Source organism: Shewanella olleyana (genome assembly GCF_023283825.1).
In the GTDB taxonomy this organism is placed as follows: domain Bacteria; phylum Pseudomonadota; class Gammaproteobacteria; order Enterobacterales; family Shewanellaceae; genus Shewanella; species Shewanella olleyana.
Genome location: NZ_JAKILD010000029.1, coordinates 1 through 46306, shown reverse-complemented (window position 1 = coordinate 46306; position 46306 = coordinate 1). Strand labels below are relative to the sequence as shown.

The window sequence follows — 46306 nt, the reverse complement described above, 5'->3', positions numbered from 1 at the left end:
TATTGTTGTGGACTAGGCTCTCGAAGCATGATGATAAACTTGGTTATTATCTGTACTTCTATTAGATCAAAGCCCTAGACGAATGTCTAGGGCTTTGTCAGCAGTCTGAAACCTAGCAGAATGCTAGGTTTTATTTTTATAGTCCGCTAATAAATTAGATTGTCATAGCAAGTTCAGCGCCTTGACGAATCGCACGTTTAGCATCTAATTCAGCAGCAACATCAACACCGCCGATTAAATGGACAGGTAAACCAGTCGCTTTCATATCATCAACTAAAGTTCGGTTTGATTCCTGTCCTGCGCACAACACAACATTATCTACCGGTAATACTTGAGATTCCTCTCCCACTTTAATATGAAGACCTTGTTCATCAAATTTTTCGTAACTCACACCAGTCTTCATATTAACTTGGTGCTGTTTAAGTACGCTGCGATGGATCCAACCCGTCGTTTTACCTAAGCCTTTACCCATCTTAGTGGTTTTGCGTTGTAACAAATAAACTTCACGCTGAGGAGTATGCTGCTCGGCATCCTTAAGACCTCCGGCATGTTCATAGTCTTTATCAATACCCCATTGCTTAAGCCATTTGTCTGGCTGTAACGTCGTAGATTCTTGTTCACATAAAAAGTGAGCAATATCAAAACCAATACCGCCAGCACCAATCAGTGCAACTTTTTCACCAATGTAAACTTCGCCTTTTAATACTTGCTGGTAATCAACCACTTTAGGGCTGTCGAAACCTGGTAAGTTTAATGCACGTGGTACGACACCTGATGCAACAATTACTTCATCGAATTTTTCGTTAGCAAATACTTCTGCATCTAGACGAGTATTAAGACGCAATTCCACATTATGCAGTTTCATTTGATTAGTGAAGTAACGGATCGTTTCATCAAACTCTTCTTTACCAGGTATTTTTCGGGCTAAATTAAATTGTCCGCCCACTTCAGCTTTAGCTTCAAATACAACAACCTCATGTCCACGAGATGCCGCATAAACCGAAAAAGCCATTCCAGCTGGGCCTGCACCCATTACGGCTAAGCGCTTTTTATTGGTTGTTGGGGTGAAGTTAATCTCAGTTTCATAGCAAGCTCGCGGGTTTACTAAACACGTAGCGCGCTTTAACGAAAAAGTATGGTCTAAACATGCTTGGTTACAACCAATACAGGTATTAATTAATTCACTCTGACCTGCTGCAGCTTTATTAACGAACTCGGCGTCGGCTAAAAATGGTCTTGCCATTGATACCATATCAGCTTGACCAGAGGCGATGATTGACTCGCCAATTTCAGGTGTATTAATTCGGTTTGTCGCAATTAAAGGAACTGAAACTTCAGATTTAAGTTTCTCGGTAACCCAAGAGAAAGCACCACGAGGAACACTGGTTGAAATAGTCGGTACACGGGCTTCATGCCAACCAATACCGGTATTAATGATTGTCACGCCGGCTTTTTCTAACCATTTAGCTAACTTAACAACTTCATCCCAAGTTGAACCGTTATCGACTAAATCAAGCATAGATAGACGGAAAATAATAATAAAATCATTACCAACTTTTTCACGAATCGCTTTAACAATCTCGAGCGGGAAGCGTGCTCGTTGAATAAAGCCGCCGCCCCATTCATCTGTTCGTTTGTTGGTACGAGAGCTAATAAATTGGTTAATTAAATAACCTTCTGAACCCATGACTTCAACACCATCATAGCCTGCTTTTTTGGCAAGCTTAGCGCTACTGGCATAATCTTCAATAGTCCCTTTGACTTGTCTTCCTGACATTTTTGATGGCGTAAATGGCGTGATCGGTGACTTGATTTTACTCGGCGCTTGAGTAAATGGATGATAACCATAGCGCCCGGCATGCAGTATTTGCATACAGATTTTACCATCTGCCTCATGGACAGCATCTGTCACTATGCGATGCTTACGCACTTGCCAAGGAAAACTAAGTTGGCAAGCGTGTGGTGCAAGACGTCCACGAAAATTAGGAGCGATACCACCAGTGACAATCAAACCACAGCCACCTTCAGCTCGTTCTTTATAAAATGCGGCCAGTTTCTCAAATCCGCCCTTTTCTTCTTCTAGACCTGTGTGCATTGAGCCCATCAGTACTCGGTTTTTTAACTGAGTGAAGCCTAAATCTAAGGGTTCTAATAAATGTGGGAACGACATTCAAACATCCTTTTTAAACAAGTGATTTAAACTAGCATACAACGTGAGATTAATAAGCTCAATGCTTAAACAAGGCTATTGTTAAAAACCGTTACAATTCAATTTACCCAAGTGACGCATAATCAGTTAGCATTACACCATTAGAATGCTATAGGAGTGGCTAATGTCCGCCAAACCATCACTTATAAAAAGAATCTTTACCCTGATTTGGAAAACCATTAATGGTATTCGTAAAATAATCTTAAACCTTATATTTTTCGGATTTATAGCCATCATCATTGTTACATTAAGTGCTGACGATGAAATTGTTGTACCTGATCAATCTGCATTGGTTCTCAATCTTGCAGGAAATATAGTCGACCAAAAAAGACATGTTGATCCTATTGAGGCGGTATTCAAACAAAGTAAGGCTGATGATCCTGAGGGTGAAGTATTACTTTCAGACATCATTTATGTCATCGACAGTGCGACACAAGATCCGCGTATCAATACCATAGTGCTTAAAATGGGAAGTTTACGCTCAGGCGGTATCAGTAAAATGACTGCAGTCGGCGACGCGCTTAATAAGTTTAAAGCTGCAGGTAAAACTGTTGTCGCATTTGGTAATTCGTACGAACAGAATCAATACTTCCTTGCCAGTTATGCAGATAACATTTATTTGAATAATAAAGGTGCTGTATCCCTTGAAGGATTAAGCAGTTACAGATTATTTTACAAATCAGCATTAGAGAAAATAAACGTCAGTACACATGTATTTCGTGTAGGTACCTTTAAGTCAGCTGTAGAGCCCTTTATTCGTGATGACATGTCTGCACCTGCAAAAGAAGCAAGCAGCGCATTACTTAATGATATTTGGCAAAACTATGAGTCAATTGTCGCCTCAAACAGAAATATTAATGAAAATGATATTGTGCTTAATCCACAACGTTACTTAACTGAGCTCGATAAAGTCTCAGGTGACTCAGCTCAATTAGCATTAAATATGAATTGGGTCGATGAACTGGTATCCGATGAAGCATTTCGCTTAGCAATGGTAGAAAAAGTTGGCCAAGACACTGATGGTGAATCATTCAAACAAATTACTTTTTCTGAATACTATTCAGCAGTGCAGCCAGTACCTAGCCTAATTGAACAAGACTCTGTTGGGATTGTTGTCGCTAAAGGTAATATCCTTAATGGTAAACAACCAGCTGGCCAAATTGGTGGTGAAAGTACCTCTGCACTACTTAAAAAAGCACGCTTCGATGACAAAGTTAAAGCTGTAGTGTTACGTGTTGATAGCCCTGGTGGCAGTGCATTTGCTTCAGAAAAAATTAGACAAGAAGTCATTGCACTTAAAGATGCAGGCAAACCTGTTGTTGTTAGTATGGGTAGCCTTGCAGCTTCTGGCGGTTACTGGATTTCAGCGAGTGCTGATTATATTTATGCAACGCCAACTACCCTAACCGGCTCAATCGGTATCTTTGGCATGTTTGCTACCTTTGAAAAAGCCTTAGCTAATTGGGGCATAAACTCAGACGGTGTGTCGACATCAGAATGGGCTGGCATTTCTGCAACCCGCGCTTTAGACCCAAATGTGTCGGCAGTTGTACAACGTCATATTGAACATGGATACCATGAGTTTATTTCGTTAGTCGCCAAAGAGCGTGACATGAGTCTTGAACAAGTGGATCGTATTGCTCAAGGCCGAGTATGGTCAGGAACAAGAGCAGTAGAGCTGGGTTTAGTGGATGAGCTAGGTGATATAGATAGCGCCGTTGCAAAAGCTGCAGCACTAGCTGAAATAGAAAAATTTGATACTAAGATCATTGAACGAGAACTTTCCACTGAAGAGATTTTCGTCCAAAAAATGCTAGCCACAGCATCGCCTTACCTACCAGAAGCGTCCACTCGATCGCCAATGGTTGAACAATTATTCAGTCAGTGGTCAACGGTTATTGAAGAGTTCACCATGTTTGATGATCCTAATGGTATGTATCTCTATTGCGAGCACTGCAACTATTAGACAACCATAAGGTCTTCAAATCCGCTAGATCTGCTTGATTTTTAGCGGCTTTAACGCCTTAAATTGAACAATATTCAAAAATGCCCGCTTTGCGGGCATTTTTGTTGGGTTTTACTCAATCTAAGACGTATAATTTGCAGATCTGATAATAACTCGCTCTGAGAATTAACTTCAATGACAAAACGTTCTATATACGTCGCTTATACCGGCGGTACCATAGGTATGCGCAAAACAGACAATGGCTTTGCCCCTGTGGCAGGTTTTTTAACTGATTGCGTAAAATCAATGCCAGAGTTTTATCATGAAGAAATGCCTAGCTTCGTTATTAATGAATATTCACCATTAATAGATTCATCCAACATGGCGCCGACTGATTGGCAGCTCATTGCTAATGATATTAAGGCAAATTACGACAAGTATGATGGCTTTGTGATTTTGCATGGTACTGACACCATGGCTTATACCGCTTCAGCCTTATCCTTCATGCTTCAAGGCTTATCTAAACCTGTTATCGTCACGGGCTCTCAAATCCCGTTAGCCCAGCTACGCTCAGATGGTCAAACCAATCTATTGAATTCGTTATACATCGCCGCTAATTACCCCGTGGCTGAAGTGTGTTTGTTCTTCAATAACAAACTGTTTAGGGGTAACCGCTCTACTAAAGCACATGCTGATGGTTTTGATGCTTTTGCTTCTCCAAATTTCCCGCTATTACTGGAAGCTGGAATAAAAATAAACCTTAGAGCAGGCCAAATAACAGAACCCACTAACGAAGCGCCATTAATGCCATTAGAAGTCATTAATATCAGTCCTCAGCCCGTTGGTGTTATTACGCTGTACCCAGGGATCTCGACCGAAATATTCGCTAATATTTTGATGCAACCAGTTAAAGCATTAATCTTACTCACATTTGGTGTCGGTAATGCACCACAAGATAAAGCATTGTTAGATACGCTCAAACAAGCAGATGAGCGCGGTATTGTGATCGTTAACCTTACCCAATGTTTTCAAGGCAAAGTTAATATGGGTGGATATGCTACAGGTAATGCACTAGCACAAGCTGGAGTAATAAGTGGTTCAGATATGACCATTGAAGCTGCGTTAGCAAAACTGCATTATTTGCTATCGAAAAATATGACGTCAGCTGAAGTAAAATCTGCGATGAAGAAAAACCTATTGGGTGAACTGACAGAATAGTTTAAACCTAAAAACATAAGTTTTTGAAATAAAATAAAAAAGCCGCATTACATTAATGCGGCTTTTTATTTTATTGCGTAGCAATAAATTCATTGCAAAGTTTATATAACGCTATATATCAGATTCTTTAAATTCGGCAATCGATTCACCGCGGAATTCTTTTTTAAGCTGTGATTTAGATAGCTCGTTAATTTTGCCACCAGCACCGATGGTAAAATGATCGGTCTGTGATAATTTACGGGCTTGATATAACATGACCACCTGCAAAGTAGACTCTTTTTGCTCAGCAGATAACACAGTGCCATCTTCCCACTTACCCGTTTCAGCAGCCGATTTTAGACGTTGATATACTTCGTCTGGCATCTCATCGATGACTTTATTGATATCATTCATACGCTTTTCCGTTTATGTAACACAATCCTTGCTCGTGTGATGGTGTAGCCAACAAAACCAAATACAAAGCAGCCTGTGGCTATTTGTGATTGTAAGCCCGTCGCTGTTTCACCACCCCAAAACCAAATCACCACACCTGCGATAAATAAGGTTAAAAACACAAAACTGTGAGTCATTAACTTATTGGATTGCTGGATGTGACTAATAATACGAACAGACTCATTATCACCGTCAGTTTTTGCACGGCAATGTGAGCACTCTTTCGCTTTACTCGAAATACGCTTTTGACATGAAGGACATTCAATTAACGCCATAACTCGCCTACTCGGTTAAATTATCAACAACGGCAAGCATTGCAACTAATGATGCTTCACCTAAATATTCACAACGTGCTGGCGACCAACCGACTACAGGGTCTGGTAAGTTGTCGTTGTCTTTAAACGGCATTTCTAATGTATTCGCTAGACATTTGAATGTGTTACCAACCCAGTTAGAACCAACCGTTAAGTTTGCTTTACCTGGCTCATCTTTGTCATAACCGTATTTAGTTTGGAAATCTGCACTTGCCATACCTAACGCTGCAAGGAACTGCTCTTGTAACTTAGCCATGCGATCAGTGTAGTTTGGCGCGCCTTCACAGCCTGCAACAAACACGTATGGTAAACCTTCATCGCCGTGAACATCGTAAAATAAGTCTACGCCAGTTTCTTTCATCTTATTTGTAACGTAATAAACTTCAGGGCTGCGTTCTAAACTTGGCGACTGCCATTCACGGTTTAGATTAGTACCTACTGCATTAGTACGTAAATGACCTCTGACACTGCCATCTGGATTCATGTTCGGCACAATGTAGAAATTGGCTTTATCTAGTAATAGTTTTGCTGTTGGGCAATCACTGTCTAGTAATTGATTTAACAAACCTTCAATTAACCACTCAGCCATTGTCTCACCTGGATGCTGTCTTGCAGTAATCCAAATGTTCTTTTTAGCTGGGTCATTATCACCAATTTTTAGTAAGCTCATGTCACGACCATCTAGCGTTAAACCAAGGTTTTCAAGGCTTACAGATGGGTGTAATTGAACAGAACTGATTAAATCTAAATGACGCTCGTAGCTGTACGGAGCAAAGTAAGCAATTTGAATGGCTTCACAATCTAAATCGACTTGAATCGAAAGCTTGCCATCTTGGTAGGTCGTTGGTAAACGGAACCAATGTTGGCGATCATAACTTGCTACAGCTTGATAATCTTCCCAGCCTTTAGGGTAAGATGCTGTACCAGCATTCATGATGTTCAGTATATAAGTTTGACCGATTTCAGCTTCCATACGAAAGTTAAACCACTGATAGAATTCACCACCTTCATCAGGTCTAATCTCAAGTTGAATGTCATCGTGTTTGTCTAAATTGATAGTCTCAATGTTGCCACCATCAAAATTCGCGTTAATACGCATAGGACTTCCTTATGTAAGGTTATTATCGATTTTTATGCCAGCATCTTATCAAATGCCGTTACTCAATAAAATCAAATGCTGAACATCAACGACACATCTGTTCAAATAATGTCTAATTCAAGTCTAAATCGCAGCATAGCTAGGATACTTACTGTACAAGTCAGTTAATTGGTTATCAGTGTATTGGTTACATGCATCACTAACAAAGTGGTAAAAAAAATGCCGAATACAAAATGTACTCGGCATTTATTATCATTATTTGTTATCAACATTAAATTTATCTAAATAACTTAATGAGCAGCTAATTATAGTGCTTAGTAATCTAAGCGGTGTTAGATAACATCAGTGCTGTCTATTTCACCCTGTGTATTAAACCTAATGAATACTAAATCAAAATAGGGCTAAAACAGTAACCTTTACCTCGGACTGTATTGATTAATTCACGAGGTAAGCATTTCTTTGCCATCTTACGACGTGTGTTACTGATATGCATATCAAGGTTACGATCAAATTCACCTAGCTCTTTATGCAACACCCGCATTTGTAACTCTGCTTTTGTGACGACTTCCCCCTTACGCTGGAATAAATACTTAAACAAACGATATTCTGTTTGGGTCAGTTTTAAGTTCTGGGTGTTTAACATCACTGTGTTATTCACATCGTCAAACAAAATGTCATCAAAGTCAGATTGATGGACAACCTTTTCGCTCCTTCTTCGAAGCACGTTAACTCTAAGCAGTAATTCTTTAACGTTAAAAGGAGCGGCTATGTAGTCATCAGCACCTTGTTCAAAAGCGTGAATTCTTTCCTGATCGTCATTATTGTTAACTAATACGATCACCGGAGTTTGGCAATGCTTGGCCATTAATAGCCAGAACGAATCCATCTTCGGCACACTGTAATCTAATAAAATAACTTCAAATTCGTTACGCTCCAATTCCACCAGCGCATTAAAGCTATTGTCTACTATCTGGATGTCATATCCCATAGGCTCCATTTGCTGGCATAGTTGTAGACTATTGGTGAGCTGTTGATCAATCAGGAGAATCTTTTTCATAACGGGCTTAATCTAAACAAGAACAATTACCATTTAGATTATCACTGTGATTTTGTTATTACTACTATATTTATGTAAATTTGAGATCTAAGTTAACTTTTCGTTATCTAATTAAAGATAAATAAGCATAATCCAACAAAATAGTTTGCAAGTGATCAGAGATAGGCATAACCTTATCGTTAATCGACGATTAACTATTTCACTATTACTCACTTTAAATATGGATCTCATATAAACATTAAATATGAGTGTAAATATAAATAGTTGATTCACATTTGTGCTAACAGTGAGATTAATCCATGGCAACAGATTGCGGTAAAAGTACTCAATTAGCCTTCAGAGTGACGGAGCAGCAGTTAATCGATGAAAAGTCATTCGCTACACAAGCTAAGGCTATGTCACACCCTGCCCGTGTAAGAATACTAAAGATACTGTTTAATCTAGACGAGCTTGGTGGCTGTTTAAGTAGCGATCTGGTCGCAGAAGTTGGTTTAGCACAATCAACAGTTTCTGAACATATCCGTATTTTAAAACAAGCAGGTTTTATTTGTGCAGAACCCAATCCACCCAAAATATGCTATCGCATTAATCGTCAAGCATTAGAAGATTACAAGCAACAATATTGCCAGCTGTTTTAATTATAAAACATAGCTAATTAACCAAAAATTTATGTTTAATTCTGCCTCAGTCAATCGTATTTCGACGATTGCCGATAAGGCGGTGTGAAATAAGAGAAAATGACAATGAGTGAAAATATTCCTGAAACCGCAACCAAGAAAATGAGCTTTCTTGACCGATATCTCACCTTGTGGATTTTTGTTGCAATGGCTATAGGCGTATCTATTGGTGTCCTATTCCCACAAGTTGAACAAATCACCAATTCAATGAGCGTGGGTAGTACTAACATTCCACTCGCTATTGGTCTTATTTTGATGATGTATCCGCCACTAGCAAAAGTAGATTACAAATTACTGGGCAAAGTCACCAAAGATAAACAAGCCATTACCCTTTCATTAATCATGAACTGGATTGTTGGCCCAATCTTAATGTTTATTCTGGCCATTACATTTTTAAGTGATTACCCAGGTTATATGGTCGGTATTATTTTAATCGGTATTGCACGCTGTATCGCTATGGTGCTTGTTTGGAATGATATTGGCGGTGGTAACAAAGAATTAGGCGCTGCACTTGTTGCAATTAACAGCGTATTCCAAATATTAACTTACAGTGTGATGGCTTGGTTGTTTATCACTGTTCTACCACCGATTTTTGGCTACGAAGGTTTTGTTGTTGATATTTCAATGGCTGATATCGCTCAAAGTGTACTAATTTACTTAGGTATACCTTTCTTAGCGGGTTTCTTAAGTCGTAAAATCTTAGTCGCTCGTAAAGGTGAGCAATGGTACAACGAAGTGTTTATTCCTAAAATTTCACCGATTACTTTAATAGCATTACTCGGGACTATTGTGCTGATGTTTAGCTTAAAGGGTGACATGATCCTTGAGCTACCAATGGATGTACTCAGAGTCGCTTTACCATTAGGGATCTATTTTGTTCTGATGTTTTTTATCAGCTTCTTTATTGGCGAAAAGATGGGGATCCCTTACGACAAGAATGCGTCAATCGCTTTCACAGCCACAGGTAACAACTTTGAGCTTGCCATTGCTGTTTCTATTGCAGTGTTTGGTATTCATTCAGACCAAGCTTTTGCAGGTGTTATAGGACCATTAATTGAAGTACCTGTATTAATCGCACTCGTTAATATAGCGCTAAGAAAGAAAGCAAAATTAGCAGCTAAAAAAGTGAGTCAATTAAATGCCAATTAATCATAGTAATTAAGAGTAGTAATTAAGAGTAGTAATTATGAATAGTCACTAACAATTAACTGCGATTTCAAATTAGCAAAGCGAGTCATTATTATAATGGCTCGCTTTTTCGTTTACCTTTACAGGTAACACTATACACCGCAATGAGAAGTTCTCTAAAACACTTCGAAAAGCTCTGTGAGTTAATCAATTTGTTGATAAGCTCTACAAGCTTCATATTGTGAATAAGTCTTTCATTAAAAAGGTTATGAAATGGCAAAATCATTAGTGTCTACATCATTTACAGTGCCGTTAATACACAGTACCGAACATTTCTATTTCACGCCCCTAAATGAAGATGTTGCTGAGTTAGATTATGAAGCGGTTATGTTTAGCCAACAATCTTTGCAAGGTATCTTCGGACCCCATTCAAATTGGCCTGAACTAGACATGACACTAGAGCAAAACATCATTAGCCTTAACGTGCATAAACAAGAATTTAAAACTCGAACAGCATTTGCTTATTCCGTTTTAAACCTTGAACAAACCAAATGCCTAGGCTCAATTTACATTGACCCAAGTGACTTTTCGCAATATCAATGTGTGGTTCATTTTTGGATACGAAGCGATAGCATTGAACAAGAAAGCATTCTGTTTCAGACAATAAAAAACTGGCTTAATGATGAATGGAACTTTACTCAAGTCGCATTTCCTGGACGGACGATTTCATGGCAAGACTGGTTAAATAAACTATTATAAAATCGGCTTATTATTTCCGTTTCATTTATCAATTTTTTAATCTAGTATCTTGTATTAATTATTATTTATTGAAGTTAAGGGAAATGTCATGAGTAGTCGCGTTTACGTATTAGCACAATTTAAACCTAAAGCCGGCAAAGAATCTGAGCTTTTTGAAATTCTTAAAGCACTAGAGCCTGATTCATATCGTGAAGAAGGATGTATTCAATATATGCTGACTCGACAAATTGACCATCCAAGTGCCACCAGAAACGAATACCCAATTGTATTCAATGAAATTTGGGATGATGCCGAATCATGGGCGGCTCATGGACGTAGAAAACAAATTCAACATTTTTTCGAAACCCAAGTACAAGCGGAATCAGGCTTAGTTGAAGATGCTAAAGTCACGGCATACTCTGACGAAGGCTATCATTATGACGCTCCAATATATGAATAAAACGACAATTAAGATTTTATATAGCTCTAAAACTTGTCAGAAATGTTCAATCACTTCTATTGAAAAGATGTCATCATGACTTATCAAATATCAATAACGAGTGATTAAAGACAAACATGATCAGAGTCTTAACCTCAGCAGATATCGATACTGTTATCGATATCTGGCTTACAGCTTCCATTGAATCTCACCATTTTGTAGAAAAAGAATACTGGCACTCACAAGTCAATATCATGCGAGATGTGTATATTCCTAACTCTGCAACTTATGTGTTTGTTTTAAATTTTAAAGTGGTTGGTTTTTATTCTTTATTGGAAAACATGTTAGCTGCAATTTTTATTGCCCCCGCTTTTCAGGGGCAGAAAATCGGCACTCAATTAATCGAACATGCTAAACAGCAAAGTGATGCGTTAACCTTGAACGTCTATAAAGAAAACAATGCAAGTTATCAGTTCTATCTATCACAAGGTTTAACCCTAGTTAGCGAGCAAGTTTGTGAACATACAGGTCATCCAACCTACTCCATGGTATCGGTTACACATTAACGAAACAGTCAATAAAAAACCGACTTAACAAAGTCGGATTTTTCATATCATTATCGAATTATTTACTGGTCATTAATTGTTTGATGTACTTAACCGGTGCACTACCATAGCTTAAGAATTGCTCATGGAATGCTTTTAAATCAAACGCTTCACCTTGAGCTCCTTTAAGCTCTTCACGTAAATCGTAAATTTCACGATAACCTGAATAATAGCTGGTTAACTGTACCTGGCTTAGCGTTGCGCGGCGCCACTTCCCTTCGGCTTCTGCACGTTGCTGGAATGCCTCATTCATCATGAGATCTAATGCCTGCTCTTCAGTCATACCATTCACTTGAATACTATAATCCAAAATGGTGTTGGCGATGACACGTAAGTTCCACTTGTAGTACATCAGCCATAGCTCTGGTTCAAACTCACCGTAACCTTCTTCAAGCATCATACGTTCGGTATACACAGCCCAACCTTCAACCATTGCGCCATTACCGAATAAGCTTTTAACCAAGCTTGGTGATTCATTTGAATACACCAATTGAGTGTAATGACCTGGGATCGCTTCATGGATATTCAGTACTTGTAAGATCCAGTGGTTATATTCGCGCAAATAGCTTTCAGCCGACTCATCGCTCATACCATCAAGCGGAGTAACATTGTAATAAGTATTAGCAGACTTCTCATAAGGGCCAGGAGCACTAATAGATGCACCAGCAAAGCCACGCATGTATTCAGGCGTCTCACGTACAACGAGTGGCTTAGATGGATCTAAGGTCATCAGCTGTTTTTCATTAACGAATTTAACCAACTCAGGGATTTGCGCTCTTACTTCATCTACGAAATCTTCACGTTTAACATGTTTAACAGACAAGACATCAATCAACTGCTTAATGGCGACATTGTCATCCTGTGGTATTGGCGTATCAATGTATTTAGACCAAATATCACGGGTAATTTTTGCCATTTCTGCTTGTACGCGGTATTTATCAGCCGTGGCTTTTTCAAATAATGCTTTACCGGACATTCCTGCTTGAATATCTAAGGCAAACTTTTCTTCATATAACTCTTCACCAATTCTAAAGCTGCGAGCGCCCTCTTTTTCAAGTTTAGCTTCAAGCTCTGTTAACCATTCAATGTGTTGGTTAACAGCAGATTTAGCGAGTTCAAAACGTTGGGTAAATAAGGTTTTATCTGATTCAGATAAGCCAGAAGCATTCACTTTTTCAGCCAGTTCATCTGACAATACCGAGAACGCTCCTTGGTTTTGCATAATGGCTAACTGTGTGTGTTCTATCGTAGGATTGTCGATATTTGCTTGTGCAGCCTGATAATAAGCAGGCACATTTTCTAAACGCGCGACCACAGACTTAAGTCTTTCATCTAAAGGCGCAAAATCTTCATTAATAATTTGAGCAAACCCACCAGCAACATTGTATTGAGATGGATTCCATTGCCATGCTTTAAAACGCTCTTGCTGCCACTTGATGCTGGCTAATAAATTTGAAATTAACTCGTAGTCAATTAAATCATTGGTAGTTAATGTGCTTTTATCAAACTTTGCCAACTTAGCTTGCTGGGTATTTACAAACGCTAATGTTTTCGCACGAGCGGCATCATTTGGCACTTCTAAATAGCCATCGTTAACATGTTTGCCACTATAAAGTGCCCAAGTCGGTGACCATTGCCATAAATCATTAATGAATTGATCTGAAAAATGACTAAAATTTTGTTTTACTTGTTGCTCAGCAGCTTCAGCCGTTTCTTTTTGAATTGTTGCACTATTACAACCGGCTAATGCTCCAAGACCAATAACGACAGCAAGTGAGATTGCAGCTTTTTTCATTATCTAAATTCCTTTGATTAATGTGATAATTTTATTATTATTTTTAACGAAATCGATTAAAGAAATCGTTTAGCATTTTGTTGTTAATTTTTTTATGGCATAAGTTAATCATGAACATCAATATATTTCAGCTCAATTCCATTAATTGACATCTTTTGTGACAACTTTTCGCTTTTTACTCAAGGTATCATCGACTCAAAATTGCCAACAAGTTGATTGTTTAATCGTGACAACAGTACTCATAAGGAAATTTACATGTCAGTAAATCGCGTTAGTCTCATCTTAAATGGTAAAAAAGCCGGCATACCTGAAATTAGAACTGCAGTATATGCACTAAGAGAACAAGGTATTGAGATTGCAGTCAAAGTGACTTGGGAAGCTGCTGATATGCAAAGATTATTGGAGGAGTCCATAGCGGCAGGTTTTGAAAGAGTGATTATTGGCGGTGGTGATGGCTCGTTGAATGAGGCTGTTACCGCGTTAATGTATATACAGTCACAACACGGTGAAAACCCAACCGATCCAATATCACTACCAGAAATTGCAGTTCTGCCATTAGGCACCGCAAATGACTTTGCAACCTCGGCTCATATACCTACAACCATTACCGAAGCGTTAGCCTTTGCTATTCATGGCCAAGCCACCGCGATCGATTTAATTGCCGCCAACGATCGTCACTTTATTAATGTTGCCGCTGTCGGCTTTGGCGCCCAAGTGACCGCCGAAACCCCCACTGAACTAAAGGATTTTCTTGGCGGCGGTGCATACACCTTAACAGGCCTAGCCAAAGCTATTGGCTTTAAACCCTACGAAGGCACCATTAAAACTGATAAAGGTACTTTTAGTGGTAATATTGTCGTCGGTGCAATCTGTAATGGTCGCCAAGCGGGAGGCGGTCAAGTGCTTGCTCCTAATGCTAAGGTCAATGATGGACTCATGGATGTCACATTATTAAAAGGTTTCACGCCGCTTGATTTACCTCAGGTGATAGAAGAGATACAACAACCCAATACTGAAGGAGATTTTTGTTTTCAATTTCAAACTCACTGGCTAGAGATTGACTTTCCATTGGCATTGCCAATTAACCTTGATGGTGAACCCTACCCCTGTGAGCAAGTTCGATTTGAAGTGAAACCTCAAGCTGTAAAAATGGTATTACCTGAAAAAAGCGTATTACTAACTTCAACGAATAAGTAAATAGGACTATAAAGCCCTGTTTAAAATTGCTTGTATAAAGTCAAGGTTGATGCTGTTTTGCGTTGAGTAACGATTAAAATACATTTCTCGAACTTATTAACTCCCTCAATGGAGTAGGTAAAATTCGACGTATTTTATTGCTTATCCTTTGTTCGTGCTTCTGCCATAAAATACCGAGATAAATTATCCCTAACCCTATGATAGTTAGGCTTATAGGAAACAACCAACTGTCTTTAAACATGCTCGATGCAAGGTATTCAATGTAAATAAAACTGCCTATAGCACCAAATACCACAAATACACGTCGCACTAATATAGCGCCGATTATAATCATGGCAATATTGATACAAAAATAAACAAGCTTACTCCACTCAGAATCTGAATCCATTGAGGTGAGAGCAAGCCAAAACGCTAATATACCGAATAAGTAAATCCAAAAGGCATAATCCGCTTTGTATCTAGAACGAATATCAATCCAAAACGCTAAAATTACCATTAATAAACCGGTATATAGCGACACTATTCTTCGAAGTTCCCAACTATAATCTCCTCCATTCAGCATGGCAGTTAAGTCCATCGTTAAATACCAAAGAGTTATCGCAATTGGCATCATCAAAAAAGGATATTTGTACTTCCATGCAATAACGGCCCCCACAACCAAAGTACCTAGTTCCATATAAAGCCAGTGCCACTTTATATAGCGGTGATAATCACGATATACGGTATCATCAGGCCAAATACCAAAAGCTTGCTGCAAACCATAAATAGCAAGTGGGGTTAACGCAACCACAAAAGTGGCACAAATACCCGCGGGGATTACATAGCCTTTGTTTTTAAATAATTCGGTCAACCACAAGCCAATAACGGCATAAATTACAGATAAGGCGACAATACCCATACCGCCAAATGCTTCCCAACCCAGTTCCATAAATAGGGTCATCGCGCCAATAGCAATAAAACCACCGAAGTAATACAACACATGGGTAAAATCAAACCGTGATGATATTGAAGCCGGTTCTGTTGAGTGAGTCTGCGAAAGCAAAAATTGCCAAAGTTCATTTGCTTGCTGACCAGTTAAAATATCTTGTTCAACTGCATCATCGAGTTGTTTTTGTGAGAGATTCAATCCATGTTCCCAAGCTCTGTGAATGAGCAATCAATGACTTTAAAGTAACGATACTTCAATGCAATTTGTCAAACAAGTTTGATGGAGGACTTTTTGTAGGTATAAAAAAAGACGTCCTAGGACGTCTTAATTTAAGAATGTGGCGGTGACGGAGAGATTCGAACTCTCGAAGGGTTGCCCCTTACACACTTTCCAGGCGTGCTCCTTCAGCCACTCGGACACGTCACCTAATTGATGCTTAACATTTTACGTGAGAGCAACACGGTTGACGATACTGAGTTCAATTAAGATATTGATATCAAGATGTTCGTGAACGGACGGTACTTTACGCAAATGCGCATTTGCGGTCAAGGGAAAATCCCCTATTCCAATCCTATTGCGCATTTGCTGTCCAAAAGCTTGAATAAATGAGCGATATTTTACTCAAGCCTTAAATCTATAACCCTAGGCCATTAACGTTGGAAACAAGCCTTTGAGCCCCGCTGCTATCACTTCTATACCAATGGATAGCATCAATAGTCCCATTAAACGGGTAATAACGTTAATACCTGTCGTTCCTAATAGTTTAAAAATAACTGGCGCTAATCTGAATAATCCCCAGCTCATAAAGCCAAATAATATCACCGTAACTGACATACCAATCAAATCAACTAATGCATTATTGGTTGATGCATAAACAATCACTGAACTAATCGCACCGGGTCCCGCCATTAATGGCAGCGCCAATGGCACAACCGCAACAGATTCCATACCCGATGCTTCACGGTCTTCTTCTTGGTTACGCTTTACTGGGCTTAATTTACCTTGCAGCATCGACATGGCGATAATGGCAATCAAACTACCACCTGCAATCCTAAAGGCTGATAACGAAATGCTGAACATGTTGAGAATGTGCTGACCAATAAATATCGTCACCACTAAAATCACCACAACAGCAAAGTTGGCAACTTTACCCGTATGATTTCGTTCAACTTCAGTCTGGTGACTGGTTAAACTCACGAATACAGGCAACAAGCCAACAGGGTTGATAATAGCCACTAAGCTTAAGAAAAACTTAACGTAAAGCATTAAATCCACAAGAAAACCCTCAAATTATATGTTTTGTGGTGCAAAAAATAGTCGCGCAACTGTACTGATTTTTTGCTTTTTATCAAATGAGATTTTTTAAAACTTTGAGCCAGTTAATAATAAATCTAATCTATGAATAATTTTGCTTGTTCGAGTTAGATTTACTTATGAAAAAGTATGTCTTGAATCACATTTAGCCCTTCATCTTTGTATTCAATAAACAATGAAGCTTTCTAGGTGAAATTAAATTTCAATTTAAGGTAAAAACTAAAATGTCTAAGCCTACAGAGTGCAATATTTGTTATAATATTTCGCTTTCTGAATATAAATTACTGTTTAGCTTTTGTTTTCACTTTATTCAATACAGTAAATTGAGGTTTCCCATGGGTAAACGAAATAGAATCAGCCTTAAAAACAGCCAGCGCAAAGTTACAGGCTCAAGAAGAAGGTTAGCTTATTTTCTATGGATAACAAAAACCGGACATAAATGCCCAACGACCGAACTTAAAGTGGCTGACGATAATAGCTAAAAGCGCAAACGCTATCTAACGACTCAGTGATGACACTGTAAGAGCCATTTCATAAAATTAAAACATAAAAAAAGAGATGCTTATTTGCATCTCTTTTTTTGAAACTGACGTTATCGTTTAACTACTTTTTCTCAGTCCAACGATCCATCCAACCTAGTACGTTTTTGTACCATTGTTGCAAGTTATCTTGGTTAAGGATCCAGTGATTTTCATCAGGGAACATTAACAATTCAGACGGAATATCATTACGTTGCATGTAAGTGAACGCCGCTAAACCTTGACCATAAGGTACACGGTAATCTTTTTCGCCGTGAATGACTAACATTGGCGTTTTCCAGTTTTCAACGTAGTTTACTGGGTTAAACTTCTCGTATAGTTCTTTATTTTCAGTGTAAGTGCCACCGAACTCATACTCTGGGAACCATAACTCTTCAGTCACGTGGTACATAGAGCGCATATCGAACAAACCAGCATGGTTAACTAAACACTGGAAGCCGTCACTCCAATTACCTTGGAACCAGTTCATCATGTAACCGCCGTACGAACCACCTAATGCACAAGCGTTATCTGTATCTAGCCATTTTTGTTGCTGACCAACTGCTGCTAAGCCTTTTTGTAAATCTTCTAACGGTTTACCGCCCCAATCTTTTGAGATTGAATCAGTAAATGCTTGGCCATAACCTGTAGAGCCGTGGAAGTCGACCATCACTACGCCATAACCGGCACCAGCCCAAAGCTGCGCATTCCAGCGACCGCTAAATGAGTTGCCGAACGATCCTTGCGGGCCGCCGTGAACTAAATAAGCAACTGGATACTTTTTACCAGACTCATAGTTAGCAGGCTTAATCCAGTAACCGTGCACTGTCTCGTTGTTCCAACCTTTAAAGTTAAACTGTTGGAATTCACCAAATTGAATTTCAGCTAGTTTTTCTTCGTTAACGTTCGTTAAGCGAGTCAGGTTTTCACCTTCTAAACTGATAGTGTATAAATCACCAGGTTCTACTAATGATTTATTACTGAAAATAATGCTTGAATCAGTTACTGCTACTAAGCTGTTGCTGCCGTCATTATAAATAGGACGTACATCGCCAAACTGAGTGTTAACTTCAAAGATGCTCACTTGACCAACATCTTGCGCTGTTACATACAAGGTACGGCCATCGTCGCTAAAGGTTAATGAATGTGGGCTGCGATCCCAAAGTGGTGCCACTTCTTTTTCAGCGCCTGTGACAGTGTCACGTAACATAATGCGGTAACGATCGGCTTCAAAGCCAGGTTTGCTCATGGCTAAGTAAGCTAATTGGCGGCCATCTTTTGAATACGTTGGCTGTGCATCCCATGCTAAGTTTTCTTCAGTGAGGTTTTCAGCTTCACCGCCAGTAACCGGTACTTTCCATAAATCGTAATTAGTGGTCCAAGCTTGATCTTTACTTGGTGCTTTCGCGCTGTAGACAATGTGTTTACCGTCAGCAGTGAAAGTGACTTCTTCCATACCAGAAAACGGCTTTGGTGGTGTTTCAGTGTCTAAACCTAAAGTTACATCAACCACTTCAGTGACTTGCTTACCATTTAACTGGCCAACAAATAAATGATTACGGGCGTGATCTTCCCACGTGTCCCAATGGCGAACCATTAACTGCTTGTATTCACGGCCTGTGGTCTTTTTGTTTTCTTCTTCTGCAATACGGTCAACAGTACATGCTAAGTCTTTGCATTCTGGAAAGACGCGCATGTTCATTACAACTTGTTTGCCGTCATTTGATAGCTTATAACCGTTAACGTCTAACGGTAAGTCAGTGACTTGCAATGCTTCACCGCCTGATAAAGACAGGTTATAAAGCTGGCTTGAACCATCGCGAGCCGCAAGGAAGTAAATTGATTTATCGTCAACACTAAAGTTAACGTCATGCTCAGTGCCTTTATGAGAGGTAATTTGCACTGGCTTGGCATTTTTATTGGTTAAATCCAGTAAATATAAATCTGAGCTGCTATCGCCCTGCTCATCAATGTGTTTTACCGCATAAACTAATTTGCTACCGTCATTTGATACTGCAGCTGAATGTAATTTATTTAAGTTAACTAACTGCTGAACGTTAAATGGAGTTTTCGTTGGCTCTGCTGCTTGAACAGAAAGCGCCAGGCCAGCTGTAGCAAGCGCGAGTAATAGCGACGATTTTTTCATTTGATGAAGTTCTCTTGTTATTTTTTTGTTTTTTAAGGCCGTCACACCGCTTATAACATTCGATATATTTCTAACGAGATCACACTCTAATGCGGCCCTGTTAGATTAGCGTTGTCGAACTGAAAGCACTGTGTTTAAAAATTACTGCTAAGCACAGTACCCAAACAAAAACGCTCAGGCAATAGAGTGAATCAAAAAAATGAGTCATTCTATTTCTGAGCGTGATTTTTTAGTCAATTTGTGCATTTAAACGGCAATAATGCCCGCATGATACTGACTTGTTTTTATGGCTAATTAGCCTTTAGCGTTAGCAATATTTACTTTCCATATTGCAGGACCTGTTTCGTGAGCATTAATACCTTGAGTATCAACGGCTACAGTCACTGGCATATCTTGCACATCAAATTCGTAAATCGCTTCCATACCTAAATCTTCAAATGCCACAACGCGTGACTTTTTGATGGCTTTAGACACTAGGTAAGCTGCGCCGCCAACGGCCATTAAGTAAACCGCTTTGTGCTTCTTAATTGACTCAACAGTTTGTGGACCACGCTCAGATTTACCGATCATGCCCATCAAGCCAGTCTTATCAAGCATCAAATCAGTAAACTTGTCCATACGTGTTGCTGTTGTAGGGCCAGCAGGACCAACAACTTCATCACCTACTGGATCAACTGGACCAACGTAGTAAATAAACTTACCCGTAAAGTCGACACCTTCTGGTAAACCTTCGCCAGATTCGATCAAAGTTTGAATACGTTTATGGGCAGCATCACGGCCGGTTAGCATTTTACCGTTTAATAATAAAGTATCGCCGCTTTTCCAAGTCTCGATTTCAGCTTGAGTAACATTATCTAAATCTACGCGATGGGTGTTTTCACCCGCTTCACGAGTGATTTCTGGCCAATCCGCTAATGATGGCGGGGTTAATTCTGCTGGGCCTGTGCCATCAAGATGGAAATGAACGTGACGAGTCGCAGCGCAGTTAGGGATCATGACTACAGGTTTAGATGCTGCATGAGTCGGTACAGACTTAACTTTAATATCTAAAACTGTGGTTAATCCGCCTAAACCTTGTGCGCCAATACCTGTGCTATTAGCACGTTCGAAGATATCTAAACGTAGCTTTTCTTCTGTGGTTTCCGCGCCGCGCTCCATTAACTCATGGATATCGACAGGGTCCATTAACGACTCTTTTGCTAACACAGCAGCTTTTTCCGCTGTGCCACCAATACCTATACCCAGCATCCCAGGAGGACACCAGCCAGCGCCCATTGTCGGCAAGGTTTTCTCAACCCAAGCTGCAATATCATCTGATGGGTTTAACATCACCATTTTAGATTTGTTTTCTGATCCACCGCCTTTAGCAGCAATCATCACTTCAACATGGTCGCCAGGTACCATATCAATATGGACTACAGATGGCGTGTTATCGCGAGTATTTTTACGAGTACCTGCAGGATCTGCAACAATCGATGCACGTAACGGGTTATCAGGGTTGGTATAAGCTTGACGAACACCTTCATCAACCATTTCTTGTACCGTCATGTCGGTTTTATCCCACTGAACGGCCATACCGATTTTTACGAAAGTCGTTACAATCCCAGTATCCTGACATAAAGGTCGTTTGCCTTCAGCCGACATACGCGAGTTGATCAAGATTTGTGCAATTGCATCTTTTGCAGCAGCACTTTCTTCACGATCATAGGCTTTTGCCATCGCATCAACGAAATCTTTTGGGTGGTAATAAGAAATATACTGCAGAGAATCAGCAATACTTTCGATAAAGTCAGCTTGCTTAATCACGACATTCGCAGAAGAATTTGTAGACATATAGGGGCGCTCCAGCAGCCATTGCGGCATAACTTGTTTTATTTTTATATGACTGCAACCTTGAGTAGAACTGAAAATGTATCTTAATCAGTTAATTCAAAATTACATTCAATTAGCTATTAATCCTTTCAGGGACAATATGATACTCTTTCCAGCCTTTTTGGGCTACATGACATTTTAAATAGGTGTATTAATGGGACAGTTGAGCCAAGATTCTCTTGCTATAACAAAGCTAAATTGGGCATTAGACACCCACACAGTTTTCAGCGTGGTGAGCGATCAACCCTGGGCGATGTTATTGGATTCAACTCAAACCCCTCATCAAGATGCAAATTTTGACATCATTGTGTTTAGCCCCATTGCCACCCTTGTCAGTGATGGTTCGAATATCGACTTTTCTATCGTACCCACCAGACAAACTCAAATAGATATCAAAGCCAGTGCCGATGTTTTTGAAACACTGCAAGCACTGCAAAGCACACTTTACCCAACTCGCTTTGATTGCCAGTTACCATTTAGTGGCGGCTCTGTGGGCAGTTTTAACTATGATTTAGGCCGAATCATAGAAAACTTCCCCCAACAAGCCATGAAAGATATTCAACTACCTGATGTTAATATCGGTTTTTATGACTTCGCATTATTATACAGCCACCAAGAGAACTGCTGGTATGCCACGCATTACCTTGGTAAAAACGCGCTCAACCTTGCAGTGAATCAATTTGAAGCTAAATTTAATAAAGCACAAAATAGCAGTGAACAAGCACAGCAAGGCCAAAAAGAAAAGTCATTTAAACTCACCTCGACTTGGCAAAACCAAACTACAAAAGCGCAATATCAGCAAAGATTTGAGCAAGTGCAGAACTATTTACATCAAGGTGATTGCTATCAAATCAACTTAACCCAGCGATTTAATGCCAGCTATGAAGGTTGTGAATGGCAAGCTTATTGCGCTTTATCAGATGCTAACAAAGCCCCTTTTTCAGCTTTTATACGCTTAAAAGATCATTGTATTTTATCGATATCACCTGAGCGATTTATCCAGCTCACCGACGATAAAGTCTCTACAAAACCTATCAAAGGCACTTTACCGCGCGGTAACACCCCGCAAGAAGATAGTGCCAATGCCTTAAAGCTTAAAGCATCAGAGAAAGATCGCGCTGAGAATGTGATGATTGTGGACTTACTGCGTAATGACATCAGTAAAGTCGCCACTGCAGGTTCTGTGAATGTGCCTAAGCTATTTGATATAGAAAGCTTTCCAGCTGTGCATCATTTGGTCAGCACCGTAGAAGCCACACTTGCGCCGCAATATGATGCCGTAGATTTAATAAAAGCGGCCTTCCCTGGTGGTTCGATTACTGGCGCACCTAAAATCCGCGCGATGGAAATAATTGAAGAGCTAGAGCCATCAAGACGAAATATCTATTGCGGCAGTATTGGATATATCAGCCAAGATGGCCATATGGACACAAGCATCACCATCCGCACATTAGTGACTGAGAACAATACAATCTATTGCTGGGCTGGCGGCGGCATTGTTGCCGACTCCAATGTGGATGCTGAGTATCAAGAAACTTTTGATAAGGTCAGTAAAATTTTGCCGGTGCTTGAACAAGTAAATCGGTAACCTTTTTAATTGATCACCTTTTACGTCTATGTCAGTTGAGACTGTCGTTAGAGGTGTTAGATAAGGCATTCATCTAAATTAAGACAGCTAAATAATTATTTAGCTGTCTTAATCTTGAATCTAATCACAATAAAGCTTTTCTAGATACTCTTGTGCCACTTTGCGCCAAGTGAATCGAACTTCACTTGCTGATTGTCTCATCGTTAAATACTCATCAGGCTGGTCATTGTCCATGGCTAACGCTTGCTCGAGTACCAACAGCAATTGTGCAGCTTGGTGTTGTAAATTATTACCTTCAAATAACCAGCCATTATGTTTATCTGTAATCGTATCTCTTAGGCCGCCGACACCATGGGCTAGACACACTTGGCCGTGTTTCATGGCTAATAATTGGCTAATTCCACAAGGCTCGAAACTGCTTGGCATCATAAACAGCTCACCGTATTGATATAAACTGGTCGATAAACTGTCATCGTATCCATTAAGAAACACAAAGTTATCGTTGTTTGCAGCGACTTTTTGAAACTCTGCAGCGATTTGTTTATCGCCACTGCCCAAAAGGATGAATACGGCTTGGGGTTTTACTTGTTTTAGAAGCCGTAACACAGATTGCAATATCGAACCTGAACTACCGTTGGCTTGCCTTAGCAATAACACTTTTTGATCGGTTAAGCGCCCTACTGATGTCATTAAAAAATCACAAGCAGTGCTTGGCTTTAACTGCTTAGTCATTAATATTTGCAAGCGGCTTAACGCAATTTGATCGACGGCTTTTACAAACTCAGTTTTACCTAGCCACTTGATAACGGCTTGCTGCGAATGTTCAAATACTTGAGAGATTTGTTTGCAGGTAACAGGCTTAATAGATTTAGTCGTGTTAGTAGATTTAGTCGCTTTAGACACTATTATTGCTTGGTCATTAGTACTCGGTGCATCATAAATACAGCCATTAAGTATGCCGACAACGTCACCTCGATAATGTTTATCCAGCAAAGAGCCTTCTAGCCCTTCACCGCCGAAAAAGCCGTTTTGGTGATCGGATGCCATTAATACTTCATTGGCATAAGTTGGCGACACCAAATGAACCTTGTCACTGAGTTCAATTCCCATTTTCATCGGGTTAACACAATGAGGATAACGCGGATCGCTGATTTGTGCTTTTTGTTCATCACTTAACAGCCTTGATAACTCAGGGAACCATGCCGTAAACGATGACACGTCTTCTCGAATTGGCCGAATGCCCTGCAAGGCTAAATTATGAATAGAAAACACACAAGGTATGGCTTTAAGCGCTGTATATTCAGGTGCAAAAGCGCGAAGCATCACTAACATACCTGCATGCCAATCGTGCATATGCAAGATATCAACGGGAGTTATAACGGCTTCGATATAAGCTTGAGCCACCGCTAAGTTAAATAAAGCAAACTTGGTAGCATCTTCTGCAAACGGACGGTCATGAGACCCTTCGGTATACACTTGGTTATCTGGACTATTAAATAAATGATGATCGAATAAATAAACTGAGCTAGTTAACTCGCCACCTTTAACTTGCGAGTCAATAGCGGTTAAAAATGGCGCAGGCATTTTGTAAACATCGATTGTTTCGAGGTTGGCTCCGAACTTAACTTCTATTTTGGCTATGAACTCTGCGTTATTATCTTTGGCAATAAATCCATAATTTGGCATGGCCACATCGACACAAACATCAACTTTAGCTAGTGCTGGTGGTAAGTCACGAATAACATCGGCCATGCCACCTACTTTTGCCCCTTTTATTGCGTCGTTTTCTGCTGCGATCATCAACACTTTTTTCACGTTGCTTGTTACCTTTTCAATATTAAATATGGAACTCATTACGTCGATACAGAATCTAAACCAACAAGCGGCTAGTTAAGTTAAATAACCGCTCGTCAAGTCAGATTTACTCGTAACCTACTGGTAGTCCGAGCATTTTACGGGTCACTAAGGTAATACCTTTTTCAGAGACTCTAAAACCACGGGCTAAATCCTGTTCTCGGTTGTACCCAATTTCCATGCCTTCTGGAATAATGCAGCCACGATCGATAATCGCATTTTGAATTTTGCAGTTTTTGAGTACTACCACATCAGGAAGCAGCACTGAGTCTTTTACCAACGAGTACGAACACACCCGCACTTCATCAAATAACACGCTGCGTTTCACTTTAGCGCCAGAGATAATGCAGCCACCAGAGACAATAGAATCCACTGCCATACCGCGGCGATCGTCATCATCGAATACAAATTTTGCTGGTGGTAATTGCTCTTGATAAGTCCAAATCGGCCACTTCGCGTCATACAGGTTTAACGCAGGTGTCGGCGAGAGTAATTCCATGTTGGCTTGAAAGAATGAATCTAAGGTTCCGACGTCACGCCAATAAGCTGGCTCGTCAGGCACTGCACTGGTAAACGGAAATGCAAACACGTTTGCTTCTTTAATGATGGCTGGAATGATGTCTTTACCAAAGTCTCGGTCAGAATTAGCGTTATCAGCATCTTTACGCAGTTGGTCAAACAAGAATTTAGTGTTGAACACATAGTTACCCATTGAGGCTAAGCAGAACTCTTCGTTACCCGGAATCGATTTAGGCAGTTCTGGTTTTTCTTCAAAACCAATCACTCTTTTATCTTCATCGACTTCCATCACACCAAATGAGCCCGCAGCTTCTGGAATGGGGGTTTCTAAACAGCACACTGTCATGTCAGCACCCGATTCAGCATGGGCTGCGAGTAAACCAGCGTAATCCATACGATAGACATGGTCGCCAGATAAGATCATCACGTACTTAGGTATTTCATGGCGAATGATATCGATATTTTGGAACACTGCATCGGCTGTGCCTTCATACCAATTTCCTGAAGTTTGCTGCGATGCAGGTAATATTTCGACTGATTCACCTAGTTCTTTTTTGAAATGCCCCCAACCTCGGCTGACATGACGAATTAACGAATGAGATTTGTACTGGGTTACAACCCCAACACGACGAATACCTGAGTTAATGCAATTTGATAAAGGAAAATCGATAATGCGGAATTTGCCACCAAAATACAGTGCTGGTTTTGCACGCCAATCGGTTAGCTCATGTAAACGAGAACCTCGTCCACCAGCTAAAATAAGCGCATAAGTATCGCGGGTAAGATTACTAATATAACGAACATTCGACATAAATATTAACTCCTAACTGTACGACTTTGTTTAGGGGCTGTAACTTGTAGAAAACACGCTTCTAGCAAGCTAACAGCCCTTTAGCTATCTGATGATTATTTGGCTAGCCAAATTTCGTCACGATATGCACTAATAGTGTTGTCACTTGAAAAACGTCCGCTTGCGGCAGTATTTCTAATACTCATTTGAGTCCAATGCTGTTGGTCAGCATAGGCTTGAGACACTTGGTCTTGGGCGACTTTATAAGCTTCGAAATCTGCGGCGATCATCCATTGATCAAAAGGATCTTCGATAGCATGAATAATGCTGTCGAAAATGCCCTGTTCCACTAAATTGAAATGACCACTCTTAAGCATGATTAACACTTGGTTAAGCGCGGTCGACTGTTGAATAAATTGTTGAGGGTTATAGTTGGTTTTAAGTTGGCTTACTTGGTCTGCATTCAGACCAAAGAGGAAAAAGTTTTCTTCTCCAACTTCTTCAAGCATCTCGATATTGGCGCCATCGAGTGTGCCAATAGTCATCGCGCCATTCATCATGAACTTCATGTTGCCTGTGCCAGATGCCTCCTTACCTGCTGTTGAAATTTGCTCAGATAAGTCTGTGCCAGGACAAATTTTCTCCATGGCACTAACGTTATAATTTGGCAAGAATGCAAATCTTAGATATGGCGTCACCACCGGATCTGAATTGACCATATGAGCGACGTTGTTAGCCAGCTTGATGATCTGTTTTGCCATCGCATAACCTGGTGCTGCTTTACCGCCAATAAGCACACAACGAGGTTGCAACCCTTCAGTGTCACCGGCCACAATGCGTTGATATAAATGAATGACATGCAAAATGTTCAGTAGCTGACGTTTGTATTCATGAATACGTTTTACTTGCACATCAAACATCATTTCAGGATCAAAGCTGACGTCGCATTCCTCTTGTACCAGTTTGGCTAATTCGACTTTGTTGTCGTATTTAACTTGCTGCCATTGCTTCATAAATGCTTGGTCGTCTGTAAAGGCATTTAGTGCAGTTAACTGAGTTAAATCAGCGACCCAGGTGTCACCCAAACGACGCGTGATTAAGTCCGTTAAACGAGGATTACAATGTGCAAGCCAACGCCTTGGGGTAACGCCATTGGTTTTGTTATTAAACTTATGTGGCCATAGTTGATAGAAATCTTTGAATAAGCCTTTTTTCAACAGTTCAGTATGTAATCCGGCAACACCATTGACTGAAAAGCTCGCGACAATGGCAAGATAAGCCATGCGCACATGTGGTTCAGGACCTTCTTCAATAATCGACATTCCCGCTAATTTGCCATTATCACCTGGCCATTGATGCGCAACTTCCTCTAAGTATCGCGCGTTGATTTCATAGATAATGTCTAAAATTCGAGGCAGCATATTTTTTAGCATGCGTACAGGCCAGCGCTCTAATGCTTCTGGCAATAATGTATGGTTAGTGTAAGCCACACTGGTTGAGGTGATGTCCCATGCTTGATCCCAACCTAAACCATAACTGTCCATTAATAAGCGCATCATTTCAGGGACTGCGATACTTGGATGAGTATCGTTTAACTGCATGACATTCAGTTCACTAAAACGGCTGAAGTCTTGGCCAAATACAGTAACGTAACGTTGTAAGATATCTTGAAGGCTCGCTGAGGATAGAAAATATTGCTGCCTTAAACGCAGCTCTTTACCGTTTTCGCTAGCATCATTTGGATACAGCACCATGGTAATTTGTTCGGCCAAATTTTTACGCGCTACCGCTTCGGTATAATCACCATCATTAAACTCGGCTAAATCAAAATCATCGGTGGCTTCAGCTTTCCATAAACGTAAAGTATTAATTCGGCCATTTCTGAAACCTGGTACTGGCATATCATGAGGAACAGCTTGCACATCTTGGGTATCAACCCAGACATAATGGCGATGACCAAGGGTGTCGACATAAGATTCGCTATGGCCGAAAAAAGGTACTGTAATGGCGTGATTTGCCATGCGCTCTTCCCAAGGATTACCTTCTCTTAACCAACGATCAGGTTGCTCGACTTGGTAGCCATCCACTAACTTTTGCTTGAACATGCCATATTCATAGCGAATGCCGTAACCCACTACGGATAAATCAAGGCTTGCGCAGCTATCTAAAAAACATGCCGCTAATCTACCTAATCCGCCGTTACCTAAGCCTGCATCTAATTCGGCTTGTTGCAGTGTTTCAAGCTCTGCAGAGTACTCTGTTAATGCTTGATGAGTTTCTTGTTCCAAATCTAAGCTAAACAGTGCATTACCTAATGTACGCCCCATTAAAAACTCTAACGACAAGTAAGCTACCTGCTTTTGTTGATATTCATTGTCTTTAAGGCGTGTTTCGCGCCATTGAGGTAAAAGCTGTGACTTCACCGTTGACGCTAATGCACTGTACATATCATTTTCAGCAAGCTCGTCGCGACATAAAGCACCATGAAATTGTCGCTTAAAAGTTGCGGCTAATGTGTCACATGGATCGCAATCACTTACCTCATGTTTTGTAGGATCAGTTTTCTGACTAGCCGCTTTCTGAGAAGTCGCTTTTGCCTTTGAAACCCTTTTAGTCGTGCCTTTTGCTGAAGGTTTCGCTTTTACTTTGCTTGTAGGCTTTTTGTTCACTTCTTCAATGTTATCTTCAGCGGCTAGATCACTTGCAGCAGCTTTTCCTTTAGTAACTGGCATCGATACACTCCTTTATTAAACCTGTTTAATTTCAATTCAAAAATTGGTTATAAATTTGGAATAGCAATATTTAGTTGTTAGGGCCTGTTGAGCTTTCAAGGTTGTTTTTTTATGTACTTAATGACATGCATGAAACAGCATTAAGCTTCTGCCAAGTAACGTCAGTTGATGACTACAGGCAAAACTCGGTTGCTTATCATCGTTTGTAGCCTCGTCATCTAAAGCGGTAATGGCCACCTTAACTTTGCTCTGTTCAAGTAACTCTTCAATGTCGGCATTATTAAGCTGTTGGGTATTAATCAGCGGCTGCCATTGGTTAAAGCCATCAATCACAGGCAACACAAACTGATGAGCCTTTTCAGAAGCATTAAGTAAAAGAAGTAACGCTTTAGGATGTTGATGCGGCGGTTGAGTTTTACTGATTAACACAACCGCAAGAGTGCGTGCTTCAAATTCGCTCCACTGACGTTTGGCCATTGGCTCACCGTGGCGGCTATACCAGATAAAGCCATTATCGTATTGCGCTTCAGGCTGATGAATAAATTCACGGTGACATAAAATAGGAAAACGCTTACGCACCTTAATCAGTTCGGCAGTAAATTCCACCAGCGACCAATCGATGTTCTGCCAATCTATCCAACATATGCGGTTGTCTTGGCAGTAAGCATTATTGTTACCTTGTTGGCTGTGACCCATTTCATCGCCGCTCAATAACATAGGCACGCCTTGAGATAGCATCAAAGTGGTTAATAGGTTTCTTTGTTGGCGAGAGCGAATACTAAGAATGTCAGGGTTATCTGTTTCCCCTTCTACGCCGTAGTTATGGCTGAGGTTTTCATGATGACCATCGCGATTATCTTCGCCATTGGCTAAATTATGGCGATGCTGATAACTGACTAAATCATTTAAGGTAAAACCGTCATGGCTGGTAATAAAGTTAATACTGGCGGATGGATTACGGCCATGATGTTCAAAAATATCACCTGAGCCATGAAAGCGCCTCGCAAACTCTGGCAGCATGCCATTATCGCCACGCCAAAATCGGCGCATGGTGTCACGATAGCGATCATTCCACTCACTAAACGCAATTGGGTAATTACCTAATTGATAACCACCAGGGCCAATATCCCAAGGCTCGGCAATTAACTTAACCTGACACAAAACCGGATCTTGAGATAAGGCATCAAAAAATCCACACCCTGGATCAAAGCCATAGGTTTCACGGCCAAGGCAACTGGCTAAATCAAATCTAAATCCATCGACTCCCATGACTTCTACCCAATAACGAAGCGAGTCCATTATCAATTGAAGCACTTGGGGATGATTAGCGTTGAATGTATTACCGCACCCAGTGTCGTTAATATACAAACGCTGATCATTTGATACTAAGCGGTAATAGCTGGCGTTATCGATTCCGCGAAAACTTAACGTAGGCCCGAGTCGGTTGCCTTCTGCTGTGTGGTTATAAACAACATCTAGAATGACTTCGATATTGGCATCATGGAAGGTATCAACCATTTCCCTGAATTCAGCGACTGTGTCACCGCTTAAATAACTTGGGTTAGGCGCAAAAAAACCAATACTGTTATAACCCCAGTAATTACTCAGCTGTTTTTCGAGTAGAAATGGCTCATTAAAAAAGCTCTGTATTGGCAACAGCTCTATACAATTCACCCCAAGTTGGGAAAGATACTGAATCGCGCTTTTAGACGCTAACCCAGCAAAAGTGCCTTTAACATCATCATCCACTTCATGGTTTAACACGCTGAAGCCTTTAACGTGAGCTTCATAAATGATGGTTTGCTCTAATGGAATATTTGGACGCTTAATTGGCTTTTGTTTTAAAGCGCTATCATCAATCACCACGCATTTAGGCATAAACGGCGCATTATCAATTTTACAAAATGATAGATCTGATTCGGTACTGTCTAACACATAGCCATAATTAGCATCGTTTGGCTCTAATTCACCCAGTAGTTGCTTAGCATAAGGGTCAAGCAAAAACTTATGGTGATTAAATCGATGACCTAATAATGGCTCAAAAGGACCATAGACTCGATAGCCGTACAAGGTTCCTGCTTTTATCCCTTCAATGAATCCATGCCAGATCTGTCTAGTTTTTTGAGTTAAACAGACCTGCTGCTCATTTAGGCCAAACTCATCAAAAATACATAACACGACTTTAGTGGCGTTAGCTGAAAACAAGGCAAAATTAACCCCATTAGTTTCAACCGTTGCACCTAACGGGTATGGCTTACCAGCTGATAAGCTTGTATTTTCTTGAGTCATTGCTGGTCCTGTTTGAGCATGGTTAGTAGACATAATCAGTCCTCTTCAAACTCAATGTCTTGATTAACGGCTAACACAACACAACCAAGAGGTGGCACTGTAATTAACCCGCTGCCTTTCATCCCTTGCCATGGCTCATCTTGGTATTGAACTATGCTATTTACGACATCACTGCCGCCATAACACTGTGTGTCACTGTTTAGCACTTCGATATAATCATTGGCACTCGGCAGGCCGACACGGAAATGTTGATGTACTTGTGGGGTCATATTGACGATAAATATCAAATGATCAGATGAAGACTTTGCATAGCGCGCAAAGCTAAAAATACTGTCTTGATTGTTATCGCAATCTAACCATTGAAAACCAGACGTTTGATGATCTAACTCATACATACAAGGATGTTGAAGGTACAGATTATTTAAATCTCGAACCCAATCCTGCATACCTTGATGGGGGGCATATTGTAATAAATGCCAATCAAGGCTTTGGTTATGATTCCACTCATCACGCTGAGCAAACTCAGAGCCCATAAAAATAAGCTTTTTACCCGGCTGTCCCCACATTAAGCCGAAATAGGCCCTTAAAGTGGCGAACTTTTGCCAGTCATCACCAGGGATTTTATGGAGTAACGAACCTTTACCATGAACCACTTCATCATGACTTACAGATAGGATAAATTGCTCTGTGTAGGCATAAACCAATGCGAATGTAAGTTCGTGGTGATGATGACTACGATGTATGGGATCGCGCTTTAAATAACTTAAGCTGTCGTTCATCCAGCCCATGTTCCATTTAAAGCCAAAACCCAAACCGCCTTGGTCGGTTGCATTCGTGACACCAGGCCATGCAGTTGACTCTTCGGCAATCATGGTAGCGCCAGGAAAAGCGGCATAGATACGTTCATTAAGTAGTTTTAAAAACTCGATTGCTTGAATGTTTTCACGCCCGCCATATTCATTAGGTAACCATTGACCTGACTCTCGGCTATAGTCGAGATAAAGCATTGACGAAACAGCGTCAAGGCGTAAGCCATCAAAATGAAACTCTGCTAACCAATAGCACGCATTACTGAGTAAAAAACTTTGTACTTCACCACGGCCATAATTAAAAATTAACGTATCCCAATCAGGGTGTTCTCCTTGACGTGGATCTTCATGTTCATACAAGCAACTACCATCAAACTTCGATAAGCCATGGGGATCTTTAGGGAAATGAGCTGGTACCCAATCGAGTAATACGCCAATATTTCGTTGATGGCAGGCATCAATAAATGCCTTTAAGCCAATAGGATCGCCAAAGCGGTATGTCGATGCATATAAGCCAACAGGTTGGTAACCCCATGAGCCGTCAAACGGGTACTCGCTTATTGGCATTAATTGCAAATGAGTAAAACCCATTTCTTCCACATATGGGATCAGTTCATCGATGAGTTGTTGATAATTTAAATACTCATCACCCCACTCGCCTTTTCGCTTCCAAGAAGCCAGTTGCACTTCATAAGTCGACATCGGAGATTCATGCAGTGATTTCTCAGCTCGATCTTTAAGCCAAATGCTGTCATTCCATTGATAATCACTTTTAGCGGGAATAACTGAAGAGTTACCCGGTGCAGATTGCATTTGTACTGCGTATGGATCGGCTTTTTCGATATGCTCGCCGTATTGATTGATAATTTTGAATTTATAAAATTGTCCCGCATTAGCACTGGGTAAGAATATTTCCCACAAGCCATTTGATGGATGAAACCGCATAACATGCTGTCTTGCATCCCAGTGATTAAAATCACCGATAAGAGATACCCGTTGGGCATTAGGGGCCCAAACACAAAAGTGAACCCCTTCCACTCCTTGAGATTCTTTCCAGTTAGCACCAAGAAATTGATAAGCGCTTTGCTGCTTACCTTCTGCGAATAAATACACATCATTGTCATCAATTAAACTGCCAAATTGATATGGGTCGATGATGGTTTCGACACTCATTGGATAAGTGACTTTTAAGCTATATAGAAATGGCTTAACTCTTCGACCCATGACCCCTGCAAATAGACCTTGGTCATCAACTTCTGATAAATCAGCAACTTTTTTTCCATCTTTTAAACTGAATACTTCAACTGCAAGCGCACCTTTAATGAAACATCGCACAAGTAATGACCGTGAGTTTTCCACTTGATGCATGCCTAATAACGAGAACACATCTGTGTAATCACCATTTAAAATAGCAATATCGGTTCCATGGTTAAAATATGGGGCATTAGTCGTCATTAGTTATTGCTCCGTTCTAAATTAAATTTGGTTTAGTCAGAGTGAACACCTTATTTAGAGCACTCATTGTTTAAGCTGTTTTACAGCACTACTTATTTACTGCTTTCGGCCACTTTGTGTATTGGTTCGCTCAATTCGGTTTTTTCATTATGGCGAACCTTATTAACTGTTTGAAGCTTTTGCTTAACGTCATTACTGTCGACTATCTGTTCGAGCGTGAGAGACAATCTGCGTCGCCAATTGGGATATTCTTTCCAAGTGCCAGGTATATTAATTGGCGTTTTTTCATGGATCAGATCATCAATTTGCACGCTATACAGTGTTGATTGTCCTGAAGCGGTTAATGATAACCATGCTGTGAATAATTGCTGCGTAGATATCTTTTCAATCGGCGTTTGTGGCATCAATAACTGTTGATCTTCTAACAATTGCACTAGCTGTTGCTTTTCATTGTGGCGATCATTAAGGCTGCGATTGAGCTGTTCATCATCAATAAGCTCAAGTTGATGTCTGAGATTGATATCATCGCTATTCCACCAAGCAGTCAGTGTGGGGACATCGTGGTTGGCTAGCATCATTAAACTATGAGATTTGTAATACTCAGGAGATGTAAAGCCATGATAATGTTTGGTAAAATAGAATAGTTCATTAGAGAAAATTCTAGCTTTAGATAAGTTTTGCACAATTTCAGGCGGCACAATCCCTAAGTCTTCACCAATGAGTAGACATTGAGCCCGCTGGCTTTCAAGACAAAGAATTGCAAGTAATGTATCTAAGGGATAATAAACATAGGCACCCTTGCCATTAGCAGGATCTGATGGCCACCACCACAAACGAAGTAACCCCATCACATGATCAATTCGGAGCCCACCACAGGACTGCATATTGCTGCGGATTAAATTAATAAAATGTTGATAGTTATTTTGCTGAAGATTAATTGGGTCAAGCGGCGTTAAGCCCCAGTTTTGTCCCTGTGGTGCAAAAGGATCTGGCGGCGCACCGATATTGGCTTGTTGGCAAAAATAATGTGTATTCTGTTGTACTTCAGAGCCCGTTGGTGAAGCACCGACTGCCATATCTCTCACTAAACCAATTAGCATGCCCACTGACTTTGCTTTTAATTGGCATAAAGCTAACTGCTCAAAGGCGATAAACTGTAAATAGCATAAGAAGTTTTCAAAATTAAACGCTGTTGCGTTGTCACTGTGGTTTTCTTCTGCTTGTAATGAAGTTTGATGTTTAACATATTGCGATAACGCTTCGCCTTGTTGCTGTTTAAACTGGCTAAATTGTTTATAGCGTTTTGTACATGTTGATTTATTTTGGGAAACAAAAGCATCGAACAATAAGCGATAAATGGCATACTTTACTTCAAATACTTGTTGATAATTAAGTAATTCATCTTGCGCTAACTGGTGTTTTTTGTTCTGAAATTCGTCAGACTCGATTTGTTGTTGAATCATGTTAAATTCTTCAACTGATTCAATATGAATATAAAGTGGGTTTAATAGGCGACGATCATCAGGACTATATGGGCTGACATTAGCAGGCAGATCTAGCACGTGTAATGGGTTAAGCAGAATAAAGTCTGCACCTTGCTCCGCTGCGTAATCTATTAAGTGTTTTAAATCATTAAAATCACCAATGCCCCATTGGCTTTTACTCTTAATACTGTATAGCTGAGTACTAATACCCCATGGTTTTACCGATTTATCTTCATCGCTATGTTCGACATGATTGTCTGTAAACATTGGACTAATATTTGAAGATCCATGTGAAGATTCAGCAGAAATGCCATGTGACGTGTTATGCGAAGCGCCATGAAAATTTCCGCAGTAGGCACTGCGTGGTGAGATCATTAAACTTCCGTTGAAAGTTGAATCAGCGCTATCAGCTTCAAACCCGTTTGAGTCAACATTACCTAATCCAAGCTTTAAGCTAATTTGATGATAACCCAAGCCTAACGGTATATTTGACTCGTTACTCAGTGAATATTGGTACTTCAAATAAGTTACTGAATCTACACCATAATCACCAACAATTTTTAGCTGACTACTGTGTACTTGAAACCGATAAGTTTCATTTTGTTCACTGATGATCTCAAAACAAAGATTGCCTAAAAAGTATTCGGGTAAATAGACTTCTATAATGGGCGCGTCTACATAACTCCATTGGAATTGATGTAAAGGGTTAAGCCAAGGCTTGGCATCTAAATCGTAAATGCGTTGTCCAATAAAAGAATCTGATAATAAGAAATCATCAGCTGTATCAGACGTACTTGAATAGCCCAAGCACATCGACTTTAGAATTCCATTTCTATCGTCAGAACTGATTTGTATATTATTGCCAAAGCAATCAATAAATTCAGCTCCTACGCCTTGCAAATACAGTAACTTCTCCAGTCCCATATTTGTCTTCCTCGCGAATAACTTAACTGGTTAATACTCAGCACTAACCATGCCAGTGAAACATCACAGTTTAACTACAGTGATATTTCATTCAGGTGACAAAATAATTCATTATATTTCATTAACTTATGCAATCAGGTTTACAGCGGGTAATTTCCACCTGTTTGAATTTAATTATAAACACCTGTTTGCAAACCATATTTTGGTGCAAATCACGCACAATAAAAGAGCAAAAAATGAACAGGAGTTTTAAGGGGTGAAATAACGATGAAGTTTGAAAGGAAGGTTTTAAATCAACAAATTGTTAATTGAATATGGTAATTTAGCTTTTACTCAAGACGATTCTACGGGTTAAGAACACTAAAATTAGCTTTAAAACTAGCAAGTAAACAACTAGGACGGTTAATGAACGCCAATCAATTTTCTATGTATTTTTCTCTTCATAATCTTGAGGGTGAAATTACATCTGCACCAGTCGATACTACATTACGTAAAGCTGCAGTGCTGGTTCCGCTAATGGAAGTTGATGGACAATTACAAATCTTGTTAACTCGAAGAGCATTACATTTACGCGCTCATCCTGGACAGTTCAGTTTCCCTGGTGGGAAAGTGGATGATGAAGATAAAGACATGATTGCGACTGCATTAAGGGAAGCTGATGAAGAAATTGGCTTGTCATCAGATAATGTCACTATTGTAGGTAATTTTCCGCCTCATGCGACTTTTACAGGTTTTGAAATCACCCCTATTATTGGATTAATCAATAAGCCTTTTGAAATTACCATTGATCCTGGTGAAGTTGCAGAAACCTTTTGGGTTCCTTTGCAATATTTCATCAACGTAAATAATCGATACACTTTCAACTTTACCCGCAACGGCAACAGTTTTGATGTGCATTATATGCCTTATAAAGGAAAATTTATTTGGGGAGTGACCGCGGCGATAATCGACTTATTATGCCGCCATATCGATTTAGCACAAAACTAACCCTATGATTTAAACCACGTAACGAATATAAAAACCTGCAGCTAACGATACCAAGAGTAATAACGGAATATTAATCCAGTACTCAACTTTTCTAGCGGTTTTAGCATAATAGTTTACTGCTAAATTAACGAAGCTAATCCCAGCACACCACCAGATTAAATATTCAAGTTTAATGGTTAAGTCAGGATCCCAGTCAAAACGAACCTCAACACCTTTGCTTAAGTAATAACCAACGGCTCGATCAGGTCTGGCTTCACCAAACACAATTAATGCATATACAGCCAATCCCCATCCGGTGATTGAAAGTACCGCTAATACGAATTGCAAAATTTTGGTTTTGGACATTTAACCACCTACATCAACAAGATGTTTATAAAATATACTCTTTCATCATACGCTTACAAGCTAAATTTAAGATCACTTTAGTAATCTAGCTGAGCTCAAGTTTACTATTTTTAACTCGATACATCGGATTTAACACTCGATAATGTTAAAAGTTAGCTAATTATCTTGTTATAAGGGGCTTTTCGGCTTGTTAAAAGCCGATTTCAAGGTAATATAAAGCACTTATTTATATCATTGATCCATTGGAGAACTAAGCAACAATGAGCATTACATCTGTCGCTTCTGTATTTAAAGGTGACTTCGCGATTGGTTCGCAAGTTACAGTACGTGGTTGGGTTCGTTCACGCCGCGATTCTAAAGCTGGTATTTCATTCCTAGCTGTTTATGACGGTTCATGTTTTGATCCTATTCAAGGCGTAGTACCAAATAATTTAGATAATTATACTGAAGAAGTGCTCAAGCTTACTGCTGGTTGTTCAGTGGTGATGACTGGTGAAGTTGTAGAATCACCAGGCAAAGGTCAAGCATTCGAAATGCAAGTGACCAAAGTTGAAGTTACCGGCTTTGTAGAAGATCCTGACACTTACCCAATGGCAGCGAAGCGCCACTCAATTGAGTACCTTCGTGAACTTGCCCATTTACGTCCTCGCACTAACATCATCGGCGCAGTGGCTCGCGTACGTAACTGTCTGTCACAAGCTATCCACCGTTTTTACAACGAGCAAGGATACATTTGGGTTTCAACACCATTAATTACCGCTTCTGATACAGAAGGCGCTGGTGAGATGTTCCGTGTATCGACTTTAGATATGGAAAACTTACCGCGTACCGATAAAGGCGCTGTTGATTATTCTGAAGACTTTTTCGGTAAAGAGTCATTCTTAACCGTATCTGGTCAGTTAAATGCTGAAACTTACGCTTGTGCTTTATCTAAAGTGTATACCTTTGGTCCTACTTTCCGCGCTGAAAACTCAAACACTAGCCGTCACTTAGCTGAGTTCTGGATGGTTGAGCCTGAAATTGCTTTCGCAGACCTTGATGATGCCGCTAAATTGGCTGAAGACATGCTTAAGTATTGTTTCCGTGCCGTACTAGACGAGCGTCGTGATGACTTAGAATTCTTTGCACAGCGTGTTGAGAAAACAGCTATTGAACGTTTAGAAGCGTTTGTAACCAGTGACTTTGCTCAAATCGATTACACTGATGCAATTGAAATCTTAAAAGCATGTGATAAGAAGTTTGAGTTTGATGTTGAATGGGGTATCGACTTACATTCAGAGCATGAACGCTACCTTGCAGAAGAACACTTCAAAGCGCCTGTTGTTGTTAAAAACTACCCGAAAGACATTAAAGCATTCTACATGCGCTTAAATGATGACGGTAAAACAGTTGCTGCAATGGACGTACTTGCCCCAGGTATCGGTGAGATTATTGGCGGCGCACAACGTGAAGAGCGTTTAGACGTACTTGATGCTCGTTTAGCTGATATGGAATTAGACCAAGAAGATTACTGGTGGTACCGTGACTTACGTCGTTATGGCACAGTACCTCATGCAGGTTTCGGTTTAGGTTTTGAGCGTTTAGTGTCTTATGTTACTGGCGTAAGCAATATTCGTGACGTGATCCCATTCCCACGTGCACCTAAATCTGCAAACTTCTAATTCAATTGCCTGCATAGGTAGTCATAAGATGATAAAAACGCGCTTATTGCGCGTTTTTTTATGTCTTAATTATCATTACATATGCCACTGATTATTTCACATCAAAAGTTTAAATTAAGATAAATCACTCTAGAACACTTAACTATGATGCTTTTTAAAATTGAAATTAATTCACTAGAAAATAATAATACTTATTTTTCTATAATTTTATTCGATTAAACTATCCAGTTTACCAACCATCATCATGTATTCGTCATCTTGATATACAGGTTAACTGCATAGTCTCAATAAATGCCATATAATGATTGTTATAACTAAATCAATCATATCGAGCGAATAATGGAAGTCGAACTACTAGAAATTCGAAACTTCATCCGCCAGTACCCACCTTTTGATCAACTGCCTGAAAAAGCACTAGTGGAAGTCTCTAAAAGCGTAGAGATTTCCTACTACCGCGCTGATAGCATGGTAATTGAATTTGAAGATAAAATTCATGACCTGTATATGATCCGCAGTGGTGTAGTTGAAATCTATCGACGAAATGGCGAACTGTATAATCGGCTCGATCAAGGTGGGCTATTTGGTCAGCTCGGTTTATTAACCAATAACAAAGTTCGATACCCAGCAAAAGCGGTAAAAGACACCCTTTTATACTGTATTCCAGAGAATATATTCGATGAATTTTGCGAGCGCTATGACGCTTTCGCTGATTTCGTTGAAGTTGAAGGCAGTGTTCGCCTACAACAAGCTGTCGAAGAAAACAACGACGATGCCAACTCACTAACGACCTCGAAAGTTAAAACGATTCTGAGTGGCGAGCCTGTAATGCTTTCAATAACGACCTCTATTAAAGATGTCGCGCACATTATGTCCTCAGAAAATGTATCTGCAGCGATCATCAATGATCCCAACCTTGCAGATGAAGGCGGCAATAGCTTTGTCGGTATAATCACGGTACGAGACTTATGCGCCAAAGTGATTGCTGAAGGATTAGACGTAGAAACACCTGTTGGCGAAGTGATGTCTACTGAACTCATATCACTCGATCACAACGCCTATATTTTTGAAGCCATGTTATTAATGCTTCGTTACAACGTGCACCATTTACCGATATTAAAGAACAAACAACCCATTGGTTTAATTGAAGTTACAGACATTATACGTTATGAATCACAAAACAGTTTATTGATTGTAAGCAGTATCTTCCAGCAAAATAGTATTGATGACTTAATTTTATTGTCGAGCCAAACTAAAGACTGTTTTGTAAGAATGGTTAACGAAGATGCCAACTCACATATGGTCGGCAGAGCGATGTCAGAAATAGGCAGAAGCTTTAAACAGAGGCTATTAGAACTTGCAGAAGAGCAGCTTGGCCCACCACCGGTACCTTATTGCTTTCTAGCACTAGGGTCTATGGCACGAGACGAACAACTAATAGTAACAGACCAAGATAACGCTATTATTCTTGATAATGAATATCAAGAAACAATTCATGGCGAGTACTTCATGCAACTGGCAACTTTTGTTTGTGACGGTTTAGCAGCATGTGGTTACACTTATTGTACTGGCGATATTATGGCGACCAATCCTGAATACCGAAAAACCCAATCACAATGGGAAGAGTGCTTTACTGACTGGATTGAACACCCTAATCCGCAAGCTTTACTTAATTGTTCTATTTTCTTTGATTTATACGGGGTCTATGGCAGACCTAAATGGGCCGAACAGTTAAATGCATTTATCTTACGTAAAGCAAAAAAGAACAATCGTTTTTTAGCATGTCTTGCTCGTAACGCACTTAATCGTACTCCTCCATTAGGTTTCTTTAAAGATTTTGTGATGGAGAAAGACGGTCGTCATAACAACTCAATTAACTTGAAACGCCGCGGAACTGCACCACTTGCTGATTTAATTCGTGTACATGCACTTGCTATTGGTTCACAGTCTCAAAACTCATTTGATCGCCTCGAAGATATCATTGAAGCTGGTATATTGCCGGCATCAAAAGGCAAAGATTTACAACATGCAATGGAGTTTATCTCTTTAGTGAGAATTCGCCATCAAGCGCTGGATATTGAAGCGGAGCAAGAACCTGACAATAATATTGAACCTGAGAACATGTCAGATTTTGAAAGACGTAATCTCAAAGATGCTTTCTTGGTGTTAAGCAGTGCACAGAACTTCTTAAAATTCCGCTACAGTGCTAATAGTATGCAGGGGTAAGTTATGCGTAACTTTACTAATCAAGAAGTATTGAACTGGAAAGCGTTTTTACGTATAAAACAACAAGAAAGTAAAGATAGTCGCCTGACTCATTTTTATGAAGCCGGTACTTATCATGCTGAAACTATGCTAAAAGACATAGAATTTGTTGCGCTTGATTTTGAAACTACAGGCTTAGATGCTGACCAAAATAGTATCATTAGTATTGGTTTAGTCCCGTTTACACTAAAACGAATTGCATTAAGAAATGCAAAACATTGGTTTGTTAACCCTGAAGATAAGTTACAAGAAGACTCAATTATCATTCATGGGATTACACATTCTGATTTAAAAGGGGCTCCTGACTTATTACGTATCTTAGAGCAATTATTAGATGAGTTAGCGGGTAAGATTGTCGTAGTACATTACAGGCGAATTGAACGAGATTTTTTTGATGCGGCGCTGCGAACCTTAATTAATGAAGGAATCGTATTTCCAGTTATTGATACCATGCAAATTGAAGCAGATATACAACAAGCTAAACCTAAAAGCTTTATAGATTGGTTTAAGCCTAAACGCACTGAATCAATTCGTTTAGGCGGTAGTCGCCAACGTTATAACCTACCCACCTATCCCCCTCATGATGCATTAACTGATGCCATTGCGACTGCTGAGTTGCTTCAGGCGCAGGTTTTTCATCACTTTAGTCCCGATACACCGGTTAAAAAATTATGGGTATAAACTGACGCTAGCCCTGAAGCTAAACTGTCCATATACCCAGCTATTCGTTAAAAATAGCCTTCAGTTAATTTCCGAGTATAAAAAAACCGAATCAATAATTTTACTTAATTGATTCGGTTTATTTTTAGGTTTTGACTTAGAATTAACGCTTAATAAATAATATTCTATTTACCAATGGTTACCTTTAAGTCTAACGAAATTGCTTTTCAGTTCTAAGACCCATTACCAAACTCACACACATGATCAATAAAATGATAGTAAATGGTAATGCTGTTGAAATAGCACCCGCTTGCAGCGCTTCAATGGCTTCTGTACCACCAACCCACACCAACGCAGCGGCAATAGCACCTTCCACTAAGGCCCAAAAAACACGTTGTGGTACTGGCGCATCGACTTTACCGCCAGAAGTAATACTGTCGATGACAAGTGAACCTGAGTCAGATGAAGTGACAAAGAAAACCAGCACTAAGACAACAGCTAATAAGGATAGAATATTTCCTAAAGGTAGTTGGTCAAATACTTGGAACATGGCTAACGGCACTTCGGTTAAGCCCTTTTCACCCAGTTCGCCAATATTATTAACCACTTGATCGATACCGACACCACCAAACACTGACATCCACAAAATAGTGACAACTGTAGGTGCGATTAATACCGCCGTCATAAATTCACGAATTGTACGGCCACGTGAAATACGAGCAATGAACATCCCAACAAATGGGGACCATGAAATCCACCATGCCCAATAAAATACTGTCCAACCGTGCATCCAAGCTTCATCTTCACGGCCATTTGGAATACTCAGTGGAATAATATTTTCCACATAACCCATAATTGTGGTTGGAATGGTACCCATAGCAACAGCAAAACTTACTAATGCAACAAACACGAGTAAAACTAATGCGAGTAACATATTGATATTACTAATGACTTTTACACCACCATCAATACCACGGAATACTGAAATCACTGCGACTAATGTCACTGCAAAAATTATAACGATTTGCAGTAATAAGCTGTTATCGATTCCAAAGATATGATGGAAACCACTCGCTGCTTGTTGAGCGCCTAAACCTAATGACGTTGCTAAACCAAATAAGGTTGCCAGTACCGCGAGGATATCAACAATATGACCAGGCCATCCCCAAGTACGATCGCCTAAAATTGGATAAAAAACTGAGCGCATTGATAAAGGAAGACCTTTATTGAATGCAAAAAATGCTAAGGATAAAGACACCACACCATAAATAGCCCATGGATGCAGTCCCCAATGGAACATAGTTGCACCTAGCGCAACTTTAGCTGCTTCAGGCGTATTAGCCGTTACATTGAGTGGGGTTTCATACCAACCGGTAAAATAGGCAACAGGTTCAGCAACAGCCCAAAACATTAAACCAATACCCATACCAGCTGCGAATAACATGGCAACCCATGACAGCCTTGAATAATCCGTTTTGGCTTCATCGCCACCTAAACGTATTTTTCCGTAAGGTGAAATGATCATCGCTAAACAAAATAGAACAAAAATGTTCGCTGACCACATGAACATGCCATCAAAAGCGCCAATGATTTTCCATTTAATGCCATCTAACACGGATTTAGAGGTTTCTGGGTCGACTAACAGTATGGCGATAATGAAAATTCCAATTAAGGAAGCACTGATCCCAAAAACAGGGTTATGTACGTCAAACCCCCATTTTTGTATGTTGTCTTGGCCTACGGTGTAATCAGTATTATCGATACTGTATTTATCTTTATTAGTATTCATTCATCCTCGTTTAGAACAACTTACATTCGTAAAATGTAGTTATATTTTACGTTATTAAGCGATATTTTGCAGCCTAAGCAACAAATCAATCACGTTTAATATCTCTTTTCAGACTAAAGATTAGATGTTCTTAGCAAAAGTGGCTAATCAAAGTACAAAATATGAAAGGTAATTGAACAATAGACAAAATAGACAATTTCAGCTTTTATAAACACTGTCCAATAAAAACGCTTAGCAGATCTGCTAAGCCTTATAGAATGGTTTAAACATGACTGCCAAATATCCAGCTATTTAAATGAAGTGCTAACTATTGAGTATGATTTGCTCGCGAAGTTTTTTCACTTCATCACGTAATGATGCTGCTTGTTCAAATTCAAGATCTCGAGCATGTTGATGCATTTGTTTTTCAAGGGTATCAATTTGCTGCGATAACTCGGCTACACTGTGCACTTTTGCATTGCCAGTATTATATTCAGCTTCTTTTTCAGCAACTTTACCGAACGCTGTGTACTGATGTTTATTATTGCCGCGATGTGGATCGCCTAAATCCATTACATCAGTGACTTTCTTTATCACCCCTCTAGGAGTTTGACCTAGTTTCACATTATGAGCGTGTTGCTTCTCACGACGGCGCTCAGTTTCCCCAATGGCTTTCTCCATTGATTTAGTCACTTTGTCAGCATAGAGAATCACTTTACCATTTACGTTACGTGCAGCACGGCCTATGGTCTGAATAAGTGAGCGCTCTGAGCGTAAAAAGCCTTCTTTGTCGGCATCTAAAATACATACTAAGGATACTTCAGGCATATCTAAGCCTTCACGAAGTAAATTAATGCCCACCAGCACATCAAAGTGGCCTAAACGCAGATCGCGAATAACTTCTACTCGTTCAACTGTATCGATATCTGAGTGTAAATATCTGACTTTGACTCCATGCTCGTCTAGGTATTCGGTTAAATCTTCAGACATACGCTTGGTTAACGTAGTAATCAATACCCTTTCGTTCACCGCAACTCGTTTAGGAATTTCCGATAATAAGTCATCAACTTGAATCGCCACTGGACGTATTTCTATTTCGGGATCCAATAAACCTGTAGGCCTTACAACTTGTTCAGCAATTTCACCGTCACTTTGCTCAAACTCATAATCACTTGGTGTTGCTGATACAAAAACAGTTTGAGGCATCAGTTGCTCAAACTCTTCAAATTTCAGCGGACGGTTATCTAACGCAGAAGGTAAGCGGAAACCGTACTCAACAAGCGTGGTTTTCCGGCTTCTATCCCCTTTATACATAGCGCCAATTTGCGGTACAGTGACATGGGATTCATCAATGATTAACAAGCCATCTGCAGGCAAGTAATCTAATAATGTTGGTGGGCCATCGCCCTCTGAGCGACCAGATAGATAGCGAGAATAGTTTTCGATGCCAGAGCAATAACCAAGCTCAACCATCATTTCAATATCATATTGCACACGTTCAGAAATCCGCTGAGCCTCAATCAGTTTATTGTTATCCAATAGCTCCTGACGACGTTCACGAAGTTCTTCCTTTATGTGCTCAGTGGCTTCTATTATTTTCTCTCTAGGTGTCACATAGTGACTTTTAGGATAAACAGTGGTGCGGGCTAAGCGCCTTGTCACCTGACCCGTTAAAGGATCAAACTCACTCAGTTGCTCAATTTCATCATCAAATAGTTCAACTCTAACGGCATCACGTTCTGACTCAGCGGGGAAAATATCAATCACTTCACCACGAACACGGAAAGTACCGCGCTGTAGATCGATATCATTACGCGTGTACTGCAATTCACCGAGCCGAGTGATAATGTCTCGTTGACCCATAATGTCGCCCTGGCGAAGATGAAGCAGCATCTTCATATATAACTCAGGATCGCCTAAGCCATAAATAGCAGACACAGAGGCAATCAAGACCACATCTTTTCGCTCTAATAGTGCTTTAGTCGCTGAAAGCCGCATTTGTTCAATATGGGCATTGACTGAGGCATCTTTTTCAATAAAAGTGTTTGAAGCAGGAACATAGGCTTCTGGCTGATAGTAATCATAGTATGAGACGAAATACTCAACGGCGTTATTAGGAAAGAATTCCTTCATTTCGCCATATAACTGCGCGGCTAATGTTTTGTTAGGCGCCATAATAATGGTTGGCCTACCCAGAGTTTGGATAAGGTTAGCAACGGTAAAGGTTTTACCTGAACCTGTTACGCCTAATAAGGTTTGCTTTGCAACACCTGCTTCTAGCCCATCGACTAATTGCTTGATAGCAGTCGGTTGGTCTCCTGCTGGCGAGTATTCTGAAACAAGATTAAAAACTGGCTCTGTCACAACAAAACATCCTCAAAAAATCAATTAGCTATTTTATACTGAACTGATAATAGATTGCGACAATCATCATTTATATATACCCAAACAACTTGAAGATACGTGTTTCAGAGCTTCACCGTGTTTTCAATACTAGGCGCGTTAATGCGGTAATGTAGGTACCTTATAAATTAGCGCAACAACGTAG

At 40.0% G+C, this 46306-nt stretch carries 32 protein-coding genes and 1 tRNA gene; 13 read left to right on the top strand and 20 right to left on the bottom strand.

Annotated elements, in window-relative coordinates:
* Positions 1 to 154: 154 nt before the first annotated feature.
* Entirely contained in the window at positions 155 to 2170 is a 2016-nt protein-coding gene (locus L2735_RS17500; RefSeq protein ID WP_248985934.1) for an NADPH-dependent 2,4-dienoyl-CoA reductase, read from the bottom strand.
* A gap of 163 nt (positions 2171 to 2333) precedes the next feature.
* Here L2735_RS17500 and sppA point away from each other — a divergent pair, with 163 nt between their 5' ends.
* On the top strand, positions 2334 to 4175 hold the full coding sequence (gene sppA, locus L2735_RS17495) for a signal peptide peptidase SppA (RefSeq protein ID WP_248985933.1): 1842 nt from the start codon (positions 2334 to 2336) through the stop codon (positions 4173 to 4175).
* 174 nt (positions 4176 to 4349) lie between these two features.
* The gene (gene ansA / locus L2735_RS17490; RefSeq protein ID WP_248985932.1) at positions 4350 to 5372 is read left to right on the top strand and encodes an asparaginase; all 1023 of its coding nucleotides are present in this window, start codon (positions 4350 to 4352) and stop codon (positions 5370 to 5372) included.
* Between the two features lie 111 nt (positions 5373 to 5483).
* Here ansA and L2735_RS17485 read toward each other — a convergent pair whose 3' ends face one another.
* The 4 genes from L2735_RS17485 to L2735_RS17470 form a co-directional block, all read right to left on the bottom strand.
* Positions 5484 to 5765 carry a YeaC family protein gene (locus L2735_RS17485; RefSeq protein ID WP_248985931.1) on the bottom strand — a complete coding sequence of 94 codons (282 nt, stop codon included), beginning with the start codon at positions 5763 to 5765 and terminating at the stop codon, positions 5484 to 5486.
* Positions 5762 to 6079, bottom strand: coding sequence for a zinc ribbon domain-containing protein (locus L2735_RS17480; RefSeq protein WP_248985930.1), 318 nt, complete (start codon positions 6077 to 6079; stop codon positions 5762 to 5764). The genes L2735_RS17485 and L2735_RS17480 overlap by 4 nt, the downstream gene beginning before the upstream one ends.
* Before the next feature lie 7 nt (positions 6080 to 6086).
* Positions 6087 to 7217, bottom strand: coding sequence for a M14 family metallopeptidase (locus tag L2735_RS17475; protein WP_248985929.1), 1131 nt, complete (start codon positions 7215 to 7217; stop codon positions 6087 to 6089).
* 385 nt (positions 7218 to 7602) lie between these two features.
* A complete protein-coding gene (locus tag L2735_RS17470; RefSeq protein ID WP_248985928.1) occupies positions 7603 to 8274 on the bottom strand; it encodes a response regulator transcription factor in 672 nt (223 codons plus the stop codon).
* Positions 8275 to 8573: 299 nt separating this feature from the next.
* On the opposite strand from L2735_RS17470, the gene L2735_RS17465 reads away from it, so the two are divergent.
* The 5 genes from L2735_RS17465 to L2735_RS17445 all read left to right on the top strand — a co-directional run bounded on the left by L2735_RS17465 (position 8574) and on the right by L2735_RS17445 (position 11822).
* Entirely contained in the window at positions 8574 to 8912 is a 339-nt protein-coding gene (locus L2735_RS17465; protein ID WP_248985927.1) for an ArsR/SmtB family transcription factor, read from the top strand.
* 105 nt (positions 8913 to 9017) lie between these two features.
* Positions 9018 to 10100 carry an ACR3 family arsenite efflux transporter gene (arsB, locus tag L2735_RS17460; protein ID WP_248985926.1) on the top strand — a complete coding sequence of 361 codons (1083 nt, stop codon included), beginning with the start codon at positions 9018 to 9020 and terminating at the stop codon, positions 10098 to 10100.
* A 252-nt stretch (positions 10101 to 10352) separates the two neighbouring features.
* Positions 10353 to 10838 carry a hypothetical protein gene (locus L2735_RS17455; RefSeq protein ID WP_248985925.1) on the top strand — a complete coding sequence of 162 codons (486 nt, stop codon included), beginning with the start codon at positions 10353 to 10355 and terminating at the stop codon, positions 10836 to 10838.
* Positions 10839 to 10926: 88 nt separating this feature from the next.
* Positions 10927 to 11277 carry a putative quinol monooxygenase gene (locus L2735_RS17450; RefSeq protein WP_248985924.1) on the top strand — a complete coding sequence of 117 codons (351 nt, stop codon included), beginning with the start codon at positions 10927 to 10929 and terminating at the stop codon, positions 11275 to 11277.
* Between the two features lie 116 nt (positions 11278 to 11393).
* On the top strand, positions 11394 to 11822 hold the full coding sequence (locus tag L2735_RS17445) for an N-acetyltransferase (RefSeq protein WP_248985923.1): 429 nt from the start codon (positions 11394 to 11396) through the stop codon (positions 11820 to 11822).
* Positions 11823 to 11880: 58 nt separating this feature from the next.
* Here L2735_RS17445 and L2735_RS17440 read toward each other — a convergent pair whose 3' ends face one another.
* Positions 11881 to 13656 (bottom strand): DUF885 domain-containing protein, encoded by a 1776-nt coding sequence (locus L2735_RS17440; RefSeq protein ID WP_248985922.1) that lies wholly within the window; start codon positions 13654 to 13656, stop codon positions 11881 to 11883.
* A 255-nt stretch (positions 13657 to 13911) separates the two neighbouring features.
* Between L2735_RS17440 and yegS the strand changes: the two genes are divergently transcribed.
* Complete coding sequence (gene yegS, locus L2735_RS17435; RefSeq protein ID WP_248985921.1) at positions 13912 to 14853, top strand: lipid kinase YegS; 942 nt, start codon at positions 13912 to 13914, stop codon at positions 14851 to 14853.
* Between the two features lie 73 nt (positions 14854 to 14926).
* Here yegS and L2735_RS17430 read toward each other — a convergent pair whose 3' ends face one another.
* The 5 genes from L2735_RS17430 to L2735_RS17410 all read right to left on the bottom strand — a co-directional run bounded on the left by L2735_RS17430 (position 14927) and on the right by L2735_RS17410 (position 21592).
* Positions 14927 to 15979 carry a DUF2157 domain-containing protein gene (locus tag L2735_RS17430; protein WP_248985920.1) on the bottom strand — a complete coding sequence of 351 codons (1053 nt, stop codon included), beginning with the start codon at positions 15977 to 15979 and terminating at the stop codon, positions 14927 to 14929.
* 140 nt (positions 15980 to 16119) lie between these two features.
* Positions 16120 to 16207 (bottom strand) — tRNA-Ser (locus L2735_RS17425).
* Positions 16208 to 16423: 216 nt separating this feature from the next.
* Positions 16424 to 17056 (bottom strand): YchE family NAAT transporter, encoded by a 633-nt coding sequence (locus tag L2735_RS17420; protein ID WP_248985919.1) that lies wholly within the window; start codon positions 17054 to 17056, stop codon positions 16424 to 16426.
* A 642-nt stretch (positions 17057 to 17698) separates the two neighbouring features.
* Complete coding sequence (locus L2735_RS17415; protein ID WP_248985918.1) at positions 17699 to 19759, bottom strand: S9 family peptidase; 2061 nt, start codon at positions 19757 to 19759, stop codon at positions 17699 to 17701.
* A gap of 294 nt (positions 19760 to 20053) precedes the next feature.
* The gene (locus tag L2735_RS17410; protein WP_248985917.1) at positions 20054 to 21592 is read right to left on the bottom strand and encodes a fumarate hydratase; all 1539 of its coding nucleotides are present in this window, start codon (positions 21590 to 21592) and stop codon (positions 20054 to 20056) included.
* Between the two features lie 193 nt (positions 21593 to 21785).
* On the opposite strand from L2735_RS17410, the gene pabB reads away from it, so the two are divergent.
* On the top strand, positions 21786 to 23219 hold the full coding sequence (gene pabB / locus L2735_RS17405; protein ID WP_248985916.1) for an aminodeoxychorismate synthase component I: 1434 nt from the start codon (positions 21786 to 21788) through the stop codon (positions 23217 to 23219).
* A gap of 120 nt (positions 23220 to 23339) precedes the next feature.
* Here the strand turns inward: pabB and L2735_RS17400 are convergent, their stop codons facing one another.
* The 6 genes from L2735_RS17400 to malQ all read right to left on the bottom strand — a co-directional run bounded on the left by L2735_RS17400 (position 23340) and on the right by malQ (position 36075).
* Complete coding sequence (locus L2735_RS17400; RefSeq protein ID WP_248985935.1) at positions 23340 to 25019, bottom strand: glycogen synthase; 1680 nt, start codon at positions 25017 to 25019, stop codon at positions 23340 to 23342.
* Between the two features lie 121 nt (positions 25020 to 25140).
* The gene (glgC, locus tag L2735_RS17395) at positions 25141 to 26403 is read right to left on the bottom strand and encodes a glucose-1-phosphate adenylyltransferase (protein ID WP_248985915.1); all 1263 of its coding nucleotides are present in this window, start codon (positions 26401 to 26403) and stop codon (positions 25141 to 25143) included.
* A gap of 95 nt (positions 26404 to 26498) precedes the next feature.
* The gene (locus L2735_RS17390; RefSeq protein ID WP_248985914.1) at positions 26499 to 29114 is read right to left on the bottom strand and encodes a glycogen/starch/alpha-glucan phosphorylase; all 2616 of its coding nucleotides are present in this window, start codon (positions 29112 to 29114) and stop codon (positions 26499 to 26501) included.
* Positions 29115 to 29231: 117 nt separating this feature from the next.
* Positions 29232 to 31436 carry a glycogen debranching protein GlgX gene (gene glgX, locus L2735_RS17385; RefSeq protein ID WP_248985913.1) on the bottom strand — a complete coding sequence of 735 codons (2205 nt, stop codon included), beginning with the start codon at positions 31434 to 31436 and terminating at the stop codon, positions 29232 to 29234.
* 2 nt (positions 31437 to 31438) lie between these two features.
* Positions 31439 to 33667 carry a 1,4-alpha-glucan branching protein GlgB gene (gene glgB / locus L2735_RS17380; protein ID WP_248985912.1) on the bottom strand — a complete coding sequence of 743 codons (2229 nt, stop codon included), beginning with the start codon at positions 33665 to 33667 and terminating at the stop codon, positions 31439 to 31441.
* 92 nt (positions 33668 to 33759) lie between these two features.
* The gene (gene malQ, locus L2735_RS17375; RefSeq protein WP_248985911.1) at positions 33760 to 36075 is read right to left on the bottom strand and encodes a 4-alpha-glucanotransferase; all 2316 of its coding nucleotides are present in this window, start codon (positions 36073 to 36075) and stop codon (positions 33760 to 33762) included.
* Positions 36076 to 36480: 405 nt separating this feature from the next.
* Here malQ and L2735_RS17370 point away from each other — a divergent pair, with 405 nt between their 5' ends.
* A complete protein-coding gene (locus tag L2735_RS17370) occupies positions 36481 to 37062 on the top strand; it encodes a CoA pyrophosphatase (RefSeq protein ID WP_248985910.1) in 582 nt (193 codons plus the stop codon).
* Positions 37063 to 37071: 9 nt separating this feature from the next.
* Here L2735_RS17370 and L2735_RS17365 read toward each other — a convergent pair whose 3' ends face one another.
* Positions 37072 to 37407 (bottom strand): hypothetical protein, encoded by a 336-nt coding sequence (locus tag L2735_RS17365; protein ID WP_248985909.1) that lies wholly within the window; start codon positions 37405 to 37407, stop codon positions 37072 to 37074.
* Between the two features lie 260 nt (positions 37408 to 37667).
* Here L2735_RS17365 and asnS point away from each other — a divergent pair, with 260 nt between their 5' ends.
* From asnS to L2735_RS17350, 3 genes are all read left to right on the top strand, one after another.
* The gene (gene asnS, locus L2735_RS17360; RefSeq protein WP_248985908.1) at positions 37668 to 39068 is read left to right on the top strand and encodes an asparagine--tRNA ligase; all 1401 of its coding nucleotides are present in this window, start codon (positions 37668 to 37670) and stop codon (positions 39066 to 39068) included.
* Between the two features lie 339 nt (positions 39069 to 39407).
* Positions 39408 to 41291: a DUF294 nucleotidyltransferase-like domain-containing protein gene (locus L2735_RS17355; protein WP_248985907.1), complete on the top strand. Its 1884-nt coding sequence runs from the start codon at positions 39408 to 39410 to the stop codon at positions 41289 to 41291.
* Positions 41292 to 41294: 3 nt separating this feature from the next.
* The gene (locus tag L2735_RS17350) at positions 41295 to 42011 is read left to right on the top strand and encodes a 3'-5' exonuclease (RefSeq protein WP_248985906.1); all 717 of its coding nucleotides are present in this window, start codon (positions 41295 to 41297) and stop codon (positions 42009 to 42011) included.
* A gap of 190 nt (positions 42012 to 42201) precedes the next feature.
* Here the strand turns inward: L2735_RS17350 and L2735_RS17345 are convergent, their stop codons facing one another.
* Together L2735_RS17345 and uvrB are read right to left on the bottom strand one after the other, a co-directional pair.
* Complete coding sequence (locus tag L2735_RS17345; RefSeq protein ID WP_248985905.1) at positions 42202 to 43779, bottom strand: BCCT family transporter; 1578 nt, start codon at positions 43777 to 43779, stop codon at positions 42202 to 42204.
* 303 nt (positions 43780 to 44082) lie between these two features.
* Positions 44083 to 46122 (bottom strand): excinuclease ABC subunit UvrB, encoded by a 2040-nt coding sequence (uvrB, locus tag L2735_RS17340; RefSeq protein WP_248985904.1) that lies wholly within the window; start codon positions 46120 to 46122, stop codon positions 44083 to 44085.
* Between the last annotated feature and the right edge of the window lie 184 nt (positions 46123 to 46306).

Bases quoted from the DNA above. Each gene is read 5' to 3' on its own strand.
- L2735_RS17450 (WP_248985924.1), top strand. From the start codon at position 10,927: ATGAGTAGTCGCGTTTACGTATTAGCACAATTTAAACCTAAAGCCGGC.
- glgB (WP_248985912.1), bottom strand. From the start codon at position 33,667: ATGACGACTAATGCCCCATATTTTAACCATGGAACCGATATTGCTATT.
- pabB (WP_248985916.1), top strand. From the start codon at position 21,786: ATGGGACAGTTGAGCCAAGATTCTCTTGCTATAACAAAGCTAAATTGG.
- L2735_RS17390 (WP_248985914.1), bottom strand. From the start codon at position 29,114: ATGCCAGTTACTAAAGGAAAAGCTGCTGCAAGTGATCTAGCCGCTGAA.
- L2735_RS17485 (WP_248985931.1), bottom strand. From the start codon at position 5,765: ATGAATGATATCAATAAAGTCATCGATGAGATGCCAGACGAAGTATAT.
- yegS (WP_248985921.1), top strand. From the start codon at position 13,912: ATGTCAGTAAATCGCGTTAGTCTCATCTTAAATGGTAAAAAAGCCGGC.
- L2735_RS17350 (WP_248985906.1), top strand. From the start codon at position 41,295: ATGCGTAACTTTACTAATCAAGAAGTATTGAACTGGAAAGCGTTTTTA.
- L2735_RS17370 (WP_248985910.1), top strand. From the start codon at position 36,481: ATGAACGCCAATCAATTTTCTATGTATTTTTCTCTTCATAATCTTGAG.
- glgC (WP_248985915.1), bottom strand. From the start codon at position 26,403: ATGTCGAATGTTCGTTATATTAGTAATCTTACCCGCGATACTTATGCG.
- L2735_RS17355 (WP_248985907.1), top strand. From the start codon at position 39,408: ATGGAAGTCGAACTACTAGAAATTCGAAACTTCATCCGCCAGTACCCA.
- L2735_RS17415 (WP_248985918.1), bottom strand. From the start codon at position 19,759: ATGAAAAAATCGTCGCTATTACTCGCGCTTGCTACAGCTGGCCTGGCG.
- ansA (WP_248985932.1), top strand. From the start codon at position 4,350: ATGACAAAACGTTCTATATACGTCGCTTATACCGGCGGTACCATAGGT.
- L2735_RS17480 (WP_248985930.1), bottom strand. From the start codon at position 6,079: ATGGCGTTAATTGAATGTCCTTCATGTCAAAAGCGTATTTCGAGTAAA.
- L2735_RS17470 (WP_248985928.1), bottom strand. From the start codon at position 8,274: ATGAAAAAGATTCTCCTGATTGATCAACAGCTCACCAATAGTCTACAA.
- asnS (WP_248985908.1), top strand. From the start codon at position 37,668: ATGAGCATTACATCTGTCGCTTCTGTATTTAAAGGTGACTTCGCGATT.
- L2735_RS17500 (WP_248985934.1), bottom strand. From the start codon at position 2,170: ATGTCGTTCCCACATTTATTAGAACCCTTAGATTTAGGCTTCACTCAG.
- L2735_RS17440 (WP_248985922.1), bottom strand. From the start codon at position 13,656: ATGAAAAAAGCTGCAATCTCACTTGCTGTCGTTATTGGTCTTGGAGCA.
- L2735_RS17345 (WP_248985905.1), bottom strand. From the start codon at position 43,779: ATGAATACTAATAAAGATAAATACAGTATCGATAATACTGATTACACC.
- L2735_RS17365 (WP_248985909.1), bottom strand. From the start codon at position 37,407: ATGTCCAAAACCAAAATTTTGCAATTCGTATTAGCGGTACTTTCAATC.
- sppA (WP_248985933.1), top strand. From the start codon at position 2,334: ATGTCCGCCAAACCATCACTTATAAAAAGAATCTTTACCCTGATTTGG.
- L2735_RS17465 (WP_248985927.1), top strand. From the start codon at position 8,574: ATGGCAACAGATTGCGGTAAAAGTACTCAATTAGCCTTCAGAGTGACG.
- L2735_RS17445 (WP_248985923.1), top strand. From the start codon at position 11,394: ATGATCAGAGTCTTAACCTCAGCAGATATCGATACTGTTATCGATATC.
- L2735_RS17475 (WP_248985929.1), bottom strand. From the start codon at position 7,217: ATGCGTATTAACGCGAATTTTGATGGTGGCAACATTGAGACTATCAAT.
- L2735_RS17455 (WP_248985925.1), top strand. From the start codon at position 10,353: ATGGCAAAATCATTAGTGTCTACATCATTTACAGTGCCGTTAATACAC.
- L2735_RS17400 (WP_248985935.1), bottom strand. From the start codon at position 25,019: ATGATCGCAGCAGAAAACGACGCAATAAAAGGGGCAAAAGTAGGTGGC.
- L2735_RS17410 (WP_248985917.1), bottom strand. From the start codon at position 21,592: ATGTCTACAAATTCTTCTGCGAATGTCGTGATTAAGCAAGCTGACTTT.
- glgX (WP_248985913.1), bottom strand. From the start codon at position 31,436: ATGTCTACTAACCATGCTCAAACAGGACCAGCAATGACTCAAGAAAAT.
- arsB (WP_248985926.1), top strand. From the start codon at position 9,018: ATGAGTGAAAATATTCCTGAAACCGCAACCAAGAAAATGAGCTTTCTT.
- malQ (WP_248985911.1), bottom strand. From the start codon at position 36,075: ATGGGACTGGAGAAGTTACTGTATTTGCAAGGCGTAGGAGCTGAATTT.